Raw genomic sequence first — 48,626 nt, 5'->3', positions numbered from 1 at the left:
GCGGGCGGTGGCCCCCGCGGGCGCCCCCCCCCCCGCCCCCCCCGCCGGCCCGCCCCCCCCCCCCCCCCCCCCCCCCGCTCCGCCCGACGTGAGCCCGGAGGTGAGCATGGGTGCGGAGATCGTGGTGCGGACGGCCGGGTTGCCCGTGACCGTCCTCGCGGACCTGCGCCTGCCGCACACCGCCGCCCTCGTCGCCCACATCACCGCGGAACGCACGCGGCTCGCCGCCGAAGCGGCCGGACTCGCGGCCGAGCTGTTCGAGCTGATCGGTGCGGCTCCCGGCGCGCGGGCCGCGCTGGTGGGCCTGCGCCGCTGCCTCGCGCCCGGCCACCGGCCCCCCTCCGCACACCTGATCTCGTTGTGCCTGCCCGTCCTGCCCGAGGCGCTGGCCGACCGGGTCGTCGCCTGGACGCGGGACCGCCGTGAGTGCGACGGCAGGCGTGCCGAACTCACCGACGTGCTCGCGAAGGAACGGGTCGACGTCCTCGACCGCATTCGGGCGGCCTGCGCTGATCCGGTGTTCCGGCGCGGGTTGCTGCTGTCCGGGCACGAGCTGACGGACACGCTGGACCGCTGGCTGGCCGATCCCGGCCGCCCGCCCCGGCAGGGCAAGGTGCTGCGACTGGTGAAGTACCTGGCGCGGGCGTCGGCGAAGACCAGCCCGTTCGGGGCGTTCCTGGTCAGCTCGCTGGCGGGTGGTGGTTCCGGCGCACCGGGGCCGATCACCGTGCCCGAGCTGCCCGGCGCCTACCTCGATGCGCTGCTCGCGCGCTACCCGGCGCCGTTGCGGGTGAACCCGAGCCTGACCGCCACCGGTGACGGGTACCTGTTCGCCGGGGCGCACGAGCGGATCGTCACGGCGAAGCGGGTTCCCGCGGTCGACCTCGTTCTGGGCAAGGCGGAGCACCGGCCCACCCGGGCCGAGCTCGTCTCCGCGCTGGCCGAGGCGGGGGCCGAACCGGAGGAGGCGGCGCGGTTCTGCGACCGGCTCGTGCGGACCGGGTTGCTGGTGCCGTGCTCACCGGTGTCCGACGACGACCCGGACCCGTTCGGGAGCTGGGCCGAGCTGCTCGACGAGCCGCTGCTGCGCGAGCTGTCGTCCGCGCTGCGGCCGGACGGCTACCACCGGTCCCGGCTCGCCGCCGCGTCCGAGGCCGTCGCGGCCCATCTGGGCGTCGCGGCCGAGACCGCGCACGAGGCCGAGGTCAGCGCGCATCGGCCGCCGCCACCCGCACTGCCCGCCGAGGCGATCGCCGACCTGGACGCGGTGCGCCGCTGGTTCTCGGTCTTCGACTGGAAGGTCCCGGTCCGCGTCAGCGTCGGCGAGTTCTGCCGCGACCGCTACGGCGAGGGCTCCCGCACGCCGTTCCTGGTGGTGTGCCGGGACGCCACCGCCGCGCTGCCGCACCTGTTCGGCCGGACCGCGATGCCGTGGTTCGCCGACCTGAGCACCGGCACGCGGTTGCGGCACCTGGACAGGTTGCGGGGACGCGCGCGTGCGCTGGCCGCACGGGAGCGGCTGACGCGGGCCGACGTGCTCGCCGACATCGCGGACTGGCCGGACTGGCTGACCTCGCCCGCCGAAGCAGGCTGCTACCTGCAGGTCTGCCGCGGTGAGGTCGTACCGGACCTGGTGGTGCTGAACGGACTGCACGCGGGCCACGGACGGGCCGGCGGACGTCTGCGCCACCTGCTCGGCCGGGCGGGCATCTCCGTGGAACCGGCCGAGCGGCTCGAGTTGCCGCTGGCGGAGCTGGGCGGCCGGTTCGGTTTTGCGCTCAACGTCCGCACGCCCGGCGCCCGCTACGAGATCGACCTGCCCGGCGCCGCGTCCAGCCGGGAGCCGGGTGAGCTCATCGGACTCGGCGAGCTGGAGGTCGTGCACGATCCCGCGACGGACCTGGTCTCGTTGCACAGCGAGCGGTTCGGGCCGGTCCAGCCGGTGCACCTGGGCATGATGGGCGAGCTGGCGCTGCCCCCCGTGGCCGGGTTCCTCGAGCGCGCGTTCGCGCCCACCTACCTGTTCCACCCGAGCGCACCACCGCTGATCTCGGTGCACGAACTCGCCGGAACCACGGCGCCGCAACGGTTTCCGCGCGTCACGGTCGGTTCGGTCGTGGTGCAGCGAGCCCGGTGGACCGTGCCGGCGGCACAGATCCCCCGCCACGGCGGCACGGACGCCGAGCACCTGCTCGCGCTGGCCGAATGGCGGCGGTCGCTGGGCATCCCGCACCGCTGCTTCGTGCGCGGCTGGCGGCCCGGTGCCGAGCTGGGCAAGTCCCGCAAACCGAACTACGTCGACTTCGCCGCGTGGCACCTGGTGGCGTTGTTCGACCGCGAGGTGCGGTCGAACTCGGTGCTCGTGTTCGACGAGGCGCTACCCGACCCGCTGGCCGGCCTGCCGGGGCAGCGGCACGTCACGGAGTACCACGTCGAGGTTGGAGGCAACGGTGGCTGAGTGGCTGTCCGTGCACGTGCACTACCGCGGTGATCTCGACGTGCTGCTGCGGGACGCGGTGGCGCCGCTGGTGCGGGACAACGGTTTCTTCCTGCGCTACTGGGACGGCGGCAGCCACGTGCGGGTGCGGCTGCGCCACGCCGACCGCTCGATCGTCGCCGAGCGCCTGCACGGCTACCTCGCCGCGAGCCCGGCGCCGGAGACGACCTCACCGCAGGAGTACGCGCGGCTCGCCCCCGTGCTGGCGGCACGTGAGGGGATGACCGGGCACTTGCCCCTGCGGCCCAACAACTCCATCGAGTTCGTGCCGTACCAGCCCGAACTGGGCAAGTACGGCGGCAACCTGGCGGCGGTGGAACGGCACTTCACCGAGTCGAGCCGGTTGGCGCTGGACGTGCTGCACCGACGGCCGTCGGGCAACCAGCGCGCGGTCGCCGTCCTCGGGGTGCTCCTGCTGGCCTGGGACGCCGCCGACGGCTCACCGGACGCCGTCGAGGAGCTCTGCCGGGGCTGGCGCGGCGGTCAAGACCTGCCGGACTCCCTGGTGGAGGCCGAGTTCGCGCCGATGCGGGACAGGCTCGCCGCGCTGGCGGGGTCGGTGCGCTCGCTGCCGCCCCGGCCGGGTGACCCCGGCTCGAGTCTGGCCGCGTGGGCCGCGACGTTCGGCGAGCTGTCCGCGCGGCTGCCCGCCGCGGACCGGTTGCGGGTGCTGGACAACTGCGCGCATCTCACGGCGAACCGGCTCGGCGTGCCGATGGCGGAGGAGGTCCGGCTGCGGCTGCTCGCGTCGCAGGCGCTGCGCGAGACCCTTCCGGCGGGGAGGCGATGATGACCTGGCGCCGCATCGACGTCGCGTACCACGACCCCGCTCCGGATCACCTGGTGCTGGCCACCCGGCCGTTGTTCGAACGCGGGCGCGGCTGGTTCCAGCGGCACTGGACCCGCGGGCCACACCTCGAACTGTGGTTCGCCACCGCGGCGCCGTCGTTCGACGAGGTCGCCGCGCTGGTGGTGCCGTACCTGCGGGAGCACCCGTCACGCACCACGATCGACCCGGACCGGTTGCGGCCGCAGCACGAGCACCTGGCCGTGGCCGAGCAGATCGACGAGCCGCTGTACCCGTTCTACGAGAACAACACCGTGCACGAAGCCGTGCCCCGGTCGCGTGTGCACGTACTGGGCAGCGCCGCGGCCGAGGAGCTGTTGCACGACTTCCACGTCGGTGCGAGCGCCGCCGCGTTCGGCCAGCTCGAGGCCGCCGACCGGCTGAGCCTGGCGTTCGAGTTGATGGTCGCGACCGCGCACACCTTCGCCGAGGGCGGGATCACCGGCGGGTTCGTGTCGTTCCGCTCGCACGCCGAAGCGTTCCTCGCCGGCGCCGGACCAGGAGTGCGGGAGCGGTGGGACGCACAGCTCGCGGCCAGGGCCAGGGCGGTGCGCGGTCAGGTCGCGGCCGTGTCCGCACGCGGGCGGGCGTGGACGGAGCTGCTGGAACCGTTCGGGCGGCGCGGTGACGAGCTGATCGCCTCCGGTGAGCTGACCTTCGACGAGGGCGCGGTCGCCGTGCCGGACAGCGAGTTCCACCGGGTGCTCTCCGGCAACGCCGGCTGGCACGAGAACGTGCTGCGGTCGGCCGGGTTCCGCCGGTACCGGTTGCTGCTGAACCTGACCTACCTGCAGCTGTCGCGACTGGGCGTGACCGCGGTGCAGCGGTCGTTGCTGTGCCACTTCGCCGCGTCGGCGGTCGAGCAGGAGTACGGGGTGTCCGCCATCGAGGTCGCCGCAGGAGGCGTGTGATGTCAGTACAGGTCGAACCGGTCGTGGTGCAACGGTGGTCGCTGCGACCGGGCGTGTACCGCGCGACAGCGGCCAACGGTGACCTGATGCTCGCCGCGTGGCCCAACGCGGCACTGCTCGGCCGGACGTCACCGGAGCTGACGGCGTTGCTGGAGGAGTTGTCCGGCGAGCCCGTCGCACTGCCGGAGTCGCCCGCGGTGGACGGGATGCGAGCCGGCGGCTGGTTGTCCAAAGTGGTCTTCTGCGCGGGACGCCCTCTGCACACCGTGGTGCCGATCGCGCCACCTGCGGTGGTCGAACCGCCGGTGGGCGGGCTGCGGCTGTCGCGGTTTGCCGTGCTGCGCAACACCGACGACGGGCTGGTGGTCGAGAAGCCCGGCTCGTGGTGCGACATCCGGGTGCACGACCCGGCGGTCGCGGCACTGCTCGCCGATCCGTCCGGTGACGCCGGTCTGCCCGCCGAGGCCGCCGCCGCGGTGCGGGCCGACCTGATCGCGGCCGGGATGCTGGTGGCCGAAGAGGACACGTCCTTCACCGAACGGCAGTGGGGCGCGCACGAGCTGTGGTTCCACGAACGGAGCAGGCTCGGCCACCGCGGCTGGTTCGGAGCGCACTTCGGCGGCACGTTCTGGGCGCGCGGCCACCACGCACCGCCGCCCGCCCGCCCCGAGCCGTACGCCGGTGAGCCGATCACGTTGCCCAAGGCCGACATCGCCGCGCTGCGCCGGGAGGATCCACCGCTCACCGCGGTGCTGGAGGACCGGGAGAGCGTCCGCGACCACGACGACGACAACCCGATCACACTGGAGCGGCTCGGCGAGTTCCTGCACCGGTGCGGACGGGTTCGCCTGGAGCGCACGCTCGACGGCTTCGAGTACACCAACAAGCCCTACCCGGCCGGCGGATCGGCGTACGAGCTGGAGATCTACCCGGTGGTGCGGCTGGCGTCCGGGCTGGACGCGGGCATGTACCACTACGACGCGCACGACCACCGGCTGCGGCTCGTCGTTCCGGGCGAGCACCAGGCGGTGCGCCGGATCCTGAAGGTGGCGACCGAGTCGTCCGTGGCGAAGTCGACTCCGCAGGTGGTGCTGGTGATCAGCGCGCGGGTCGGCCGGATCATGTGGAAGTACGAGGCGATGGGCTACGCGTTGATGCTCAAGCACGTCGGCGTGCTGCAGCAGACCATGTACGCGGTCGCGACGGCGATGAACCTGGCGCCGTGCGCGCTGGGCAGCGGCGACAGCCTCGCGTTCACCGCGGCCACCGGCCGGGATCGCCTGGCCGAGTGCGCGGTCGGCGAGTTCATGCTCGGCAGCCGCAGGCAGGAGGTCGCGGCATGGGAGCTCTGAACGTGCTGCTGCGGCCGGACGCCCACTACGCACCGGTCGACGGTGGTGTCTTCTTCGTCAGTCATCAGGGTGAGACGTTCATCGCCGGTGCCTCGGTGCACCAGTGGCTCGACCGGCTGGCGCCGCTGCTCGACGGCAGCCGCACGATGGACCAGCTCACCGCGAACCTGCCCGCCGAGCGGGCCGAGTTCGTCACCCGGCTCGTCGGCACGTTGCGGGCGCGCGGCCTGGTGCGCGACGTCGGCCCCGTCGAACCGGACTCGCTGACCGACGGCGAACGAGAAGAGCACAGTGCTCTCCTGTCGTTCATCGGCTACTTCCGGGACTCACCCGGCAAGGTGTTCGAGGACGTCCGGGACATCCCGACGACGATCACCGGTTCCGGGCCGCTGGTCGCCGAGCTGCGCCGGGCGTGCGCGGCGGCCGGCCTGCGCGCCGTGGGTGACCACGCCGCACCGGCGGTGGTGATCCACGCTGCGGAGCGGGCCGAGCCCGAGCGCGCGGCGGAGCTGGAACGCCGCTGCGCGGACTCGGGAATCGTGCTGGCGCAGGTGATGCCCGCGGCGAACGGCATCTGGTGGCAACCGGCGTCCCGGCGGGGTGGCTGGTCGGCCGCCTGGCGCCGGCACCGCGCGCTCGTGCCCGCCGCGCCGGCGGACGGCCCGCTGAGCCCGGTGGCGGTCAGGGTCGTGGCGAACCAGCTGGCGCACGACCTGTTCCGGTTGCTGTCGGGTCTGCGCGAGGACACCGGGCCGCGGCTGGTCGTGCTGGACCCGCAGACGCTCGCGAGCTCCACGCACCCGGTGATCGGGTATCCGGAGCGCGCCGGTGCCGCTGCCCTCGACCCCCGCACGGCGCCCGCGTTGACCGAGGAGGAGTTCTCCCGGCGGGCGAAGACGGTGATGGACTCGACCACCGGTCTGTTCGCGGAGATCGACGAGGGTGACCTGGCGCAGCTGCCGTTGCACGTCACCACCACCACGGTCGCGACCAGGACAGGTCCCCAGGTCGTCACCGGTGCCGGGCTCACGTTCGAACAAGCCCGTTACCGCTGCGCGCTGGCCGCGTTCGCGCGAGCGGCCAGCGGCGAGCCGGGTGCCGCCGCCGGTTACTCGTGGGAGGAGGCGGTCACCACCGGGGCGCTCGCCCACGCCGCCGCACGCACGCTCGCGGAGCGGCTCACCGCACCGGCGGGCCGGGTCGAGCTCGATCGCGTGCCCGGCATCGAGTACTTCCTCGCGATGATCGGCGCGCTCGGCGAGGAACTGGTCGTGCACGACGTGACCGGCTCGCTCGGCGTCCCGGTCGTGGTCGGCGCGCTGTCGGGTGGGGCGACCGCATCGGGCGCCGGGCTGACCCGCGCCGCAGCCGTGGTCGCGTGCCTGCGCGACCTGTTGCTGATCAGGCAGGCCGAGATCAACGACCAGCCGGTGTACGCGCCCGCCGGGTGCGCGCCGGTCGCGCTGCCCGGTGAGCGCCTCGCGCCGGAACCGCCCGCGGTGACCGCGGACGAGGTGCTCCGGCGGCTCGGTGCGCACGTCGTCGCGCTGGACCACGACCAGGCCGTGTCCGAGGTCATGCCGTTCGTCGTCGAGGTGGTGGTTCCGTGATGCGCCTGCCGGACAACGGAGAAGTCACGATCGCGCTCGGGTCCGGGCCGGTGCTGCCGGTGCGCACCCGGTTGGGCCGGGTCGTGCTCGGCCCGCTGGAACGCCCCGGCGTGCCGGGGTGCCGCGAGTGCGTGCGCATCAGGGAACGGCGGGTGCGGCCCGATGCCCGCAAGGCCGAGGCCGTCCGGGTCGAGACGGCCGACCAGTGGCTGACACCGGCTGCCGGTGACCTGGTCGAGGCGCTGGTGGCGGGCGAGACCGCGGCACTGGCCACGGACTCCGAGCCGCGCACGGCGGGCGCGGTCCTGGAGGTGGACCTGCGGACGCTGGCGGTCACCCGGCACCGGTTCCTGCCCGAGCCGTTGTGCCCCGTGTGCGGAGGCCTCCCGCCGGACGGCCCGGTCGAGCTGACGTTCGTGCCGCGGCGCAAGCTGGGGACGAGCCCGCGCACGCGGGAAATCGAGCTGGACGCGTTGCTGGAGACCTACGTGGACGGCCGCACCGGGATGATCCGGCCGCTGAAGTCCGGTGTGCAGGGCGGGTTGACGGTGGCGAGCGCGATGCTGCCGATCCGCGCGGGCAGCGGACTCGAACCCGGTGTCGGACGTACCCGCAGCTACACGGCCAGCAAGCGCACGGCGGTGCTGGAGGCGCTGGAGCGGTACGGCGGCGTGAGCCCCGGCGGCCGGCAGACCGTGGTCACGGCCGCCTATCGGGACGTCGAGGGGCACGCCGTGCACCCGGACACGTTCGGCACCCATCCCGAGGAGAACTACGCCCGGCCGGACTTCGGGTTGCGGCGTTTCACCGAGGACGCGGTGTGCCGGTGGGTGTGGGGCTACTCGTTCGCCAAGGCGCAGCCCGTTCTGGTGCCGGAGAACCAGGTCTACTACTACGCCCGGCACATGCCCGGCGGCGAGGAGCCGTTCGTCTTCGAGGTGTCGAACGGGTGCGCGCTCGGGTCGTGCCTGGAGGAAGCGGTCCTGCACGGATTGCTGGAGGTGGTGGAACGGGACGCGTTCCTGCTGACCTGGCACGCCCAGCGCCCGGTTCCGCTGCTCGATCCGGCGCTGGCGCGTGATCCCGGCCTGCGGATGCAGGTCGCCGCGATCACCGCGGAGACCGGCCACAGCGTGCGGTGCTTCGACACCACGGCCGAGCACGGGATCCCGAGCGTGTGGGTGATGGCGGTGGACGAGCACGGGCGGGAGCTCACACCGGCCACCGCCCACGCCGCCGGATCCGCGCTGACTCTGGAGAAAGCGACGATGAACGCGTTGAGCGAGCTCGGACCGCTGGTCGTCGACGTGGTCCGGCGCTACCCGGACGAGCGCGACCGGGCGCTGGCGATGGTGCGCGACCCCGAGCAGGTCGAGACCATGCACGACCACTCGATCCTCTACGCCGCACCGGAAGCGGCGGAGCGGCTGGCCTTCCTGACCGGGCAGGCGGAGACCACCGGCTTCGGCGAGGACCGGTTCACCGGTACCGACCTGACCGCGGACCTCTTCGCCATGACCGAAGCGGTGATCGCCGCCGGGATGGACGTCGTCGTCGTCGACCAGACCACGCCCGAGCACGTGGCCGGCGGGTTCAGCTGCGTGAAGGTGCTGGTGCCGGGCGCGTTGCCGATGACGTTCGGCCACCGGTACCGGCGGCTGGGCCACCTGCCGCGGCTGCCCGTCGTGCGCACCACCGACCCGCACCCGTTCCCGTGACCGCTGTGATCGTTGTGACCTGGGAGGAGCCGCCGTGTACGTGGTGATCGTCGCGTTCGACCTCAAGGACTCCGACGTCTCGTTCGCCGAGTTGCGCACCTGGGTGCACGACCGCGCGGCGGACGACTACTCCAAGCTCGAGGGGATGCGGTTCAAGGCCTGGTTCTCCGACGAACGCAAGCGGCTCTGGGGCGCGGTGTACCTGGTGGAGTCGATGTCGTCGTTCGACCGGGACAAGATTCCGTTGCTGCCCAACGGTGCCACCGGTCCGGTCGGCACCCGGCCGACGTCGGTCAAGTTCCTGGACCTGGAAGCGTTCGTCACCGGGCCCGCGGGTGCCGCAGGCGTCGAAGAGCTCGCCCGGCACGGCCTGAGCATGGCGGGAGATCGCCCATGAGCACCGAATCACTGCCGGTGCCCGCGAGGGCGGTGGACGAGCCGTTGCTGCTGTACGTCAACATCCCGTTCTGCAACTCGAAGTGCCACTTCTGCGACTGGGTCGTCGACGTGCCGATCGCGGACCTGCGGCTCACCCCGGTGTCGTCGGGCCGCATCGACTACCTGGAGGCGTTGCGCACGCAGATCCGCACGCACGCGCCCGCCTTGCGCGCGGCCGGCTACCGCAGCGAGGTGATGTACTGGGGCGGTGGCACCGCGACCGTGCTGACCGAGCGGGAGATCGAGGAGACGTACTCCTGCCTGGCCGCCGAGTTCGACCTGTCCACAGTGGCCGAGGCGACCATCGAGGGCAGCCCGGAGTCGGTCGACCTGCCGAAGCTCAAGCTGTTGCGCGACCTGGGCTTCGACCGGGTCAGCCTCGGTGTGCAGTCCTTCGACACGAACCGGCTGCGCCGCATCGGCCGTGCGCACTCCGCCGACCAGGCGGTCGCCAGCGTCGAGGCCGCGTGCGCCGCCGGGTTCGAGAACATCAACATCGACCTGATCGTCGGTTTCCCGGACCAGACGCTGGCCGAGGTGCGGGACACCGTCCGCCGCGCGCTGGAACTGCCGGTCAACCACTTCTCGGTCTACGCCTACCGCGCGACCGAGGGCACCGTGATGCGCAAGCAGATCCAGCGCGCGGGCATCGAGATCGAGCTGGAACACCAGCTGAAGTCCTACCGGCTGGCCGCGGACCTGCTGACCGAGGCGGGTCACCCCGAGTACGCCGTGTCGTACTTCGGCGCCCCGCGCTGCCTGGCCGACGAGGCCTACTACCGGCTGCGCATGGACTGGATCGGCTTCGGCACCGGCGCCAACTCGCTCATCAACCACCGCTACCTGCTCAACGGCCGCGGCCGGATGCGCGACTTCACGAGCGATCCCGGCGCGTTCGAGGTGAACCTGCCCGCGGCGGCGGAGTCGCTGACGGTGCAGTGGCTGCCCAGAGCCCTCAGCACAGCGGAGGGCATCGACGCGGTGACCTTCCAGCGCCGCACGGGCGTCGCGCTGCGCGCCGCCTGCGAGGAACCGGAGCTCAACGCGTTCCTCCGGCAGGTCAAGAGGTTCGGTGATCTGGTGGTCGACCGCGACGGGATCCGCATCGCCGACGCCGACCGCTCGGACGTGCTGTCGCGCACGTTCGCCGCGATGGGCTGGGTGTCCTGAGTGGACGCCATGCGGGTGCTGCTGGACGCCACCGACCTGGTGACACCGATGGCCGTGCGGGTCGCCGCGACGTTGCGGCTGGCCGACCGCATCGCCGAGGGCGTCCGCACCTCCGCCGCCCTGGCGGCGGCCACCTCGGTGGACGAGGCGGCGCTGGTGCGGCTGCTGCGCTACCTGGTCGCCCACTCGATCTTCACCGAACCGGCGCCCGGCGTGTTCGGCCTGTCGCCCGCCGCCGCGCTGCTGCGGGACGACCGGCCGGAACGGCTGCGCTCGTGGCTGGACCTGACCGGCCCGATCGGCCGCGCGGACCTGGCGTTCGCCGCGCTGCTGGACGTGGTGCGCACCGGCGAACCCGGCTATCCGCTGGTGCACGGCCGGGGTTTCTGGGACGACCTGGCGACCGTCCCGGGGCTCGCCGCGGACTACGACGGGCTGATGGGCGGCAAGCGGTCCTGGGCGGCGTCCTCGCTCGCGTCTCTTCCCTGGAGCACCACCACGCACCTGGTGGACGTGGGCGGCGGCAACGGAACGCTGCTGTCCTGCGTGCTGGCCGCCCACCCGCACCTGCGCGGCACGGTGATCGACCGGCCGACCTCCGCGGCCGCGGCCGCGGAGGTGCTGTCCCCGCTGGGTGAGCGGGCCGCGTTCGTGGCCGGTGACTTCTTCGAGCCGCTGCCCGTACGAGGTGCCGACACCTACCTGCTGAGCTCGATCGTGCACGACTGGGACGACGACTCGGCGGTGGCGATCCTGAGCCGGTGCGCCGAGGCCGCCGGGCCTGGCGGGCGCGTGCTGTTGTGCGAGCTGGTGTCCGGCAGCGGACGGGACCAGCGCGCGGTGACGCGGATGGACATGTGCATGTTGGTGTACTTCGGCGGCAAGGAACGCACCGAGGCGGAGTTCGCGGCGCTGACGCGCCGGGCGGGTCTCGAGCTGAGGACGGTCACGCCCCTGCCGCCGCTGGACTGGGGGAACGCGGTCATCGAGTGCGTTGTGCCCTGACCTGCGCCGTTCCGCGGTCTCCGGGCGCGGGTGACTCCCGAAGAGGTGTCTGCAGGAGTCTCGGCTCACGATCGGTGAAATGCCGATGATCGTGCCGTGACGCACCATGGTTCGTAGCATCGAGAACGGACTGGTGCAGATATCTGAGTGAGGTGTTCGGTGACCGCAGGCGAGACGGCGTCAACAGCCGGGATGAAGACCAGTGATCACGACGGCGTGGTCGTGGCCGTGATCAGCGGCGAACTCGACATGATCAGCGTCGACGGGATCGGGACAGCCCTGTTCGACCAGGTGGACAAGCGTCCGGCCGGGCTGGTCGTCGAGCTGGCCGTGGACTTCATGGGCTCCTCCGCGCTGTCGATGCTGCTGGAGCTCAACGCACGGTCACAGCGCGAAGGCGTGGAGCTCGTCATCGTGGCTGCTCAGGCCGCTGCCGTGCGTCCCATGATGGCCAGCGCCCTGAGCCAGGTGCTGCCGCTGGCGCAGTCGGTCGACGAGGCGGTGAAGTTGGTCCGGGAGGAACGGGAGTCGTCCGAGAAGCCCGGCTAGCGACGTGCCGCACCGTTCGTGACCACCACACCCGGAAGGACTTCGATCGAGGCGCTGCCGGTGGACCGGCGTGCACCGGCAGCGTGACGACGCCTCGTGGACGAGCCGGCTCGGCGCCTGCCGTGAACCCGGCGCCGCCCACTCCAGTCGAATGCATTCGACAGCATTCTGCACAACGTCGAATTAATCGACTGAAAGGCCTACCCGAACATCTGCTGAAAGCAATCAGAAAGACCACGTATGTGAACCGGTTCTCATATGTGATGCGGCGTTGACACGCCGGAAACACAAGTCCTATGGTCCGATTCAGGAAAGCGATTTCACAACGCTGCCGCGGCGCGAGCCGTATTCCCGAAAGGACCACCCGAATGCGGACACACGCCGGGTACGAACGCGCCCTCGCACGGGTCGCGGTAGCGGTGGCCGTGGTGGCCGGGGCGGCCGGAGCGCCGCCCGCCACGGCGGCCGGGCCCACCGCCGACGGGTTCGCCGGGGTGCACTCGCTCGGCCAGAACGGCACCACCGGCGGGGCGGGCGGCGCGGTGGTCACGGCGACGACGACCGCGCAGTTCCTGGACTACATCGCTCGACCGGAACCGCTGGTGGTGCAGGTCCGGGGCACGATCGCGCTGCCCACCGGCACCAGCGACGGGATGCACGACGTCGCTTCCGACAAGACGATCGTCGGCCTCGGCGGTGACGCCCGGCTGGTCGGCGGCGGGCTGAACATCGGGCTCCCGGTCGACGACGACGTGGTCTCGCCGCCCGCCAACGCGGTGCACAACGTGATCATCCGGAACCTGTCGATCACCGGCGCGACCGACGACCTGATCAACGTGCAGATGTTCAGCCACCACGTCTGGATCGACCACAACGACTTCTCCAACGGTGATGACGGAGCCGTCGACATCAAACGCGGATCCGATTTCATCACCGTTTCCTGGAACAGGTTCCACGACCACGACAAGACGTTGTTGCTCGGGCACGACGACGACAACTCGGCGCAGGACGTCGGGCGCCTCAGGGTGACCTACCACCACAACTACTTCGACGGTTCCGATCAACGCAACCCGCGAGTCCGCTTCGGCGAGTCGGTGCACGTCTACAACAACTACTACCGGGACAACAGCTACGGCGTCGCGTCGGCGATGAACGCGGGCGTGGTGCTCGAGGGCAACTACTTCTTCAGCGTCAACAACCCCGGCCGGGTCGACTTCAGCGGTGACCTCGGCCGGATGGTGGCCAGGGACAACGTCCTCGTCGAGTGCAACCACGAGATCGAGGTGCGCGGGTCCGTCGTCGAGCCGCGCACCTACTACGCCTACACCCCGCACCGGGCCGTCGAGGTCCCGACCGTCGTGCCGGCCGGCGCGGGTGTCGGCCGAGTCTGAGGAGGACGGGCACATGAGCAGCATCAGCAGGCGGGCGCTCCTCGCGGGTGCCGCCGCGACCGCGCTGGCCACGACCACCAGGCCCGCGTGGGCGGCCCCGCTCGCCACCGCCGACGGCTTCGCCGGGGTGAACTCGCTCGGCCAGAACGGCACCACCGGCGGCGCGGGCGGCCCGGTCGTCACCGTGCGGGACGCGGACACGTTCCTGGACTACTGCGACCGCAACGAGCCGTACGTCATCCAGGTCGACGGGGTGATGCGGATCAGCAGCAAGCAGGGCGTGCGGTCGAACAAGACGATCATCGGGCTGGGATCCTCCGCCGAGATCACCGGCGGCGGCCTCGACCTGTACCGCAGGCAGAACGTGATCATCCGCAACCTCCGGTTCACCGGCGCGGAGGACGACGCGATCAGCATCCAGCAGTCCTCGCACCACGTCTGGATCGACCACTGCGACCTCAGCGGCGGCGCCGACGGGCTGATCGACATCGTCCGCGGCGCGGACTACATCACCGTCTCGTGGAACCACTTCCACGACCACAGCAAGACCGCGCTGCTCGGCCACTCCGACTCCAACGCGGGCCAGGACACCGGCAGGCTCCGGGTGACGTTCCACCACAACTTCTTCGACGGCACCGCGCAACGACACCCGCGGGTCCGCTTCGGCGAGCCGATCCACGTCTACAACAACTACTTCCGCAACAACACCCTCTACGGCGTCGCGTCGACCGAGAACGCGGGAGTGCTGGTCGAGGCCAACTACTTCGAGAACGTCCCCCACCCGATCTACTCCGGCTACGACGAGAGCGGGCCGGGGCGCGTGGTCGAGCGCGGCAACCTCTACGTCCGCTCCGGCACGCCCGAGACGCTCGGCACCGTGGTGGAGCCGCGCACCTACTACGCCTACACCCCCGACAGCGCCGCCAGCCTTCCCAGCACCGTTCCGGCGGGCGTCGGCGTCGGCCGGATCTGACAGGACGCGGAGGACCACCATGAGCCCCATCAACCGACGACGGCTGCTCGCGGGCACGGCGCTGACCGCCTTCGCCGCCACCACGACGCGCACCGCGTGGGCCGGCCCGGCCGCCGACGCCGTGGCCGACGGCTTCGCGGGCGTGACCGCGCTGGGCCAGAACGGGACCACGGGCGGCGCGGGCGGCCAGGCCGTCACCGTGACGACCGCGGCGGCGCTGCGGGACTACGTCGGGCGCAAGGAGCCCTACGTCATCTCGGTGTCCGGCCGCATCGAGGTCGACGGCATGCTGACCGTCGTCGCGAACAAGACGATCTTCGGGATCGGCTCCACCGCCGAGATCACCGGCGGTGGGTTGCAACTGGGCTCGACCACCCGGCCCGGCAACAACGTGATCATCCGCAACCTGCGCTTCACCGACGCCTCGGACGACTCCATCAGCGTCACCAACTCCGCGCACCACGTGTGGATCGACCACTGCGACCTGTCGCGCGGCTACGACGGCCTGCTCGACATCAAGCGGCAGTCCGACTACGTCACGGTGTCGTGGAACCACTTCCACGACCACAGCAAGGCCGCGCTGCTGGGCCACTCCGACACCTACACCGCCGACCGCGGCAAGCTGCGCGTCACCTACCACCACAACTTCTTCGACCGCACCGACCAGCGGCACCCGCGCGTGCGGTTCGGCGAGCCCGTTCACGTCTACAACAACTACTACCGCGGCAACTCCCTCTACGGCGTCGCGTCCACAGAGGACGCCGGGGTGCTGGTCGAGGCCAACTACTTCGAGAACGTCGCCCACCCGATCCTGTCCGGCTACGACAAGAGCGAGCCGGGCCGCGTCGTGGAACGCGGCAACGTCTACGCCGGCTCCGGCACCCCGCAGACGCTCGGCACCGTCGTCGAACCCCGCACCTACTACGCCTACTCGCTCGACAACGCCGCCGACGTACCAGCGCTCGTCACCGCGGGCGCGGGCGTCGGCCGAGTCCAACGGAGGACTTCATGAGGAGGACAAGCGCTCTCGCGCTCGCCGCGGTGCTCGTCGGCGGTGTCACGTCGGTGGCCACCGCGCCCGCGTCCGCCGAGGCCGCGCCCATCGGGTTCGCCTCGGTGAACGCGCTCGGCCAGAACGGGACCACCGGCGGCGCGGGCGGACCGGAGGTCACCGTCTCCACGGCGGCCGACTTCACCGCTGCCATCAAAGCCGACGGACCGCGCGTGGTCCGCGTGCAGGGCATGATCACGCTGACGGCGGGCATGTACGACGTCTCCTCCGACAAGACGATCATCGGCGTCGGCGCGAGCTCCGGCATCACCGGCGGCGGGCTGAACATCGGCCTGCCGGTCAGCTCGGTGACCACTCCCCCGGCGAACGCCGTGCACAACGTGATCATCCGCAACCTGGTGTTCCGCAACGCCAGCGACGACTCGATCAACGTGCAGATGTTCTCCCACCACGTCTGGATCGACCACAACGACCTGTCCGCGGGCAAGGACGGCCTGATCGACATCAAGCGCGGGTCCAGCTACGTCACCGTGTCGTGGAACCACACCCACCACCACACCAAGAACATGCTGCTCGGCCACGACGACGGCAACGCCGCGCAGGACACCGGGTACCTCAAGGTGACCTACCACCACAACTTCTTCGACCGGACGCCGCAGCGCAACCCGCGCACCCGCTTCGGCAACCCGGTGCACGTGTTCAACAACTACTACGTCGCCAACAGCGACACGGGCGTCGCCTGCCAGAACAAGTCCGGCTGCTGGGTCGAGGGCAACTACTTCGAGAACGTCGAGGAGCCGATGACGAACAGCTACGCGGGCCCGAAGGGCAGCATCGTCGAGCGGGACAACGTCTACGTCAACAGCGGCAAACCGGTGGTGGGCGGCAGCGTGGAGGACCCGCGCCGCTACTACGCCTACACCCTGGACACGCCGGCGAACGTGAAAACGCTGGTGACCCAGGGCGCGGGTACCGGCAAGATCTGAGCCCCGCACGTGCGGGCGGCTGTGGGCCGCCCGCACGTCGCCGTACGGGTCGTCGAACGCCGCTGCGGCTCCGCCACCGCGGTCGCGGACGGAGACTGCGTCTACCGCGGCTCGGCGGCGACGTGGGCGGACTTCCGCCCTGCCAGGTGGATCCCCAGATCGGTGCGGCCGGGCATCAGGTCCTCCCGCAGTGCGCGCGTGCCCGCGTAGTCGCCGTCGCGCAGGCGCCGGAACAGGCGCGCCTCCTCGTCGGCGACACCGCTGACCCTGGTGACCAGGCGCTCGACCTGGTGTTCGACCTCTTCAGGGCTGAGCGAATCGGCGTCGTGGACCACGTGCAGGTCCAGTGCCTCGATTCCGACGTACCAGAGAACACCGTGGGTGATCGGGAAGAGCAGGGAGTCGAGGTCGCCGCTGATCCCGCGCGGACCGATGGAGCGCTCGTCCTCGCCGGCGGTGACCACGACCAGCGCCTTGCGCCCGACCAGCCCGCCATCGCCGTACCGGCGCGGCACGCCGAGCTCCGGATCGAGATCGCCGTAGGCGAACCCGCTGGTGAGCACCCGGTCGAACCATCCCTTGAGGATCGCCGGCGGGCCGTACCACCACAGCGGGAACTGCACGACGAGCAGCTCGGCCGCCGCGAGCTTGGCCTGCTCCTCCCGCACGTCGGCAGGCAGCTGCCCCGCGGTGTAGGCCTCCCCCGCCAGCGCGGCGATGTTGCCGGGACGATCCGCGAGATCTCCCAGGTCACGTTCGGACAGCACAGGGTCGAAGCCCTGGGCGTGAAGATCCGACACCGCCACCTCGTACCGCTGCGACAACGCCTTGGTCCCGGCTTGCAGGAGACGGGCGTTCAGCGAGTCACGGCGCGGGTGCGCGTACACCCACAGGGCGTTCCCCGGCTTCGGCGGATGAGAGATGGTCATGTGTCACCTCGGTTCGTCGGTGGACTCGTCATCACACTCTGCAGTGAAGTCCAGACAAGCGTGCCGCGGAATGAGCGAACGTCCGAGGTTCATGCGTGCACGTCCGCGTCATCGAGAACCGCGGGTCGAGAAGTCACCCCGCGATCCACAGAGGACGGGCAACCAAACCGGCCTCCCATCGCATGGATAAGGGTGAGGGCGTCTGCTGGGGCGCCACTGATCCCCGGGGAGAGCCGCGGTGCGAGTGGGCCAGGTGATCGCGGTGGCGGTGTTCCTGCTCGCCCTGGTGGTCGTCGCGATTCCGGTGCTCGCGCTCCGCGACGCCGAACGACCTCAGGAGCAGCGTCCCACAGTGGTCCGCACGGACGACATGACGTGGCAGAGGACGCCTGCCCCTGTGTCGCCCTCGCCACCGCGGCCACCGGATGGGGGACGACGCTGAGCTGGGAAACCGAGTTCGCCGAACTCTTCGACCGGTGCGCGGACTCCATGCGGTTCACCGCTTATCTGCTGTGCGGCAACTGGCACGAGGCGGAGGACGTGATGCAGTCGGCGTTCATGAAGCTCTACCAGGCCGGACCGAAGCTGGCCGACCGCAGCGGGATCGAGGCATATCTGCGGCAGGTCGTCGTCCGCACCTTCCTCGCCGAACGCAGACGCCTGCGCTGGCGCAGGGAGGAGCTGACCGACGCACCTCCCGAGGAGATCTTCACCGCGCCCGGTGCCGAGGACGGCCTCGTGGTGTGGGAGGCGTTGTCCACCTTGCCCGCACGCCAGCGTGCGGTGCTGGTGCTGCGGTACTGGAACGACATGAGCGTGGAGGACGTCGCCGCCGCGCTCGGTTGTTCTTCCGGCACCGTGAAGTCGCAGAGCAGCAAGGGGCTGCTGACGTTGCGGCGCAAGCTCGGCCCCGGGTTCGACCGGTCGCGGCAGGAGGCCTGATGGTGCACGAAGACGAACTGAGAGCGATCTTCTCCGCACTGCGGTCGCAGACGGCGCCGCCGAGTTCCAGCTCCGCCACCGACCTGATCCGGCGCAGCCAGGCGAACCGGTCGCGGCGCCGTGGCGCAGCGGTGGCGGGAAGTGTCGTCGCCACGGCGGGGGTCCTGGTGCTGGCGCTGGCCTTCCTGCCTGACGCCCCCAGCAGACCGGTGGATCCAGGCCCCTCCCTGCGGACACCGGCCTCGACGACCGACAGCGTGCTCACCACTCCCAAGGGAGCGCCTGGCTCGTACCGCACGACGCCGGGCCTCCCTGTCACCACCACGGGCGTGGCACCACCGGCGACATGACGGCCGGCCTCGTCCGGGCAAGTCGAATCGACGCGGTCTTCGACAGTTCGCACGTACCCAGAAAAGGAAATACCGCTGCGGAATTGCGGGCATGACCAGCTGCATTTGTTCTTCTGCACGTTCATGCGGTCATTCGACGATCTGCTCGTCCTATTGACATCCGGGTAAATTGGGAGCGCTCCCACAATCCTGTCATTGGAGTAGTCATGCGAATGACCTTCCGTGCCGTTGCCGCCGCGGGTTTGCTGGTCGCGAGCACGTTCGTCGCGACAGCGGGCCCGGCCCACGCCGACGTGACCATCTGCGACCAGTACGGGTCGACCACCATCCAGGGCCGTTACGTGGTGCAGAACAACAGGTGGGGCACCTCGGCCCAGCAGTGCATCAACGTCACGTCGTCCGGCTTCCAGATCACCAGCCAGCAGGGCTCGTCCCCGACCAACGGGGCGCCGGTGTCGTACCCGTCGGCGTTCCTCGGCTGCCACTACACCAACTGCTCCCCCGGCTCCACGTTGCCGATGCAGGTCAGCCGGATCCGCAGCGCCACGTCGTCGATCAACTACCGGTACGCCGGCGGCACCTACAACGCCTCGTACGACATCTGGCTCGACCCCACGCCGAAGACCAACGGCGTGAACCAGATGGAGATCATGATCTGGTTCAACCGCCAGGGCTCGATCCAGCCGATCGGCAGCACCACCATCGGCGGGCGCAACTGGCAGGTGTGGCGCGGCAGCAACGGTTCCAACAACGTCATCTCCTACGTCGCGCCGTCGCCGATCAACTCGTGGTCGTTCAGCGTGCTCGACTTCATCAACGACGTGCGCGCCCGCGGAGCGATCACGAACTCGTGGTACCTCACCAGCATCCAGGCCGGGTTCGAGCCGTGGAACGGCGGCGTCGGCCTGGCGGTCGACAACTTCTCGGCCTCCGTCAGCGGCTGAGCCGCGGAGGACCAGGCCGTGCGAGCGGCTCGACCTACACCGCGGCGGCCTCCTGGCCCACCGGGAACCGCACGCCGGTGAGTTCCTCCGATGCGGCCCAGAGGCGCCGCTGCACGGTCAGGTCGTAGGAGTCGGGACTGGAGGTCACCACCCTCGGGTGGCCGCGCCGCTCGGCCAGGCCGTCGGGTCCGTAGTACTGCCCGCCGAGGACGGACGGGTCGGTGGCAGCCCGCAGGGTGGGCAGTGCGCCCGCCGCCGCGGGCTGGGTGAGCAGCGGAGCGAGCCAGGTGATCAGCCGGCGGGCGGCCGGCGGGGTGTTGCGGGCCAGTTCGGTGTTGGAGATGCCGGGATGCGCGGCCACCGCGACGGTGGTGCCGTGCGCGGCGAGCCTGCGCTGCAGCTCGTAGGTGAACATCAGGTTGGCGAGCTTCGACTGGCCGTAGGCGCCGGCCCGGCTGTACGAGCGTTCCCACTGCAGGTCGTCGAAGTGGATGGCGGCGCGGATGCGGTGACCGGTGCTGCTGACCGTGACCACCCGCGAGCCGGGCACCGGCAGCATCAGGTCGAGCAGCAGCCCGGTCAGTGCGAAGTGGCCCAGGTGGTTGGTGCCGAACTGCATCTCGAAACCGTCGCGGGTGGTCTGCTTCGGGGTGTACATCACGCCGGCGTTGTTGATCAGCAGGTCGATCCGCGGGTGGGTGGCGCGCAGGCCGGCCGCGGCGGCGCGCACCGATTCGAGCGAGGTCAGGTCGAGTTCCCGCACGGAGACGTCCCCGTTGATCCTGGCGGCGGCCAGCTCGCCCTTCTCGGTGTCGCGCACGGCCAGGACGACCGCCGCCCCGCGCTCGGCGAGCCGCCGTGCGGTCTCGAAGCCCAGCCCGGTGTTGGCGCCGGTGATCACGGCCACCCGGCCGTCCTGGCGCGGGATCTGCTGCTCGGTCCAGTTCGTCATCGCCGTCTCCTAAGGTACCGCTGGTAACTTACAGCGGAAACGCTAATGTACCGCCGGTACACTGTCAAGGTACCGGCGGTACCCAAGCTAGGATCGGTGTCATGACGTTCCAGCGGGCACGCACCGAAGAGCAGCGCGAGGTCCGGCGTCGAGCGATCCTGGAGACGACCTCAGCGATGCTCGACGAGATGCCGGTGGCCGAGGTGACCCTGAACGAGCTGAGCCGGCGGGTCGGCCTGGCCAAGACGGCGGTGCTGCGCTACTTCGAGTCCCGCGAGGCGGTGCTGCTCGACCTGATGGACGACCGGACGGCGACCTGGCTGGCCGCACTGGAGCAGGAACTGGCCGGTGGCGTCGACCTGGACCGGTCCGCCGTGGAACGGGCGGAACAGACGGCCGACGTGCTCAGCCGGTCGCTCGCCGCCCAGACCGCGCTCTGCGATCTCTACGGCGCGCAGGGCGGGGTGCTCGAGCACAACGTCTCGGTCGAGGTGGTCCGCCGGCACAAGCGGGCCTCGTTCGGCAACCTCGCGGTGATGGCCGGCCTCGTGCGGCGGTACCTGCCCGAGGCCGGCGACCACGCCGAGCACTTCTGCCTGACCGTCCTCCTGGTGGCCGGCGCGCTGTCCGCCTACACCTCGCCGCCGCCGAGCCTGCTGGCCGTCTACGAGTCCGAACCGGCACTCGCGGTCCACCGCGTCGAACTGCGGGACGCACTGCGAATCGCCATCACCACCTCGCTCTTGGGCGTCCTGCCTCGCTCCTGAGCCCACCCGCCGCCAGAATCGTCAGGAGATCTTGCGGCGGTAGGTGAGCGTGGCGAAGCCGTAGGCGACGACGAGGATGCCGACGCACCAGGCGAGGGCGATCCAGATGCCGGTACCGACCGGCTGCTCCGTGTACAGGGCGCGGATGGCGTTGACGATCGACGTCACCGGCTGGTTCTCGGCGAAGGCGCGCACCGGGCCGGGCATGGTCTCGGTGGGCACGAAGGCCGAGCTGAGGAACGGCAGGAAGACGAGCGGGTAGGAGAACGCGCTCGCGCCGTCCACGGACTTCGCGGTGAGACCGGGGATGACGGCGAGCCAGGTCAGCGCCAGGGTGAACAGGACCAGGATGCCGGTGACCGCGAGCCACGCCGCCACTCCCGCCCCCGAGCGGAAGCCCATCAGCAGCGCGACGAGCACGACGATGACGAGCGAGATCGTGTTGGCGACCAGCGAGGTCAGCACGTGCGCCCACAGCACGGACGACCGCGCGATCGGCATGGACTGGAACCGCTCGAAGATCCCGCTCTGCGTGTCCAGGAAGAGCCGGAACGCGGTGTAGGAGATGCCTGAGGCGACCGTGATGAGCAGGATGCCGGGCAGCAGGTAGTTCACGTACGAGGCGGAGCCGGTCCGGATCGCGCCGCCGAACACGTAGACGAACATCAGCATCATCGCGATCGGCGTGATGACGGTCGTGATGATGGTGTCCAGACTGCGCGTGATGTGCCGCAGTGACCGTCCCAGCAGGACGGTCGTGTCGATGAAGAAGTGTTTGGTCATCGTCGCTCCCCGGTCGACGTCGTGTCCTTGCGGGCACCGACGAGCGCGAGGAAGACGTCCTCGAGGGTCGGTTGTTTCTCCACGTACTCCCGCTTCGCGGGCGGGAGCAGCTGCTTGAGCTCGGCGAGGGTGCCGTTCACGATGATGCGGCCCTCGTGCAGGATCGCGATCCGGTCAGCGAGCTGTTCCGCCTCGTCCAGGTACTGCGTCGTGAGCAGCACCGTGGTGCCCTGGCCGGCGAGCTCCCTGATGGCCTGCCACACCTCAAGGCGCCCCTCGGGGTCGAGGCCGGTCGTCGGCTCGTCGAGGAAGATGACCGACGGGTTCCCGACGAGGCTCATCGCGATGTCGAGGCGGCGGCGCATGCCGCCCGAGTAGGTCGACACCCGCCGCGCGCCCGCGTCGGTCAGGGAGAACCGGGCCAGCAGGTCGTCCGCGATCCTGCCGGGGCCCTCGAGGTGTCGCAGCCTGGCGACCAGCACCAGGTTCTCCCGGCCGCTCAGGATCTCGTCGACGGCCGCGAACTGGCCGGTGAGGCTGATGGACTCCCGCACGTCCGCGGCCTGCGTCGCGACGTCGAAACCGTTGACACCGGCCGTCCCCGCGTCGGCTTTCAGCAGGGTGGAGAGGATCTTCACGACGGTGGTCTTGCCCGCGCCGTTCGAGCCGAGCAGCGCGAAGATGCTGCCCCGCTCCACGTCGAAGTCCACGCCGCGCAACACCTCCAGCGCCTTGTACGACTTCTGCAGGCCTTGCACCCGGATTGCGGGTTGTGTCGTCATTGGACGCTCCCCTGTGTCACGCACGTTCATGCTTCTCCTGAGTAGGCGGTGTTTCAGGCCCATGTGACCGGGAGCTCGTGGACGCCGTAGATGTGCGTGTTGGTCTTGAGCTTCACGTCGCCGGCGGGAACGGCGAGCTGGAGAGCCGGGAAGCGGCGCAGCAGTCCCGCGAACCCGGCGCGCATCTCGATGCGGGCCAGCTGCTGGCCCAGGCACTGGTGGATGCCGTGACCGAAGGCGACCTGACCGCGGACCTTGCGGTGCACATCCAGGACGTCCGGGTTCTCGAACCTCTGCGGGTCGCGGTTGGCGGCCAGCAGCGAGACGACGACCGTCGAGCCCTCGGCGATCGTCTCGCCGCCGAGCTCGACGTCCTCGGTGGCGTAACGGAAGAAGATGTCGGCCACCGACAGGTACCGCATGAGCTCTTCGACGGCGTCGGGGAGCAGGTCCGGAGCGTCGCGGAGCTCGGCCAGCTGCGCGGGGTGTTCCAGGAGCGCGAACGTGCCCAGCGCCAGCATGTTCGCGGTGGTCTCGTGCCCCGCGAGCAGCAACAGGAACGCCATGCCGGTCAGCTCTTCGATGGTGAGGTCCTCGTCGCGGGCCAGGTCGGAGAGGATGTCCTCACCGGGTGCGGCGCGCTTGCCCGTGACCAGCTCGGTGAGATACCCGAACATCGCGCCGACCGCGGCGATCTTGTCGTCGAGGGTCACGTCCCTTTCCATGAACTTCGAGGAGTTCGACTGGAACGTCTCGCGGTCCGCGTAGGGGACGCCGAGCAGCTCGCAGATCACCAGTGACGGCACCGGCAGCGCGAACTCGCGAACCAGGTCGACCGGCGGGGTGAGGCGAGCCAGTTCGTCCAGCTGCCGCTCGGTGATCGCGATGACGTTCTCCTCGAGCTGCTTCATCCGCTTGACGGTGAAGGCGCCGGTGAGCTTGCGCCGCAGGCGGGTGTGGTCCGGCGGGTCCATGCTGATGAACAGGCCCGGCGTCTGCGGGGACGGCTCGGTGGCGGCCGGCATGCCCGGCGTCTCGTACGGCACGTGGATCACGCCGATGTCCTGGCGGTTGCTGAACCGGGTGTCGGACATGACCTGGCGCACGGCGTCGTAACCGGTGACCAGCCAGCCCTCGTGACCGTCGGGGAACACCATGGGGCTGACGGGCCGGGTCGCACGCACGGCGGTGATCTGGCTGGGCGGGTCGAACGGGCCCGCGTCGCGTTCCGTCGGCAGGCCCTGGAGCGCGGAAGCCGTGTGGCTCATCGGATTCCCTTCGTGGTGGTTGTCGCCACCACGGTCACCGACGAGCCGAACACGGGACTGACACGGCGCTGACACGGGCCGTTCCGGGCGTGTCAGGGAGCGAGCGCGACCGCCACCAGCTCGGTCCAGCCGGTCTCCGCACCCACCCGAGTCGCCTCGGCGAACGCCGCGTCGCCGAGACGACTTCGCGCTGTCCGCTCGATCCGGTCCGCGTCGGGGTGCGAACGGTCCGGCAGTCCGCGCACGGCGGTGCTCGCCGCGAGCAGCTTCGCGGCCTGTTCGTGCTGGTCGCGGCGCAGCGCCAGGTCCGCGACCGAGACGAGCACATGCGCGATCGTGGGCGCGTACCCCACCTCGGCCGCCGCCTGGCACGCGCCGGTCAGGAACTCACCGGCCTCGTCGAGATCGTCGGTCAGGCAACCGAACAGGACGTGCGTCGCGGCGCGGATGGTCACCTGCCTCCCTGCGGGTCCCCACACGGCTGTCGCGACGCCGAGCTGTTCGTACGCCGCTGCGGCGTCGCCGCTCCACCGGGCGAGGTCCGCCTTCGCCAGGGCCAGCATGGCGAGTGCATCCGGCCAGGTGACGCCTTCCGCACAGCGCTCGGCCTCGGCCATCGCCGCCGCGCTCGCGTCCTTGTCGCCCAGCAGCCAGTACAGCTGGGCCTGCCGCGCACGCATCCGGATGACGTCGTCGACGGCCCCGATCTCGCTGATGACGGTGATCGCCTCTTCGTAGTGCTCGCACGCCTCGGCGAACCCGCCGCGCGTGGCGATCCGGTCCGCGAGCTCGGTCAGGGCGAAGGAGATCCCGAACCGTTCGCCGAGAACCCGGAACTCGACGAGCGCCTCCTCCAGGAACTCGTCCGCCTCCCGCCCTGCCTGGCCCATCGCGATCCGCATCTTGCCGAGGTGCAGCCGGCCCAACGCGCGCACCCAGGGATCCTCGCTGTCCAGCGCCACCGTCCACGCGGACGGACCCGCGTCCGGCTCCCGCAACATGTGCTCCAGCGGGGCGATCAGTTCCAGCACCGGGTGGTGGGCCTGACCGCGCCGGAAGAGCTCGTAGGTCTTGTGGACCCACTCCGCGGCCTGGCGTTCGTCGCCCAGGCCGGAGCTGATGAACGTCACGACGAGGCCGTACACCCAGGCCCGGATGTCGTCGGGCACCTCGCCCGGCGTCTCGGTGGCCGCGAGGATCAGCTCCAGGCCCTCGGACTTGTGCCCGACGAGCCACCAGTACCAGCCGGCGCCCGCCGCGAGCCGCATCGCCGCGTGGGCGTCCCCGGCCGCGAGCGCACCGCGCATCGCCGTGCTGATGTTGTCGTGCTCGGCGTTGAGGGTGGCGATCCAGGTCAGCTGCTCGACGCGGAGCAGGTGCGGAGCCGCGGCGTCCACGAGCTCGGTGAAGTGGGCAAGGTGCGCCCGCCGCGCCAGTTCCGACTCCCCCGCCTCGGCGAGCCGGTGCGCGGCGTACTCCTTGATCGTGCTCAGCATCCGGTACCGAGGTGCGCCGTCGTCACTGACGACCAGCAGCGACTTCTCGGTCAGGGAGGTGAGCAGGTCCAGGACCTCGTACTCCTCCCCCGCGCAGACCCGCTCGGCCGCTTCCAGGCTCGTGCCGCCCGCGAACACCGAGAGCCTGCGCAGCACCACCCGTTCGGCGTCGGTCAGCAGCTCCCAGCTCCAGTCGACCATCGCGCGCAACGTCCGGTGCCGGGGCAGCGCGGTGCGGCTACCGCCGGTCAGCAACCGGAACCTGTCGTCGAGCCGGGTAGCGAGCTGGTCGAGGGACATGGTGCGCAACCGGGCCGCGGCCAACTCGATCGCGAGCGGCATCCCGTCCAGTGCCCGGCAGACGCGCGCCATCGTCGCCAACGTGCCCGCGTCGGCCACACGGTCGGTGCGCACGGCGGCCGCTCGGTCCCGCAGCAGCTGAACGGCCGGTGCGTTCTCGATCGCGGTGAAGTCGGCGTCCTCGTCGGGCAGGGCCAGCGGACCCACCGACCACAGCGCCTCACCGGTGATGCCGAGCGGTTCCCTGCTGGTCGCCAGGACGCGCAGCCGGCGGCACTCCCCCAGCAGCCGGTGGGCGAATGCCGCCGCCGACTCGATCACGTGCTCGCAGTTGTCCAGGACGATCAGCGCCTCGCGGTCCCGGATCGCGGTGATGAGCCGCTCCACCGGTTCCGCGTTCACCGCTTCACCGAGCAGCGCGTCCCGGAGACCGAGAGCGGCGAGCGTCGCCTGCGCCACGTCGCTCCCCTGGCCGAGGGGCGCGAGCTCCACCAGCCAGACCCCGTCCGGCAGGTCGCCGAGCAGGGTGCGGCCGGTTTCGCCGGCCAGCCTGGTCTTCCCCGAGCCGCCCGGTCCGATCAGGGTCGTGAGGCGGTGACCCGCGACCAGCTCCCGCACCGCGGTGACGTCGGCGTCCTTGCCGATGTAGCTGGTCAGCTCGGCACGCAGGTTGGTCCTGCGGTTCTCCTCCCGGCGCCCGACCTCGCCGCGCAGCAACGCGACGTGCAACGCGGACAGCTCGGGCGAGGGGTCGACGCCCAGCTCGTCGGCCAGGGCCTCCCTCGTGCGCTGGTACGCGAGCAGCGCCTCGCTGTGGCGACCGGCCGCGGCGAGGGCGCGCATCAACGCGGCGACGAGCTTCTCCCGCAAGGGATGCGCGGCCACCAGGTCGGTCAGCTCGGAGACCAGCTCCGCGCCCCGGCCGAGGCCGATCTCCGCGTCGAACCGGTCCTCCACGGCGGTCAGGCGCAGCCCTTCGAGCCGGGTGGCCGCGGCGTCGAACGCCTCGCTGTCCTGCAAGCCGACGTCCTGCAGCGCGGGGCCCCGCCACAACTCGAGAGCGTCACGCAGCCGCTGCACCCGCAGCGATCCCTCGTCACCACGGGCACGGGCGCCGAGACGTTCGAACCGCACCGCGTCGACGGCGTCGGGATCCACGGCTAGGCGATACCCGTCGGTCAACCCTTCCACCGACGGATCCGGCAGCGCCTTGCGCAGGCGGGATACCAGGCGCTGCAAGGCGTTCGCCGCGTCAGCGGGTGGGTTCTCGCCCCAGATCCAGTCGACGAGCGCCGCCTTCGGGACCACGCGACCCGGTTGGAGCGCAAGGGCGATCAGCAGTGCACGCAGCCGTGCTCCTGGCACGTCGGCGAGAGTGCCGTCGTCCGCGCGAACCTCGAACGGCCCCAGAATCCCGATCTGCACCCGCCCGATCCTGCCACGGCCGGCCGGCAGTCCCCCGGACACCGGCCTCAGGCGGCAACGCGGTGGATGACGATGTCGTCGCGCCTGGTGCGGGCGTAGACCTTGACGTCGGGGGCGTCCTGCGTGGCCACGGAGCTGCGCACGAGGCCCTTCGTGCTCCTGGCGTCCACCGACGCGGTGATGCCCTCGCTGATGCCGACCTCGATGCCACCCGAGGCGTTCATCAGCTCCGCCTGCCCGCGCGTGAGCCTGCCGATCCGGATAGGACAGTCGGCGGCCTTGGCGACGACACTGCCCTCGGCGTCGTCGATGTCGAAGCTGCCGCCGGCGCTGCCGAGGTCGACGTCGGTGCGGGCGCGGCCGATCCACACCTCGCCGCTCGAGCCCTGGTACCGGACAACGCCCTCGACCTCGCCGATCCGCAACCCCGCGGTGCTGCCTTCCACCTCGGCGGCCCCGCCGACATGACCGATCTCGACGCCACCGGACCCGAGATTCCCCCGCAGTGCGCCGATGCGGTCCAGCCGAACGCGCCCGGACGCGAGGTTCAGCTCGCAGTCGCCGAGCTGACCGGCCGCGAGAACCTCGGTCCACGCCGCGTTCAGCACCAGTGCCGATCCGACGGGCAACTCGATCGTGATGGCGACCGAACCGCTCTTGTCACCCGACTTGGTCGTCTTGACGGCGAGGACGCCGCCGGAGAAGTCGACCCTGGTCTTCTCGGCCACCTTCACGTCCGTGGAGTTCGCGCTGTTCACGGGCTCGACTCGCACAACCGTGTCCTGCCGCTCGCTCGCGATGATCCGGACCCTGGCGCCGGCGGTGGTCAACGTCGTCGTGATCGGCTCCAGCGTGGTGAACGTGGGCATGTCGTGTCTCCCTTGCCTGGCTTCGTGGTTGTTGCGACCACGTTCGCCAGCTGGGCGGACACACGGCTGTCACGGCCCTGACACCGGCGGCTTCGCCGGTGTCAGGGCCGTGGACCCGTCACTCCGATGATCTTGCCGCTGCTCACCGGGGACCGGCCGTCCAGGAGCTGCCGGAGGTCGGCCGCGTCCTTGACCCGGCGCTGGGCCCGGTACAGCTCGATGGCCTGCAGCCACGCCGTTCGCGCCCGATCGTGGTGTCCGAGGTCGTGGTGGGTGCGGCCGAGGCGCTCCAGGACGTTCGCTTCGAGGTAGTCGTGCCCGATCTCGCGGAACAGGGCGAGTGCGCGCCGGTAGTGGTCGAGGGCCTGGGACAGGTCGCCGGTGTGGTGGGCGACGTAGCCGAGTGTGTCGAGGGCGTCCGCTTCCACTTCGCGGTCGCGATGGCGCCGAGCCAGCGTCAGCGAGGCCTCGCAGTGGGTACGTGCCTGCTCGTAGCTCCCGAGCTGGGCGTGGTCCCAGCCCACCTGGGCGTGTGCCCACGACACCTGGGCCGGCAGGCCGATGTCCTGGAACAGGCGGAGGGCGGGGACGGAGTGCTGCAACGCCCGCCCGTAGTCGCCGCGGCCCTGCCACAGACTGGCGAGCTTGTGGTGGGCGTGAGCCTGGCCGGGGAGGTCGCCCGTCTCCTCGCTGATGGCGAGAGCGCCGTGGAGCAGGGGCAGTCCTTCGGAGTGGAGCCCCAGTCCTCCGCACTCGTTGCCGAGATGTCTTCGGGTCATGGCCTGGGCATGCCTGTCGCTCGTGCGGTCCGCGGCGGCCACCGCCGCCCGCCAGGTGGTGAGGCCGTCCTGGTAGGCGCCCCGCCTGCGGAAGAACGTGTCCAACGACCAGGCCACGTACCAGACCTGGGCGTGCAGGTCCTGTTCCGCGGCCAGCTTCTGCGCCGCGAGGAGGTTCGGGAGCTCGGTGGTCAGCCATTCCGCGGCCGCCGTGTCGTCCTCGAACCCGAGCGGGACCGCGCCTTCGGCGGGTGCACCGATCGCGATCGCGTGGCGCAGCGGAGCGAGTGTGCGATCAGCGGCGTACGCGGTGTGCGCGTAGAAGTCGACCACTCGCTCGACCGCGGCGGTGTCGCGGTGCGCGCGTTCGGCCGCGTAGAGCCGGACGAGGTCGTGCATCCGGTAGCGGCCAGGAGCGTGCTGGCTGACGAGGTGCGCCTGTTCCAGTTCGCGCAGGCAGGCACGGGCGCGGGCCGGGGGCAGTGCGGTGAGGCTCGCGACGGCGGGCAGGCCGATGTCCGCACCGGGTGCGATTCCCACGGCACCGAACACGGCAGCCGCCTCGGCGGACAGAGCGTTGCAGGACCAGGAGAACACGGCGCGGAGGCTCGCCAGGTCCTCGCCGGCGTCCAGGGCGTCGAGCAGCTCGCTCTGCTCTCGCAGTTCTCCCACCAGTGCGGACAACGGGAAGTCCGGGTGCGCGGTGGCGCGGGCGGCCATGATGCCGATCGCCAGTGGCAGTCCCGCGCAGCAGGTCAGCAGCTCGGCCGTCACTCCGGGTTCAGCCGCAAGCCGGTCCTCGCCCAGGTGGGTCGCCAGAAGCCGTCGTGCCTCCTCGTCGGTCAGCCGGTCCAGGTTCAGCACCCGCGCGCCGTGCGCGGTGACCAGCCCGCTGAGGTGGCGGCGGCTGGTGACCAGCACGACGCAGGTCGAGCTCCCCGGCAGCAGCGGGGCCACCTGGGCGCTGTCCGCCGCGTTGTCGAGGAAGATCAGCATCCTCCTGCCGGCGACGAGGCTCCGGTACAGCCCGGCCTGCGCGTCCACACCGGTGGGGACGGCGGAGGGCGCGACGCCGAGCGCGTCTAGAAAGCCGCGCACCACCGCCGCGGCGGGCGTCGGCTGGCCGGTGGGATCGAAGCCGCGCAGGTTGACGTAGAGCTGGCCGTCGGGGAACCGGTCGAGGTTCCGGTGCGCCCATTGCGACGCGAGCCAGGTCTTGCCCATCCCGCCGAGCCCGCCGACCGCCGTGATCACCACGGTGTCCTGCCCCAGTGCGGCGTCGAGCTCGGCCAGTTCGAGAGCTCTGCCGGAGAACAGCCTCGGCTTGGCCGGAAGCTGTCGCGGCACCGCGATCGGCGGTCTGCGCGGCACGGTCAGCGCCGGATCCGTCACCAGGATCTGCTCGTGCAGACGGTGCAGCGGCGGGCTGGGATCGGTGCCGAGCTCGTCGGCCAGCCGCTTGCGCATCCGCTGGTAGTGGTCCAGCGCGTCGGCGGGGCGGCCGCTGCGGTACAGGGCGAGCATCAGCTGGCCCGCCAGGCGTTCGTCCAACGGGTTCTGCTCCGCCCACTCCGCCAGGTCGGGCAGCAGCAGTGCGGCGTGCTCGGGCCGTGCCAGGTGGCGGAGCTGGACGTCGACGAGCTCGAGCCGGACCGCGTGGCGGTGCTGGATCAGCGTGGCGCGCAGGGATTCCAGCCACGCCGTGGTCAGTCCGGCGAACGGTTCCCCTCCCCACAACCTCAGCGCCTCCTCCAGCAGCGTCGCGGCCCGGGCGTCGTCCTCGGCGGCGCGACCGTCGTCGACGAGCCGCCGGAACCGGTGCAGGTCCACGCTTTCCGGCTCGACGGTGAGCTGGTAGCCGGTCGACCTGCGCACGATCGTGACGCCCTCCGCGGGCGCCAAAGCGTTGCGGAGCATGGTCATGCTGTGCTGAACGGCGGCACGCGGCTTGCGCGGAAGGCGGCGCCCGCTCCAGATCCGGTCCACCAGCTGGTCGACGGACACCACCTGGTTCGCCTCGACCAGCAGCACCGCCAGCACTGACCGAAGCTGCCCGTAGCCGATGGCGATCGGCTCACCGCGGACCTGTGCGCCGACATCCCCGAGCAGACGGAACCGCACCGTCATCTGGCTTCCTCCCCGCGCCCCGGCAGCATGCTTACCGGGTCTGATCAACACGCTCAACCTCTGCCGTCACGCTGCGAACGTTCGGGCTAGGCGGTGCGGGCTGACCGCGCGGGGGGGGTTGCGCCCATCAGGGCCAGATCTGCCACCACTGGTCGTTGTAGCCGAGAATGCAGTTGTAGTTCACGGCACTCTCACCGTTGCCGCCCTTGTTGGACGGGACCGCGAGGCACCGGTTGCTCTTGTAGTTGCGCAACCGGTAGTGGACGTTGTCGGGCATGAGCTCGGGCAGCCACCACTGGTCGTACCAGCCGTCGACGCAGTCGTACTGCACGACCTTCGCGCCGTTGGCGGGGTTCGCGGCGGCGACGCAGCGATCGGTCCGCTGGTTGCGGATCCGGTAGTACCCCGGCGCGGCCTCGATGGGCTCGAACCGCCAGTACTGGTCGGTGTACGAGGTGTAGCAGTCGTAGTGGATCACCGGCTTGCCGTTGCGGTTGTCCGCCGAGTTCACCGCGAGGCACTTGCGGTGGTAGTTGTTGATCAGGTTCTGGTACGTGCCGGGGTTGATGCCCTGCACCACCGGCGTTTGCTGCTCCGCGGCCACCGCGGCGGCCGGTACCAGGAACAGCGCTGCCGACGCGGTCACCGCGAGCGCCAACGCCTTGCGCAACCAGGTTCTCATCCATCCTCCAGGAAGCGAGGCCGGTCTGACCCGCACAGCCTCACCACCGCCGCGTTCGCGGTTCGTTGGCCGCGGTTGAACGACCTGCTCACGCCCCGTTCCGCAGTTCTCAGAGAGCTCTGATACGCGGTCGCTAGCGTGAGCCGGAGCGTGTTCGCGCCGACTTCGGGAGGTTCAGTGGAAATGATGTCTCGGATCACGAGATCGGTTCTCGTCCTGGCCTCAGCGCTCCTGGTGTCCCTGGTGGGCACGTCCGCCGTCGCGACGGCGCAGACAGCGCCGCAGGGCCATACGTGGCATCTGGAGCAGTTCGACAGGACCAGCCGGATGTGCGTTCAGCAGGGTCCCGACGGGAGGACCCACGCCTCGTACTTCTTCTTCGTGGTGAGCGGGAAGTGGGCCACCGACCTCGAGTTCGGGATGCGCGACCTGCCTCCCGGCTGGACCGCCACCGAGCACCACCTCCCGCCGGGCTCCAACCTCCACGACTCCGACGGTTCGATCAGGGTCAACGGGTTCGTCGGCGTGCAGGGACCCGCGTCAGTGCCGCTGGCCACCTACCGCGCGCACATCTGGGTGTCGGACGGGACCGTGACCGAGACCCTCCCCACCGACATCATCGTCACCACCGAGTCCTGGGTGGACTGCATGAACCGCGGGTGAAGCCGCGCCACTGGTCCGGCGGGCCCCCACGCCCGCCGGATCGGGGCACCATCAGCGGGGTGCCCGCACGACGACACCGTCCTCGTCGCTGAAGACCTCGGCTCCCGGCGTGAAGGTGGCGCCGCCGAACGTGACGGGGACGTCGCGTTCACCGGCACCGGTCCTGGTGCTCTTGCGCGGGTTGGATCCGAGGGCCTTGACCCCGATGTCCAACCCCGCCAAGGCGACGACGTCGCGCACCGCGCCGTTGATCACCACGCCGGCCCAGCCGTTGCCGGTCGCGAGGCCCGCGATGACGTCACCCACGAGCGCGCGGTGCAGTGAGCCGCCGCCGTCGACGACGAGCACCCTGCCTTCGCCCGGCTCGCTGAGCACGGACTTGAGCAGGGCGTTGTCCTCGTGGCAGCGGACGGTCACCGCGGGGCCGCGGAAACGGGTGCGTCCGCCGTACTGGCGCAACTGCAGGTCGCACGAGTCGAGGTCGTCGCCGAACTCGTCGTACAGGTCGGCGGTCGCGAAGGTGTCAGATGTCATCTCGGGCTTCTCCGTTGTCGGTCGGTGGCCGGTCGTTCTGCTGGAGGCGTCCTGCCGCGACCCCGGCCGCGGTCAGTCCCACAGCGGTCAGCACGAGGACGCCGGAGGCTCCGCCGCCTGCCGCGAGCAGACCCGCCGCGCTCGGGACGACGACCTGGCCGACGCGGTTTCCGGTGAGGCGCAACGACATGGCGCGACCTCGCAGGCCGGGCGGGGTGGACTCCGCGAGCCAGGACATCGTGAGCGGCTGGCCGACACCGAGGCCCAGGCCGATGGCGAGGACCACGAGGGCGAGCAGCCACACCGGCATGGGCACCGCCGCCGCGAGGAGACCCGCCGCGGCCAGCGAGACGCTGCCCACCAGCAGGGTGCGGCGGCCCAGCCAGGCGGCGAGCCGTCCCAGGAACAGGCGCGAGCCCATGGACGCCACGGCCCGGAGGGTCAGCAGCACGCCGACGGCACCGGAGGCGATCCCGCGTTCGGCTCCCAGCGCGGGCAGGTAGACCAGGGTGATGTCGACGGCCGCGATCACGACGCAGCTGACCGTGAGGGCGCGGAGCAGACCGGGACGGCGCAGGAGGTCGCGCAGTCCGGCGGGTTCACCGTCCACTGTGGCCGGACGGCCGGCGGCGGGCGGGCGCAACGCGATCGTGACGCCCAGCAGCACGAAGGTGATCGCGATCGTCACGCCGAAGATCGTGTCGGTGTGCGGGATCGTCCGGGCGCCGCCGAACAGCAGGATCAGCCCCGGACCGATGGCCTGGCCGAGCGAGGCGGCGAACGTGTAGTAGCCGAACGCGGCGTCGTAGCGGCGCGGTGCGGTCACGTTCGCGACGAGCGCTTGTTGCGCGACCACGGAGCACAGGTGCCCGGTGCCCAGCAGCACACTGCCGGCCAGCAGGCCCGCCACGCCGCCGCCGAGGAACACGAACACCACGGCGGAGGCGCACATCAGAAGCGCGCCCGCGAGCAGCACCCGGCGTTCGCCGAACCGGTCGACCGCCTGTCCGGACGGGATGGCCAGCACCAGCGGTGCCACCGCGAACGCGGCCGAGAGCACACCCAGCCAGGCTGACGCGACACCCAGTTCCAGCGCCCGGTAGGTGGAGGTGGGACGCAGCACGAACGTCACGAGCTGGACGAGCACGGTGTGCGGGAGCAGGAGTACGAGCAGTCCGCGTGCCGGCTTCCGCTCGTCGGCGCCGCTCAGGGCAACGCTCGAGGTGTCGCGACCGGGCTCGCACCCAGGCGTGACGCGGCCTTCGCCCCGAGGCTGGTGGAGATGTGCTGGTGCATCACGGCCGCGGCCGCGTCGGAGTCGCCCGCGATGACGTGCTCCACCAGCTGGTGGTGCTCCACGGCCTTCTGATCACGTTCCTCCTGCCCGGGCACCACCTCCAGGCCGAGCCTGCGGTAGCGATCGGCCTTGTCCCACAGGCCGTCGAGGGTGGCGATGAGCAGGTCGTTGTGCGACGCCCGGTACAGCGCGGCGTGGAACCGCCGATGCGCGATCAGGTCGTCGACGCCGGGGTTGCTCGCCAGCGGCTCCAGGCCCTGCACCGCCGCGCGGATCTCGCGGATGTCGGCTTTGGTGCGCCGCTGTGCCGCGAGCGCGATCGCCAGCGGGTCGAGGGATCGGCGCAGCTCCAGCAGGTCGCGCGCTTCCTCCGCCGTCAGCTCGGTGACGCGGGCGTCGCGGTGGGCGTCGAGTTCGACCAGCCCCTCGGACTTCAGCCGCCGCAACCCCTCCCGCAGGGGTGTCGTGCTGATGCCGATGGTGCGCGCCAGGGTCGCCTGGTTGAGCACCTCCCCCGGCCTGAACTCACCGGACAGGATCTTCTCGCGCAGAGTCGTGTAAGCGAAGTCGCTCTTCGTCATGAAGGGCTCGGCGGGCTCCGCCATCACAGGACCTCCTCGGGACTCGTTATAACCTACACGTGACCTCAGCAGATTCGCCAGACGATCACTCTCCGCCAGCCCCGGCCCCACCATCTTTCAAAGTCGCGGGAGGACCCATAAACCCGCACTTCAGACACCTTCACGCACTGCTTGTCAGCGCTCGAAGCGCCCCACGACCACATGATGGATATAGGTTATAATTTGCAACCTTTCGCGGCCTTCTGCGCGGCAGTGGCGATGACCTCGGCGACCACACCGGCCTGCGTCGCGTACAGGGCGTGGCTCGCCGGGACGGTGGTGATCTCCGCACCGGTGCGCTTCGCCATGTGCTGCAGCATCTCCTGGTCGAACGCCTTGTCCTCGGTCCCGATGACGGCCCAGCTCGGCTTGTCGCGCCAGGCCGCGTTCGTCACCGGCGTCGAGAAGACGCTCATGTTGATGGGGACCTGCGAGTCCCGCAGGAAGGCGGCATCGGCGTCGCTCGCGTCCGCCGCGAAGCCGACCTTGAACATGTCAGGTCTGATGAAGCCGTACCCGTCCTCGCCCACGTCGATGACGAAGTCGGGTGTCGGGGCGAACCCGTCGTACTGCTGGGCGGTCGTCTCGCCCGCGTCCGGTGCCAGCGCCGACACGTAGACCAGGCCCGCGACCCCGGGATGAACTCCGGCCTCGGTGATGACCGTACCGCCCCAGGAGTGGCCGACGAGGATCGCCGGACCGTCCTGCAGGTCGAGCACGCGGGTGGTCGCCGCGACGTCGTCCTCCAGCGAGGTGAGCGGGTTCTGCACGATCGAGACCCGGAAGCCCCGGGCGGTCAGCTCGTCGTGCACACCTCGCCATCCCGAACCGTCGGCGAACGCGCCGTGCACCAGCACGACGTTCTTGATCTCCTGGCCAGCGGTCGTCATGAGGCTTCCCTTCCGTGCGTCGCTCCCGCGGTGCCGGAGCGGACCGAGTGGGTGGCGGCCTGGGCGTGCTCGTCGGCCGCATGTGCACCGTACACTAATATATTGGATATTAGTTGCCCTGGACGTGCGGAACCCCTCGAACCCCGGCGTTCGAACCCGCCTGGGCGCCGGAGGCGATGTCCTTTTGAGACGGTCTGAGACGTGTGCCGCGGGGAACAACGCGAGTTCGCTCGTTCGGCACCGGGTGCGTCGAGCACCGGATCGTGTGGTTCAACCTTATGGCCAATTGGTATGTACCACTTGCCTGGTCCTCGTCGTACGGTCTGCCCGCAATCACCCTGCGTGCAAGGAGCGGACATGAACCGCAAGCTCATCGCCGCCGCCACGGCGGCGGTCACAGCGGCCGGGCTGACCATCGCGGTGGCGCTGACAACCAGCGCCACCGCCGCCGACACGGCTGACCCTGCCATGCTGGCCGCGATGGCCCGTGACCTCGGCATCTCCTCGGAGCAGGCGCGCGAGCGCCTCGACGCCGAGAAGGTCGCGGGCCAGACCGACGCCGCGCTGAAATCCCGCCTCGGCCCGGCTTACGCCGGTTCCTGGCTGGACGGCACCGGCCACACCCTCACGGTCGCGGTCACCGACCCGGCGCTGGCTAGCGCGGTGCGTTCGCGCGGCGCCGTCGCCACGGCGGCCAAGCACAGCGCGTCCGCTCTGGACAGCGCGAAGATCAAGCTGGACGCCAAGGCCACCACCGCACCCGACGCCGTTCCCGGCTGGTACGTCGACGTGCGCGCCAACAAGATCGTCGTGCTCGCCCGGTCCGGCGGCGAGCCCCAGGCCAAGGCGTGGGCGGCCGAGGCGGGTCTGCAGGGCGACATCGTCGCCTTCGAGGCCAGCACCGAGGACCCGAAGCCGCTGATCGACGTCATCGGCGGCAACGCCTACGGCGTCCCCGGCGGCGGGCGCTGCTCCATCGGCTTCGCCGTCGAGGGCGGCTTCGTCACCGCGGGCCACTGCGGAGCCACGGGCGGCCGCACCTCCAACCCCGCCGGCACCATCCAGGGCAGCAGCTTCCCCGGCAACGACTACGCCTGGGTCCGCACCGACGCGGGCAACACCCCGCGCGGCCTGGTCAACCGCTACCCCGGCACCGTCCCGGTCGCGGGCTCCCAGGAGGCTCCGGTCGGTTCCTCGGTCTGCCGCTCCGGCTCCACCACCGGCTGGCGCTGCGGCACCATCCAGCAGAAGAACGCCTCGGTCACCTACCCCGAGGGCACCATCACCGGTCTGACCCGCACCAACGCCTGCGCCGAACCCGGCGACTCCGGCGGCTCGTGGCTGACCGGCGACCAGGCCCAGGGCGTCACCTCCGGCGGGTCCGGCAACTGCCAGAGCGGCGGCACCATCTACTTCCAGCCGCTGACCGAGATCCTGCAGGTCTACAACCTGCGCCTGGTGACCTCCGGCGGCCCGACCACCACCACCCCGCCGACCAGCACGACCACGACCACTCCCCCCAGCGGCACGTGGGCCCCGTACACCAACTACGGCGACGGCGCCCAGGTCACCTACGGCGGCGCGTCCTACCGCGTCATCCAGCCGCACACGTCCGTCCCCGGATGGGAGCCGCCCAACACCCCTGCCCTCTGGCAGCGGCTCTGACAGCACCCCTCTCCCGCCCGCTCCCCGACGGCTGCCCCCGCCGGGGAGCGGCTCGGGCGGGAAAGGTGTCCACAGTGGAACTTTCGCTCAGCGGAGAACTTCGCTTGGTGACACCGGATTGAACCCGGACGGCGGTGGGTAACAGGCGGTACACCACAGCTCGTCCGGAAGCGATCGGAAACACCCATGACCTCGCACGCGCCCGAAACCCTGTTCAGCCACCCCGAAGCACACCAGCCGCAGGTGGCGGCCGGTCCGGCCCGGTTGGACCAGCCGACCTGGACGAACCTGTTCCAGGAGCCGCCGGCAACGGCAGGTCCGTCCTCGGAGAACTGACCTCACCGGGGGATCAGGCCGCGGACGCGATCGGCCTGGAGTCGGCCAGCGGTGCGGGGAAGCGCGGTGCCTTGGCCACGCTGTGGAACCGGATGCGCAGCTTCAGCAGTTCGGCCAGCAGGGCGCGGGGCAGCAGCCTCGGCACGACGGACGGGACCCGCGGGTTCAACGGGACGATCGGCGGGATGATGGCGGCGAACAACCTCAGCGTGGCCGCGTCGGTGTGCGTGATGTCGTGCCGCAGCGCGCGAAGCATGTCGTCGCCCTGGCGCTTGAGGTGGTGCTTCGCCGCCTCCGGGCCGTAGATCCAGGTCGAGAGCCGGTACACGTTGAAGAGGCCTTCCTGGAGGTCCTCGGCGTAGCTGGGCAGGTCGGTGCTGATCTCGTCGTGGCCGCTCAGATGGCGGACGAGCGTGAACAGCCTCTCGTCGGGACGGATTCCGGCCAGCCGGTATCCGATTCGGAGCAGCAGAGTGGCGCCGGAGCAACGGGAGTAGCAGGTGCGCTGGATGAGGTCGGCGTCCAGCACCGCCCGGCCCTCCATGATGCTGCTCTCCAGGAGGAAGTAGTCGTCCAGCTCGGCGAGTGCGCCGAGGATCGCCGGTTCGTCGATCTCGTAGGCGCGCAGGATCTCCTCGATGCCTTCGCGCCACTGCGGGTCCGCGGTGCCGCCGTCCCGTTGCGCGTCCTCGTACTCGAAGTCGCCTCGGTAGACCAGTGCCTCGACGTGGAACAGCACCGGGGCGAGGAAGTCGAGCACCTGCCGCCGGACGCCTGCCCGGTCCAGCACCCGCAGGCACCAGACCGCGGCCTTGCTGCCCTTGAGCTGGTGACGCAGGTCGATGGTCGTGCGGCTCCAGCGCACCGGCATGTCGTCGCCGAGCACGGCCTGCACCCGGCGGCGCATACCGACCTCCGCGCGCCGTGCACTACCGCGGTAGAACTCGTGTTCCATGAGCACCTCCACTGAGTCAGCAAGGATCTGGGGTCACGTGAGTGCGAGGATCCGGTCGATCGTGTCCGGGAGGAACAGCTCGGCGGACACGTTGTCCGGGCCGACGATCGGAGCGATCTGGGGAGCGGCGAGCACCGGATCGCTGTGACAGACGGAGTTGTACGTGCGCCGGCGCGCCGCACCGGCCGGGGTGAAGGTGGCGGCGAGGTCGGTCTTCACCCGAGCGGTCACGCGCAGCCGCCGCAGTCGTTCGGTGCGCTCTTCCCCGTAGTGGGCGAAGGCCGCCGCCGACCAGTCCGGCCCCGCACGCAGGAGGTCGGTCACGATCCGCACGTCGCGCAGCGCGATGGAGAGGCCTTGGCCGATGATCGGGTCGTTCCACCCGGCGGCGTCACCGATCAGCACGACGCCCGGCGCGTAGGGGTGGTCGGTCCAGCTGTCGTTGAACGGGTGGAAGGCGCACGGCCGCACCGGACGGACAGCGGCGAACATTTCGCTGCCGGGGACGCAGCGGAACCGGAAGGCGTTCAGGAACCGCTCGTCGCGGTCCGGTCCGGCGAACCGTCCTTTCTGCGCGATGTCGTGCAGCAGGTAGAGCCGTGCCCGCCCGTTCTTGCGCGGCAGCACGAAGTAGTGCAGGTCGCCTTCCGTGCCCTCGGACAACTGGTCGGCGGGCCAGGCGTGCAGGTCGTCGACGAGCAACCCGCCGCACATCGTGCGCGGCTTGGTCTGGTGCAACGTGATGCCGAGCTGGCCGCGCACCGCGGAGGTCCGCCCGTCCGCGCCGACGATCAGCCTGCAGCGCAGTTCGTGGACGACGTCGTCGTGCTCGTAGCGCACCACCGGGGCATCGCCCGGTTCGATCTCGACGCGGCCGATGCCGCGGACCACGGTGGCACCGGCCGCCGCGGCGGCTCGGCTCAGCGCCTCGCACGCCTCCGGGTGCCCGACGTCCAGCATGCCCGGCACGCCGGGCACCATCTGGTCCAGCGAGGTGGCACCGGCCTCGGCCTGCACCGGCTCCGTCACCTCGTCGTAGGACAGCCCGCGCTTCACGTAGCAGCCGCCCGCGTCGAGCAACGGCTGTTCCAGGCCGAGGCGGACCAGTTCGGCCACACCCCAGCAGGCCATCACCTCGCCGCGCACCTTGTCCCGGTAGGTGGTCTGGCGTTCGAGCACGACCACCTGGAAACCGTCGCCCGCCAGCACCGCGGCCAGTGCGGAACCAGCGATGCCGCCTCCGACCACCACCACATCAGCCGACCCGCTCATTTCCCTTCCTCCCCGATGTCCTGCTGCTCACCGCAGCGCGGCGGGCAACGTGAACGCGATGTCCTCGCGTGCGACCCGCACCTCGTCGACCTCGACCCGGCCGAGGGAGCTCAGCGCGGCGATCAGGCGCTGGACCAGTGGTTCCGGTGTGGACGCGGCTGCCGTCACACCAACGCGCGCGACGCCGCGCAGCAATGCCGGATCGAGCTCGGTCGCGTCCTCGACGAGCACCGCCGGCGCACCCGACCTGGTCGTGACCTCGACGAGCCGGTTGGCGTTGGACGACGTGCGGGAGCCCACGACGATCACCAGGTCCACGCCGGCCGCGACCGCGCGGACCGCATGCTGCCGGTTGGTGGTGGCGTAGCAGATGTCCTCGCCACGCGGCCCTTTCGCGTCGGGGAACCGGTGCCGCAGCGCGGTCACGATTTCGCCGACCTCGTCGGCGGCCAGCGTGGTCTGGGTCAGGAACGCGACGTCGTGCGGGTCGCGGACCTCGAGGCGGTCGACGTCCTCCACCGTCTCGACCAGGTGCATCACGCCGGGAGCCTCGCCGAGGGTGCCCTCGCTCTCCTCGTGGCCGGCGTGACCGATGTAGGCGATCGTCCGCCCCTCCCGCGCGTGCTGGCGTGCCTCGGAGTGCACCTTGGCGACCAGCGGGCAGGTGGCGTCGATCGTGACCAATCGCCGCTCGGCCGCCGCCTGGCGCACCGCGGGGGACACCCCGTGTGCGGAGAACACGACCGCGGCGCCTTCGGGCACCTCGTCGACCGAGTCGACGAACACGGCGCCCCGTGCGGTGAGGTCCGCGACGATGTGTTCGTTGTGGACGATCTGCTTGCGCACGTAGAGCGGTGCCCCGAAGCGCTCGAGCGCCAGCTCGACGATCTCGACGGCGCGGTCCACCCCGGCGCAGGCCGACCGCGGAGCGGCCAGCACGACGCTGCGGTCGGCGTGCGCGCCGCACCACCGTTCGACCGCGGCGGCCACGCCCGCCAGCCGGTCGTCCTCGTGCGGCAGCACGATGGTGGGCACCGGCACGGGTTCGCCGTCGCCACGAGCGGGCACGCCGACCGCTCGCAACGCCGCCACCAGCAGGTCGGCACCGTCGACCGTCACCTCGCTGGACGCCCCGCGGCGCAGCGCGAGCGACGGCGTCGCCGTGGGCCGGCTCGGCATCTCCGTGGTGGGGCGGCACGTGACGTCCGGAAGGCGTCGGGCGATGGCGGCCTCGGCCAGCGGCTCGTCGCTGTAGAGCAGCAGCGCGGTCATGACTCGTCCTCGTCGGCGATGCGCAGCGCTTCTTCGATGAGCGTCTCCACGATCTGGTGCTCGGGAACGGTCTTGACGACCTCGCCCTTGACGAAGATCTGGCCCTTGCCGTTGCCGGAGGCCACGCCCAGATCGGCCTCGCGGGCCTCACCGGGACCGTTGACCACGCAGCCCATGACCGCTATCCGCAGCGGGGTCTCGATGCCCTCGAGCCCGGCCGTGACCTCTTCGGTGAGCTTGTAGACGTCGACCTGGGCGCGTCCGCAGGACGGGCAGGACACGATCTCCAGCTTGCGCGGCCTCAGGTTCAGCGACTGCAGGATCTGGGTGCCGACCTTCACCTCCTCGACCGGAGGAGCGGACAGCGACACCCGGATCGTGTCGCCTATCCCCTGCCGCAGCAGGGCGCTGAACGCCACGGCGGACTTGATGGTGCCCTGGAACGCGGGTCCGGCCTCGGTGACGCCGAGGTGCAGCGGGTAGTCGCACCGCTCGGCGAGGATCTCGTAGGCGCGCACCACCGTCATCGGATCGTGGTGCTTGACGGAGATCTTCAGGTCGTGGAAGTCGTGCTCGGCGAACAGCGACGCCTCCCACAGCGCGGACTCGGCCAGCGCCTCCGGTGTCGCCCTGCCGTGCTTGCGCAGCAGGCGCGGGTCGAGTGAGCCGGCGTTCACGCCGATGCGGATGGGCGTACCGCGGTCACGGGCGGCGGACGCGATCTCGGCGATCCGGTCGTCGAACTTCTTGATGTTGCCGGGGTTCACCCGCACCGCCGCGCAGCCGGCCTCGATGGCGGCGAACACGTACTTCGGCTGGAAGTGGATGTCCGCGACGACGGGGATCTGCGACTTGCGCGCGATCTCCGGCAGTGCGTCCGCGTCGTCCTGCGACGGGCAGGCCACCCGCACGATGTCGCACCCCGCCGCGGTCAGCTCGGCGATCTGCTGCAGCGTGGAGTTCACGTCCGCGGTGACGGTCGTGGTCATCGACTGCACGGACACCGGGTGATCGCTGCCGACACCGACCGCGCCGACCCTCAGCTGACGGGTGGCGCGCCTCGGCACGGTCTCGTTCAACGTCGCGGTGGTCATGGCGTTCACCTCCCGGTGGAAGACGGTTGCTCACCGACGTGCCAGCACAGGAGTGCACGGGCCGCGTCGGCGATGGAGGAACCGGTCAGACCGAGGCCGGCGAGGAGGGCCTGGCGGGAGCCGTGCGGCTGGAACGCGGCCTCGATGGCGAGCGTGCGCGCGGGCGTGGTCACCCGCTGGTCGCTGAGCGACTGCAGGAACGCGGTGCCGACGCCGCCGGTGCGGGAGTTGTCCTCGACCGACACCGCGACCCGGTGGTCCGCGGCCATGGCCGCGACCGCGGGTGGCAGGGGGTGGACCCACTTCGGATCGACGACCGTGACGGTGATCCCCTCGGTCTCCAGCTCCTCCGCCGCGCTGAGGCACTCGCTGGCCATCACACCGACCGCGACGATCAGCACGTCCCGCGGCGCACTCGGGTGCGCTTCGCCGTGCAGGACGTCCACACCGTCGCAGACGGTCGCCTCCAGGTCCTCGGGCAGCTGGCCCTTGGGGAACCGCAGCGCGGTCGGGCCGGTGGCGGTCTCGAGGCAGTGCCGCAACGCCTGACGCAGCGTCGCGCCGTCGCGCGGCGCGCTGATCCGCATGTTGGGCACGATCCGCAACAGCGACAGGTCCCACATCCCGTGATGACTCGGGCCGTCCTCCCCCGTGATGCCGGACCGGTCCAGCACGAACGTCACCGGGCAGTCGTGCAGTCCGCAGTCCAGCAGGAGCTGGTCGAAGGCGCGGTTGAGGAACGTCGAGTAGATCGGCACCACCGGACGCAGTCCGGCCATCGCCATCGCCGCGCTGGACGTGACCGCGTGCTGCTCGGCCAGTCCGACGTCGAACACCCGCTCCGGGTGGCGCTCCGCGAACGCACCGAGTCCGACCGGGTGCATCATCGCCGCGGTGACGGCGACGATGTCGGGCCGGTCCTCGGCGAGCTCCAGCAGCTCGTCGGCGAACGCGCCCGTCCACGTGCCGCGACCGGACGCGGGGGCGGACTTCGCACGCTGCGGAGGTACCGCGTGGTGGTGGTCGACCAGGTCGGCCTCGGCGGGCGGATAGCCACGTCCCTTGACGGTCCGGCAGTGCACGAGCACCGGCCCGTTCACCGTCTTGGCCCGCTCGAACGCCTGCTCCAGCGCCGCGACGTCGTGGCCGTCGACAGGTCCCTCGTACCGCAGCCCGAGCTGTTCGAACAGGCCTGAGCCACCGGTGCTCTCGTTCAGCCGCCGGCTGACCGCACCGATCGTCGGGCTGTAGGAGCAGCCGTTGTCGTTCAGCACCACGATGACCCTGCGCCGGCCGTCCCCGATGTTGTTCAACGCCTCCCAGGCCATGCCCCCGGTCAGCGAGCCGTCGCCGAGGACGGCGACGACGTGGCGGTCCTCGACGTGCCGCACGACGTTGGCCTTCGCGAAACCGTCCGCATAGGACAGTGCGGTGGAGGCGTGGGAGTTCTCCACGAGGTCGTGCTCGGACTCCTTCCTGCTGGGATATCCCGACATCCCTCCGGCTCTGCGCAGCCGCACGAAGTCCGGCGAGCGTCCGGTGAGCATCTTGTGCACGTACGCCTGGTGCCCGGTGTCCCAGATGATCCGGTCGGCGGGCGACGAGAAGCTCCGGTGCAGCGCGAGCGTCAGTTCCACCACGCCGAGGTTGGATCCGAGGTGTCCGCCGGAGGCGACGACGTTCTCCACGAGGAACGCGCGGATGGCGTCGGCGAGCCCGAACAGCTCCGGCCGGCTCAACGCCTTGACATCAGCCGGATTTACACCGTCTGCCTCCCGCAATCGCGCCTCAAATAGGTCCTTCACTGCTACCTCCCATGTCAGTGATGACTGTTTTCAGGATGCGGAACACCCCAGAACAATCCGCCCGCCCGCCATCCGGAATTCCACTCAAAGTGGAGATGCACAGCCCCTCGCGCGCCCCCAAACAACGGCGATTCCTGCTCACCCGAAGCTAGCAGCGGCAAAAAGTGCCCGCAAATGAAGGGACGTCACCAGCCAAAGGGAGGCGATCCACCCGGATGCCGGTACCGGACATGATCGTTTTTACACGGCGTGACCGAACGGCCTTCTTGCCTCGCGCAAGTGGAGCAGGAGCCGCTGCGCGCCTTCGGAACGTAGTGATCAGACGGTGTCCCGATCCGCGCTTATAAATCTTGAAAACACGTCCATTGCTTTCACCGAATCAGCGCACAGGTTTATCGATCTTCGGATCGGTCACCGATGCGCACGCGAGCACTCGAAGACGTCTTCCCGCGCGCTTGGAATACCGCGCCCAGTCCGAACAGGACAACGAGGAAAGCCGCGGTGAGAAAGGCGGCGCGGTAGCCGCTCGCGGCGAGGACCGTGGCGTAGACGGCAACTCCGATCGCACCGCCGAGCAGGTGGTTCGCTGTTTCGAAGATGCCGGAGGCCAGGCCTTTTTCGTCGAGCGCCACATCAGCGACCGCCTCGTGCGTGGCCACGATGAACGCGGCGGGCAGCGCCGCGCCGAGCACGGCCAGCGGCGCCATGAGGTCGATCAGGTAGTTGGCCGGGACGGGTGCGCGGGCCAGCCAGAGCAGGGCGATGACGATGAGCACCGTCGTTCCCGACAGCACCGCTCGGGGAGACCAGCGGGCAAGAATCCTTGCCCCGAAACAGGAAACGACCAGAGCCACCACGTCCACCGGGAGCAGCGCCAGTCCGGCCTGCAACGCGCCGTAGCCCTGCGCGTTGCGCAAGAACAGCGTTCCGACGTAGACCACCGAGGTGAACGCGAGGGCGTCGGCCCCCACGGCCAGCGAAGCGGCACGCAGACTGCGCACGCGCAGAATCCCGAACCGGATCAGCGGGGCCGGCGTGCGCCGTTCCCAGAGGACGAACAGCACGAGCACCACCACGCCCAGGACGAGCGGTACGAGGGTGCGGACCGAGGCGACGCCTCCGTGCTCCACGCCGGTCAGTCCGAAGAGGACGGCCATCAGACCGGCGCTGACCAGCACGGCCCCGCCGAAGTCCAGCCGCACGGCAGGCCTGCCGTCCCGGGCCTCCGGCAGCACGCGCGGAGCAACGGCCGCGGAGATCAGGGCGGGCACGGTCATCAGGAGGAAGAGCCAGCGCCACCCCAGCAGGTCGGTGATCACGCCGCCCAGCAGCAGCCCGCTCATGATGCCCACCGTCGCCATCGCGGCGAGCAGGGACAACGCGCGAGTGCGTGCGGGGCCGGGCGGATACATGCTGCTGATCAGCGCGAGCGCCGCCGGCACGGCAGCGGCCGCCCCCAGGCCCTGCAACGCCCTCGCGGCGATCAACAGCCACAGCGCCTGCGCCGCCCCTGCCAGCAGCGAGCCGCAGGCGAACACCAGCATCCCGTGCACGAGCAGCCGCCGGCGTCCGTACAGGTCGCCGAGGCGCCCTCCCAGCAGCAGGGCACCACCGAAGGCCAGGCCGTAGGCGCTCAGCACCCATTGGGCGTCGATCGCCTCCGCCGCCAGGCCTTGCTGCAGGTCCGGCAAGGCGATCGCGACCGCCAGACCGTCAGCACCGATGAGGAAGTGCGCCGCACAGACCACGGCGAGGCCGAGGGCCGGCCGCGACTTGCTCGACGTGGAGGAGGATGCCGTCACCGGCTCGGGGTACCCACGCCGAGGCCGGTGAGGCACCGGCCAGCCGGACAGGTGAAATCGCGGCCGGGCCGCGCACCGGTCAGGTGCCGGTGCGTGCGGTGAGGAACTCGTTGTGCCGCAGGGCTCTGCCGACGATGCGGGTGTCCCCGACGGCGCCGTAGAAGCCCTGGCCGTAGCGCAGGGCGAACTGGGTGGCGCCGATGACGAACGGCCTGCCCTGGGTGGTGATCCCGCGCGAGTCCTCGGCGGCGTTGCGGGCGATCTTGGCGCCGTCGACGTACATGCTGGTGCGGCGGCCGTCGTTGACGATGGCGACGTGGGTCCAGCGGCCGACCGGGATCGCGTGGCTCCAGGAGGTGGGGTCGGCGTCGCCCGGGACCGGGTAGACGACGAACTGCAGGAAGCGTTCACCGGAGACGTTGAGGCTGCAGGTCGGTTCGTCGTCGGACCAGCCGCTGTGCTTGCCGGCGTCGCCCGCACGGCCTTCCCAGCTCAGCACGCCCATGAACGCGTGGTCGCCGACGAACGGGCTGGGGAGCTTGAGGAACGTCTCGATGGTGTAGCCGGACTCGAACTTCATGCTGTTGATAGGCGCGCTGGGCGAGGTGCGCAGGACGGCGCCGCGGTCCGGCCCCTTGCCACCGGCGAAGGAGAGGCTGGCGTGGGCGGGCTGAGCGTCGTGGTGGTCGGTCGACCACGTGAGGACGTCGGGCGCCCCGGCGTGCAGGTGCTCGACGGTGAGGTCGTTGCCCTTGCCGGACAGGTCGCGCGCGACGGTGCCGGGCAGCACGGGGCCGGGCGCCGCAGCGGCGAGTCCTTCCTGGTCGAAGCGCCAGTACGCGGCCGTGCCGCGGACGAGCACGGCGCGTGCGGGCCGGGGGTCCGGGAACGCGGGCGGGGCGAAACCGGCGAAGCGGTCGCGGAAGTCGATTTCGACGGTGAACCTGTCGGTCTCACCGCTGAGCTGTGCCGTCTCGGCTTCCGGGAGGGTGTCGCGGCGGGTCAGCAGCCACGGCGAGAAGGTCTCGACGTCGATCACGTTGCGGGCCAGGTCGAACGAGTAGAAGCGGACCATGCCCGCGCCGCCGTAGTAGCGCTCCTGGTAGTTGGTGATGTGCAGGTGCACCGGGTTGCCGTGGTCGTTGGTGAGCGTGACCCGCCCGGACGGCCAGTAGTGGCCGTTGAGGGTGAGGAAGATCTGGTCGTTGCGCCGGATCAGGTTGTCCCACAGGTACTTCCCGTGCGCGGACAACTCAGCCTGCGGCGAGCCGGCGACGAGGTCGTGGGTGGTGAGGATCGCGGGCAGCGCGCGGTGCTCGTCGAGCACGCGTTGTGCCCACTGCAATCCCTTGTCCGACACGCGCCAGTCCAGCGCGAGCAGCAGCCAGCGCCGGCCACCCGCGGTGATGACGTGGAAGCTGTTGTAGCCGTCGGGCGCGAAGCCGCCGAACGTCTTCATCCGGGCGAACCGACCAGGGCCGAACGTCCGCGAGTACGGCGTGGGACCGCGCTGGTCGTCGCCCCGCACGTCGTGGTTGCCGGCGAGCACGCTGTAGGGCACCTGTTCGCCGATCGCGCCGAAGACGGAGTCCGCGAGCCGCATCTCGTGCTCGGCGCCGTGCTCCGTCACGTCACCCAGGTGGGCCATGAACACGATGTTCGCTTCGCGGCGCCGTTTCGCGAGAGCACACAACGCTTCCCGCACGGGCTCCGGATCCGAGCCGCCCTCGTCCAGGAGGTACTGCGTGTCGGGCAGCACGGCGATCGTGAACCGCGAGTCGTCCGGAGAGGGGGCGCCCGTGGACGGCGCCGCCTCGGCCGCGGACGCGCCGAGCAGCGCGGCCGCGGCCGGTGCCGCGAAAGCCGCCTGCAGCAAAGTGCGGCGACCCAGAGCGGGTGTCGCGGAGTCCTGTGTCATGTCGTCCTGCTCCCCTGGCGGCGTCCGGTGCGAGGACAGCCTGCCAACCCCGGCCGGGCGGAACGTTGAACGAACACTGCACGCCGGCTTAAGTCTTGGGAGCGCTCTCCGAACCCGCGAACCTCAGCAAGGGGCGGCTCGACGCTAGCTGTGCGACTTCGGCGTCGCGGAACGCGCGCGGACGTTGCGCCAGCTCCAGGCCAGCAAGCCGAGCAGGAACAGTCCGGACAGGATCAAGCTCGTACCGGTGCTCCACCCGGACAGCGGCAGCCACCGCACGAGACCCCACACGACGCCCGCCGCGACCAGGGCCAAGCCCGCCGCCACGGACAAGGCGATGCGCAGCGGCGACGCGACGCTGTCCTCCGCCGCCTTCATGGCGCGGTCGCGAACCGGGTCGACGTAGCGCTCCAGCTTCGGGAACTCCGAGGCGAGCGTGACCAGGCCGGCGAGCACGAGCAGCAGCCCCGGGCCTGGCAGCACGAGCAAGGCGATTCCGACGAGGAGCAGCACCGCGCCCAGCACGATCACGCCCAGTCGCTTCATCGCACCCTCCCTGGTCGCCTCCAGTGTCTCGGATGCGGCTCACCACCACATCTCGAACCGCGGGCGCTGGGGCCGACCGGCTGCCTGGTCGGCCCCAGCGGAG

Annotated in this window: 42 protein-coding genes; 21 read left to right on the top strand and 21 right to left on the bottom strand. The window is 70.8% G+C overall.

The features are described from left to right. Positions 1-106: 106 nt before the first annotated feature. From ORI60_RS24750 to ORI60_RS24685, 14 genes are all read left to right on the top strand, one after another. Positions 107-2,458, top strand: coding sequence for a lantibiotic dehydratase (locus tag ORI60_RS24750; protein WP_266040207.1), 2,352 nt, complete (start codon positions 107-109; stop codon positions 2,456-2,458). After that, positions 2,451-3,287, top strand: a complete 837-nt coding sequence (locus ORI60_RS24745; RefSeq protein ID WP_266040206.1) for a lantibiotic dehydratase C-terminal domain-containing protein — start codon at positions 2,451-2,453, stop codon at positions 3,285-3,287. The genes ORI60_RS24750 and ORI60_RS24745 overlap by 8 nt, the downstream gene beginning before the upstream one ends. Continuing rightward, positions 3,287-4,255, top strand: a complete 969-nt coding sequence (locus ORI60_RS24740; protein ID WP_266040205.1) for a thiopeptide maturation pyridine synthase — start codon at positions 3,287-3,289, stop codon at positions 4,253-4,255. Before ORI60_RS24745 ends, ORI60_RS24740 begins: the two co-directional genes overlap by 1 nt. Further along, positions 4,255-5,607, top strand: coding sequence for a SagB family peptide dehydrogenase (locus tag ORI60_RS24735; RefSeq protein ID WP_266040203.1), 1,353 nt, complete (start codon positions 4,255-4,257; stop codon positions 5,605-5,607). The genes ORI60_RS24740 and ORI60_RS24735 overlap by 1 nt, the downstream gene beginning before the upstream one ends. Next, positions 5,595-7,217, top strand: coding sequence for a YcaO-like family protein (locus ORI60_RS24730; protein WP_266040201.1), 1,623 nt, complete (start codon positions 5,595-5,597; stop codon positions 7,215-7,217). The genes ORI60_RS24735 and ORI60_RS24730 overlap by 13 nt, the downstream gene beginning before the upstream one ends. Then, positions 7,217-8,935 (top strand): TOMM precursor leader peptide-binding protein, encoded by a 1,719-nt coding sequence (locus ORI60_RS24725; protein ID WP_266040282.1) that lies wholly within the window; start codon positions 7,217-7,219, stop codon positions 8,933-8,935. The genes ORI60_RS24730 and ORI60_RS24725 overlap by 1 nt, the downstream gene beginning before the upstream one ends. A 34-nt stretch (positions 8,936-8,969) precedes the next feature. Further along, positions 8,970-9,332 carry a hypothetical protein gene (locus ORI60_RS24720; RefSeq protein ID WP_266040199.1) on the top strand — a complete coding sequence of 121 codons (363 nt, stop codon included), beginning with the start codon at positions 8,970-8,972 and terminating at the stop codon, positions 9,330-9,332. Continuing rightward, on the top strand, positions 9,329-10,543 hold the full coding sequence (locus ORI60_RS24715; protein WP_266040198.1) for a coproporphyrinogen-III oxidase family protein: 1,215 nt from the start codon (positions 9,329-9,331) through the stop codon (positions 10,541-10,543). Before ORI60_RS24720 ends, ORI60_RS24715 begins: the two co-directional genes overlap by 4 nt. 9 nt (positions 10,544-10,552) lie before the next feature. Then, positions 10,553-11,548, top strand: coding sequence for a methyltransferase (locus tag ORI60_RS24710; protein WP_266040281.1), 996 nt, complete (start codon positions 10,553-10,555; stop codon positions 11,546-11,548). A 159-nt stretch (positions 11,549-11,707) separates the two neighbouring features. Then, complete coding sequence (locus tag ORI60_RS24705) at positions 11,708-12,097, top strand: STAS domain-containing protein (protein ID WP_266040197.1); 390 nt, start codon at positions 11,708-11,710, stop codon at positions 12,095-12,097. A 368-nt stretch (positions 12,098-12,465) separates the two neighbouring features. Beyond that, positions 12,466-13,488 carry a pectate lyase family protein gene (locus ORI60_RS24700; protein WP_266040196.1) on the top strand — a complete coding sequence of 341 codons (1,023 nt, stop codon included), beginning with the start codon at positions 12,466-12,468 and terminating at the stop codon, positions 13,486-13,488. Between the two features lie 13 nt (positions 13,489-13,501). Next, entirely contained in the window at positions 13,502-14,461 is a 960-nt protein-coding gene (locus ORI60_RS24695; RefSeq protein WP_266040194.1) for a pectate lyase family protein, read from the top strand. Between the two features lie 19 nt (positions 14,462-14,480). Then, entirely contained in the window at positions 14,481-15,473 is a 993-nt protein-coding gene (locus ORI60_RS24690; RefSeq protein ID WP_266040193.1) for a pectate lyase family protein, read from the top strand. Beyond that, the gene (locus ORI60_RS24685; protein WP_266040192.1) at positions 15,470-16,459 is read left to right on the top strand and encodes a pectate lyase family protein; all 990 of its coding nucleotides are present in this window, start codon (positions 15,470-15,472) and stop codon (positions 16,457-16,459) included. The genes ORI60_RS24690 and ORI60_RS24685 overlap by 4 nt, the downstream gene beginning before the upstream one ends. A 101-nt stretch (positions 16,460-16,560) precedes the next feature. Here ORI60_RS24685 and ORI60_RS24680 read toward each other — a convergent pair whose 3' ends face one another. Continuing rightward, the gene (locus tag ORI60_RS24680; protein ID WP_266040191.1) at positions 16,561-17,388 is read right to left on the bottom strand and encodes an NAD(P)H-dependent oxidoreductase; all 828 of its coding nucleotides are present in this window, start codon (positions 17,386-17,388) and stop codon (positions 16,561-16,563) included. Positions 17,389-17,826: 438 nt separating this feature from the next. On the opposite strand from ORI60_RS24680, the gene ORI60_RS24675 reads away from it, so the two are divergent. From ORI60_RS24675 to ORI60_RS24665, 3 genes are all read left to right on the top strand, one after another. Beyond that, positions 17,827-18,330 carry a SigE family RNA polymerase sigma factor gene (locus ORI60_RS24675; protein WP_266040280.1) on the top strand — a complete coding sequence of 168 codons (504 nt, stop codon included), beginning with the start codon at positions 17,827-17,829 and terminating at the stop codon, positions 18,328-18,330. Next, positions 18,330-18,680, top strand: coding sequence for a hypothetical protein (locus tag ORI60_RS24670; protein ID WP_266040189.1), 351 nt, complete (start codon positions 18,330-18,332; stop codon positions 18,678-18,680). Before ORI60_RS24675 ends, ORI60_RS24670 begins: the two co-directional genes overlap by 1 nt. 206 nt (positions 18,681-18,886) lie before the next feature. After that, the gene (locus ORI60_RS24665; protein ID WP_266040188.1) at positions 18,887-19,624 is read left to right on the top strand and encodes a GH12 family glycosyl hydrolase domain-containing protein; all 738 of its coding nucleotides are present in this window, start codon (positions 18,887-18,889) and stop codon (positions 19,622-19,624) included. A gap of 34 nt (positions 19,625-19,658) precedes the next feature. Here ORI60_RS24665 and ORI60_RS24660 read toward each other — a convergent pair whose 3' ends face one another. Next, the gene (locus tag ORI60_RS24660) at positions 19,659-20,576 is read right to left on the bottom strand and encodes an SDR family NAD(P)-dependent oxidoreductase (RefSeq protein WP_266040187.1); all 918 of its coding nucleotides are present in this window, start codon (positions 20,574-20,576) and stop codon (positions 19,659-19,661) included. Positions 20,577-20,677: 101 nt separating this feature from the next. On the opposite strand from ORI60_RS24660, the gene ORI60_RS24655 reads away from it, so the two are divergent. Further along, positions 20,678-21,343, top strand: coding sequence for a TetR/AcrR family transcriptional regulator (locus ORI60_RS24655; protein ID WP_266040186.1), 666 nt, complete (start codon positions 20,678-20,680; stop codon positions 21,341-21,343). A 21-nt stretch (positions 21,344-21,364) separates the two neighbouring features. Here ORI60_RS24655 and ORI60_RS24650 read toward each other — a convergent pair whose 3' ends face one another. The 7 genes from ORI60_RS24650 to ORI60_RS24620 form a co-directional block, all read right to left on the bottom strand. Next, positions 21,365-22,126, bottom strand: a complete 762-nt coding sequence (locus ORI60_RS24650; RefSeq protein WP_266040185.1) for an ABC transporter permease — start codon at positions 22,124-22,126, stop codon at positions 21,365-21,367. After that, positions 22,123-22,908: an ABC transporter ATP-binding protein gene (locus ORI60_RS24645; protein ID WP_266040184.1), complete on the bottom strand. Its 786-nt coding sequence runs from the start codon at positions 22,906-22,908 to the stop codon at positions 22,123-22,125. The genes ORI60_RS24650 and ORI60_RS24645 overlap by 4 nt, the downstream gene beginning before the upstream one ends. A 53-nt stretch (positions 22,909-22,961) precedes the next feature. Further along, on the bottom strand, positions 22,962-24,176 hold the full coding sequence (locus tag ORI60_RS24640) for a cytochrome P450 (RefSeq protein WP_266040183.1): 1,215 nt from the start codon (positions 24,174-24,176) through the stop codon (positions 22,962-22,964). A 92-nt stretch (positions 24,177-24,268) separates the two neighbouring features. Then, positions 24,269-27,397, bottom strand: a complete 3,129-nt coding sequence (locus ORI60_RS24635) for a BTAD domain-containing putative transcriptional regulator (RefSeq protein WP_266040182.1) — start codon at positions 27,395-27,397, stop codon at positions 24,269-24,271. Between the two features lie 47 nt (positions 27,398-27,444). Next, positions 27,445-28,266: a DUF4097 family beta strand repeat-containing protein gene (locus ORI60_RS24630; RefSeq protein WP_266040181.1), complete on the bottom strand. Its 822-nt coding sequence runs from the start codon at positions 28,264-28,266 to the stop codon at positions 27,445-27,447. Between the two features lie 101 nt (positions 28,267-28,367). Further along, the gene (locus tag ORI60_RS24625) at positions 28,368-31,172 is read right to left on the bottom strand and encodes an AfsR/SARP family transcriptional regulator (protein WP_266040179.1); all 2,805 of its coding nucleotides are present in this window, start codon (positions 31,170-31,172) and stop codon (positions 28,368-28,370) included. A gap of 127 nt (positions 31,173-31,299) precedes the next feature. After that, the gene (locus ORI60_RS24620) at positions 31,300-31,854 is read right to left on the bottom strand and encodes an RICIN domain-containing protein (protein WP_266040178.1); all 555 of its coding nucleotides are present in this window, start codon (positions 31,852-31,854) and stop codon (positions 31,300-31,302) included. 186 nt (positions 31,855-32,040) lie between these two features. Between ORI60_RS24620 and ORI60_RS24615 the strand changes: the two genes are divergently transcribed. Continuing rightward, positions 32,041-32,517: a DUF5980 family protein gene (locus ORI60_RS24615; protein WP_266040177.1), complete on the top strand. Its 477-nt coding sequence runs from the start codon at positions 32,041-32,043 to the stop codon at positions 32,515-32,517. A 51-nt stretch (positions 32,518-32,568) separates the two neighbouring features. Here the strand turns inward: ORI60_RS24615 and rraA are convergent, their stop codons facing one another. The 4 genes from rraA to ORI60_RS24595 all read right to left on the bottom strand — a co-directional run bounded on the left by rraA (position 32,569) and on the right by ORI60_RS24595 (position 35,858). Beyond that, positions 32,569-33,051: a ribonuclease E activity regulator RraA gene (gene rraA, locus ORI60_RS24610; protein ID WP_266040175.1), complete on the bottom strand. Its 483-nt coding sequence runs from the start codon at positions 33,049-33,051 to the stop codon at positions 32,569-32,571. Continuing rightward, positions 33,041-34,198, bottom strand: coding sequence for an MFS transporter (locus tag ORI60_RS24605; protein ID WP_266040174.1), 1,158 nt, complete (start codon positions 34,196-34,198; stop codon positions 33,041-33,043). The genes rraA and ORI60_RS24605 overlap by 11 nt, the downstream gene beginning before the upstream one ends. 59 nt (positions 34,199-34,257) lie before the next feature. Continuing rightward, a complete protein-coding gene (locus ORI60_RS24600; protein ID WP_266040173.1) occupies positions 34,258-34,953 on the bottom strand; it encodes a GntR family transcriptional regulator in 696 nt (231 codons plus the stop codon). A gap of 191 nt (positions 34,954-35,144) precedes the next feature. Next, complete coding sequence (locus ORI60_RS24595) at positions 35,145-35,858, bottom strand: alpha/beta fold hydrolase (RefSeq protein ID WP_266040172.1); 714 nt, start codon at positions 35,856-35,858, stop codon at positions 35,145-35,147. A gap of 357 nt (positions 35,859-36,215) precedes the next feature. Between ORI60_RS24595 and ORI60_RS24590 the strand changes: the two genes are divergently transcribed. Both ORI60_RS24590 and ORI60_RS24585 read left to right on the top strand, forming a co-directional pair. Further along, positions 36,216-37,523 carry an alpha-lytic protease prodomain-containing protein gene (locus ORI60_RS24590; protein WP_266040171.1) on the top strand — a complete coding sequence of 436 codons (1,308 nt, stop codon included), beginning with the start codon at positions 36,216-36,218 and terminating at the stop codon, positions 37,521-37,523. Positions 37,524-37,709: 186 nt separating this feature from the next. Then, complete coding sequence (locus tag ORI60_RS24585) at positions 37,710-37,859, top strand: hypothetical protein (RefSeq protein ID WP_266040170.1); 150 nt, start codon at positions 37,710-37,712, stop codon at positions 37,857-37,859. A gap of 13 nt (positions 37,860-37,872) precedes the next feature. Here ORI60_RS24585 and ORI60_RS24580 read toward each other — a convergent pair whose 3' ends face one another. The 8 genes from ORI60_RS24580 to ORI60_RS24545 all read right to left on the bottom strand — a co-directional run bounded on the left by ORI60_RS24580 (position 37,873) and on the right by ORI60_RS24545 (position 48,523). Continuing rightward, positions 37,873-38,814 (bottom strand): hypothetical protein, encoded by a 942-nt coding sequence (locus ORI60_RS24580; RefSeq protein WP_266040169.1) that lies wholly within the window; start codon positions 38,812-38,814, stop codon positions 37,873-37,875. Between the two features lie 33 nt (positions 38,815-38,847). Continuing rightward, complete coding sequence (locus tag ORI60_RS24575; RefSeq protein ID WP_266040168.1) at positions 38,848-40,086, bottom strand: FAD-dependent oxidoreductase; 1,239 nt, start codon at positions 40,084-40,086, stop codon at positions 38,848-38,850. A gap of 27 nt (positions 40,087-40,113) precedes the next feature. Further along, positions 40,114-41,358 (bottom strand): 4-hydroxy-3-methylbut-2-enyl diphosphate reductase, encoded by a 1,245-nt coding sequence (ispH, locus tag ORI60_RS24570; protein WP_266040167.1) that lies wholly within the window; start codon positions 41,356-41,358, stop codon positions 40,114-40,116. Continuing rightward, complete coding sequence (gene ispG, locus ORI60_RS24565; protein WP_266040166.1) at positions 41,355-42,452, bottom strand: flavodoxin-dependent (E)-4-hydroxy-3-methylbut-2-enyl-diphosphate synthase; 1,098 nt, start codon at positions 42,450-42,452, stop codon at positions 41,355-41,357. Before ispG ends, ispH begins: the two co-directional genes overlap by 4 nt. A gap of 5 nt (positions 42,453-42,457) precedes the next feature. Beyond that, positions 42,458-44,257 carry a 1-deoxy-D-xylulose-5-phosphate synthase gene (locus tag ORI60_RS24560; RefSeq protein ID WP_266040165.1) on the bottom strand — a complete coding sequence of 600 codons (1,800 nt, stop codon included), beginning with the start codon at positions 44,255-44,257 and terminating at the stop codon, positions 42,458-42,460. Positions 44,258-44,649: 392 nt separating this feature from the next. Beyond that, positions 44,650-46,059: an MFS transporter gene (locus ORI60_RS24555; protein WP_266040163.1), complete on the bottom strand. Its 1,410-nt coding sequence runs from the start codon at positions 46,057-46,059 to the stop codon at positions 44,650-44,652. 79 nt (positions 46,060-46,138) lie between these two features. Further along, positions 46,139-47,977 carry a LamG-like jellyroll fold domain-containing protein gene (locus ORI60_RS24550; RefSeq protein WP_266040161.1) on the bottom strand — a complete coding sequence of 613 codons (1,839 nt, stop codon included), beginning with the start codon at positions 47,975-47,977 and terminating at the stop codon, positions 46,139-46,141. Between the two features lie 144 nt (positions 47,978-48,121). Continuing rightward, positions 48,122-48,523, bottom strand: coding sequence for a PGPGW domain-containing protein (locus ORI60_RS24545; protein WP_266040160.1), 402 nt, complete (start codon positions 48,521-48,523; stop codon positions 48,122-48,124). Between the last annotated feature and the right edge of the window lie 103 nt (positions 48,524-48,626).

The organism is Lentzea sp. NEAU-D7 (assembly GCF_026242055.1).
GTDB lineage: Bacteria > Actinomycetota > Actinomycetes > Mycobacteriales > Pseudonocardiaceae > Lentzea.
The sequence above is the reverse complement of the archived record's forward strand: the minus strand, read 5'-3'. Positions and strand labels throughout refer to the sequence as shown.

Coding starts and splice junctions, on each gene's coding strand:
- ORI60_RS24650 (WP_266040185.1), bottom strand. CDS start 22,126: ATGACCAAACACTTCTTCATCGACACGACCGTCCTGCTGGGACGGTCA.
- ORI60_RS24670 (WP_266040189.1), top strand. CDS start 18,330: ATGGTGCACGAAGACGAACTGAGAGCGATCTTCTCCGCACTGCGGTCG.
- ORI60_RS24715 (WP_266040198.1), top strand. CDS start 9,329: ATGAGCACCGAATCACTGCCGGTGCCCGCGAGGGCGGTGGACGAGCCG.
- ORI60_RS24665 (WP_266040188.1), top strand. CDS start 18,887: ATGCGAATGACCTTCCGTGCCGTTGCCGCCGCGGGTTTGCTGGTCGCG.
- ORI60_RS24600 (WP_266040173.1), bottom strand. CDS start 34,953: ATGGCGGAGCCCGCCGAGCCCTTCATGACGAAGAGCGACTTCGCTTAC.
- ispH (WP_266040167.1), bottom strand. CDS start 41,358: ATGACCGCGCTGCTGCTCTACAGCGACGAGCCGCTGGCCGAGGCCGCC.
- ORI60_RS24660 (WP_266040187.1), bottom strand. CDS start 20,576: ATGACGAACTGGACCGAGCAGCAGATCCCGCGCCAGGACGGCCGGGTG.
- ORI60_RS24690 (WP_266040193.1), top strand. CDS start 14,481: ATGAGCCCCATCAACCGACGACGGCTGCTCGCGGGCACGGCGCTGACC.
- rraA (WP_266040175.1), bottom strand. CDS start 33,051: ATGACATCTGACACCTTCGCGACCGCCGACCTGTACGACGAGTTCGGC.
- ORI60_RS24645 (WP_266040184.1), bottom strand. CDS start 22,908: ATGACGACACAACCCGCAATCCGGGTGCAAGGCCTGCAGAAGTCGTAC.
- ORI60_RS24700 (WP_266040196.1), top strand. CDS start 12,466: ATGCGGACACACGCCGGGTACGAACGCGCCCTCGCACGGGTCGCGGTA.
- ORI60_RS24580 (WP_266040169.1), bottom strand. CDS start 38,814: ATGGAACACGAGTTCTACCGCGGTAGTGCACGGCGCGCGGAGGTCGGT.
- ORI60_RS24730 (WP_266040201.1), top strand. CDS start 5,595: ATGGGAGCTCTGAACGTGCTGCTGCGGCCGGACGCCCACTACGCACCG.
- ORI60_RS24735 (WP_266040203.1), top strand. CDS start 4,255: ATGTCAGTACAGGTCGAACCGGTCGTGGTGCAACGGTGGTCGCTGCGA.
- ORI60_RS24595 (WP_266040172.1), bottom strand. CDS start 35,858: ATGACGACCGCTGGCCAGGAGATCAAGAACGTCGTGCTGGTGCACGGC.
- ORI60_RS24740 (WP_266040205.1), top strand. CDS start 3,287: ATGACCTGGCGCCGCATCGACGTCGCGTACCACGACCCCGCTCCGGAT.
- ORI60_RS24575 (WP_266040168.1), bottom strand. CDS start 40,086: ATGAGCGGGTCGGCTGATGTGGTGGTGGTCGGAGGCGGCATCGCTGGT.
- ORI60_RS24590 (WP_266040171.1), top strand. CDS start 36,216: ATGAACCGCAAGCTCATCGCCGCCGCCACGGCGGCGGTCACAGCGGCC.
- ORI60_RS24550 (WP_266040161.1), bottom strand. CDS start 47,977: ATGACACAGGACTCCGCGACACCCGCTCTGGGTCGCCGCACTTTGCTG.
- ORI60_RS24655 (WP_266040186.1), top strand. CDS start 20,678: ATGACGTTCCAGCGGGCACGCACCGAAGAGCAGCGCGAGGTCCGGCGT.
- ORI60_RS24725 (WP_266040282.1), top strand. CDS start 7,217: ATGCGCCTGCCGGACAACGGAGAAGTCACGATCGCGCTCGGGTCCGGG.
- ORI60_RS24620 (WP_266040178.1), bottom strand. CDS start 31,854: ATGAGAACCTGGTTGCGCAAGGCGTTGGCGCTCGCGGTGACCGCGTCG.
- ORI60_RS24545 (WP_266040160.1), bottom strand. CDS start 48,523: ATGAAGCGACTGGGCGTGATCGTGCTGGGCGCGGTGCTGCTCCTCGTC.
- ORI60_RS24750 (WP_266040207.1), top strand. CDS start 107: ATGGGTGCGGAGATCGTGGTGCGGACGGCCGGGTTGCCCGTGACCGTC.
- ispG (WP_266040166.1), bottom strand. CDS start 42,452: ATGACCACCGCGACGTTGAACGAGACCGTGCCGAGGCGCGCCACCCGT.
- ORI60_RS24695 (WP_266040194.1), top strand. CDS start 13,502: ATGAGCAGCATCAGCAGGCGGGCGCTCCTCGCGGGTGCCGCCGCGACC.
- ORI60_RS24625 (WP_266040179.1), bottom strand. CDS start 31,172: ATGACGGTGCGGTTCCGTCTGCTCGGGGATGTCGGCGCACAGGTCCGC.
- ORI60_RS24710 (WP_266040281.1), top strand. CDS start 10,553: ATGCGGGTGCTGCTGGACGCCACCGACCTGGTGACACCGATGGCCGTG.
- ORI60_RS24615 (WP_266040177.1), top strand. CDS start 32,041: ATGTCTCGGATCACGAGATCGGTTCTCGTCCTGGCCTCAGCGCTCCTG.
- ORI60_RS24680 (WP_266040191.1), bottom strand. CDS start 17,388: ATGACCATCTCTCATCCGCCGAAGCCGGGGAACGCCCTGTGGGTGTAC.
- ORI60_RS24585 (WP_266040170.1), top strand. CDS start 37,710: ATGACCTCGCACGCGCCCGAAACCCTGTTCAGCCACCCCGAAGCACAC.
- ORI60_RS24630 (WP_266040181.1), bottom strand. CDS start 28,266: ATGCCCACGTTCACCACGCTGGAGCCGATCACGACGACGTTGACCACC.
- ORI60_RS24640 (WP_266040183.1), bottom strand. CDS start 24,176: ATGAGCCACACGGCTTCCGCGCTCCAGGGCCTGCCGACGGAACGCGAC.
- ORI60_RS24685 (WP_266040192.1), top strand. CDS start 15,470: ATGAGGAGGACAAGCGCTCTCGCGCTCGCCGCGGTGCTCGTCGGCGGT.